The organism is Caldibacillus sp. 210928-DFI.2.18, assembly GCF_020554505.1.
In the GTDB taxonomy this organism is placed as follows: domain Bacteria; phylum Bacillota; class Bacilli; order Bacillales; family Caldibacillaceae; genus Caldifermentibacillus; species Caldifermentibacillus hisashii.
In genome coordinates this window covers 1-50,683 of record NZ_JAJCHL010000014.1, presented here as the reverse complement: position 1 = coordinate 50,683, position 50,683 = coordinate 1, and the positions used below count along the sequence as shown (strand labels likewise).

The 50,683-nt window shown below is 38.1% G+C and carries 50 protein-coding genes, 1 riboswitch and 1 other annotated feature; of the genes, 16 read left to right on the top strand and 34 right to left on the bottom strand.

The annotated features are described in order from the left end of the window. Positions 1-181: hypothetical protein (locus tag LIZ98_RS05215; protein WP_227139128.1), on the bottom strand; the 181-nt coding region annotated here is incomplete at its 3' end. Between the two features lie 78 nt (positions 182-259). Between LIZ98_RS05215 and LIZ98_RS05210 the strand changes: the two genes are divergently transcribed. Further along, the gene (locus tag LIZ98_RS05210; protein ID WP_034771867.1) at positions 260-520 is read left to right on the top strand and encodes a hypothetical protein; all 261 of its coding nucleotides are present in this window, start codon (positions 260-262) and stop codon (positions 518-520) included. A gap of 114 nt (positions 521-634) precedes the next feature. Here LIZ98_RS05210 and LIZ98_RS05205 read toward each other — a convergent pair whose 3' ends face one another. Next, entirely contained in the window at positions 635-2,245 is a 1,611-nt protein-coding gene (locus LIZ98_RS05205; RefSeq protein ID WP_227139127.1) for a putative polysaccharide biosynthesis protein, read from the bottom strand. 566 nt (positions 2,246-2,811) lie between these two features. Here LIZ98_RS05205 and LIZ98_RS05200 point away from each other — a divergent pair. Continuing rightward, on the top strand, positions 2,812-4,089 hold the full coding sequence (locus tag LIZ98_RS05200; protein ID WP_227139126.1) for a BaiN/RdsA family NAD(P)/FAD-dependent oxidoreductase: 1,278 nt from the start codon (positions 2,812-2,814) through the stop codon (positions 4,087-4,089). Positions 4,090-4,125: 36 nt separating this feature from the next. Here LIZ98_RS05200 and LIZ98_RS05195 read toward each other — a convergent pair whose 3' ends face one another. The 9 genes from LIZ98_RS05195 to LIZ98_RS05155 all read right to left on the bottom strand — a co-directional run bounded on the left by LIZ98_RS05195 (position 4,126) and on the right by LIZ98_RS05155 (position 12,385). Continuing rightward, positions 4,126-4,311, bottom strand: coding sequence for a sporulation protein Cse60 (locus LIZ98_RS05195; RefSeq protein ID WP_034771870.1), 186 nt, complete (start codon positions 4,309-4,311; stop codon positions 4,126-4,128). 178 nt (positions 4,312-4,489) lie between these two features. After that, on the bottom strand, positions 4,490-4,804 hold the full coding sequence (locus tag LIZ98_RS05190; RefSeq protein ID WP_034771871.1) for a rhodanese-like domain-containing protein: 315 nt from the start codon (positions 4,802-4,804) through the stop codon (positions 4,490-4,492). 33 nt (positions 4,805-4,837) lie between these two features. After that, the gene (locus LIZ98_RS05185; protein WP_227139125.1) at positions 4,838-5,113 is read right to left on the bottom strand and encodes a hypothetical protein; all 276 of its coding nucleotides are present in this window, start codon (positions 5,111-5,113) and stop codon (positions 4,838-4,840) included. Between the two features lie 348 nt (positions 5,114-5,461). Beyond that, positions 5,462-7,876 carry a leucine--tRNA ligase gene (gene leuS / locus LIZ98_RS05180; RefSeq protein ID WP_227139124.1) on the bottom strand — a complete coding sequence of 805 codons (2,415 nt, stop codon included), beginning with the start codon at positions 7,874-7,876 and terminating at the stop codon, positions 5,462-5,464. 99 nt (positions 7,877-7,975) lie between these two features. Beyond that, positions 7,976-8,208 (bottom strand) — a binding site (T-box leader). Between the two features lie 288 nt (positions 8,209-8,496). After that, entirely contained in the window at positions 8,497-9,489 is a 993-nt protein-coding gene (gene bioB / locus LIZ98_RS05175; RefSeq protein WP_041845714.1) for a biotin synthase BioB, read from the bottom strand. A 37-nt stretch (positions 9,490-9,526) separates the two neighbouring features. After that, positions 9,527-10,111 (bottom strand): biotin transporter BioY, encoded by a 585-nt coding sequence (locus LIZ98_RS05170; RefSeq protein WP_034771875.1) that lies wholly within the window; start codon positions 10,109-10,111, stop codon positions 9,527-9,529. A gap of 79 nt (positions 10,112-10,190) precedes the next feature. Continuing rightward, the gene (locus LIZ98_RS05165) at positions 10,191-10,427 is read right to left on the bottom strand and encodes a hypothetical protein (protein ID WP_227139123.1); all 237 of its coding nucleotides are present in this window, start codon (positions 10,425-10,427) and stop codon (positions 10,191-10,193) included. A gap of 63 nt (positions 10,428-10,490) precedes the next feature. Next, positions 10,491-11,678 (bottom strand): MDR family MFS transporter, encoded by a 1,188-nt coding sequence (locus LIZ98_RS05160; protein WP_227139122.1) that lies wholly within the window; start codon positions 11,676-11,678, stop codon positions 10,491-10,493. Positions 11,679-12,118: 440 nt separating this feature from the next. Further along, positions 12,119-12,385, bottom strand: coding sequence for a YtzC family protein (locus tag LIZ98_RS05155; RefSeq protein WP_041902934.1), 267 nt, complete (start codon positions 12,383-12,385; stop codon positions 12,119-12,121). Positions 12,386-12,720: 335 nt separating this feature from the next. Here LIZ98_RS05155 and mnmL point away from each other — a divergent pair, with 335 nt between their 5' ends. Together mnmL and mnmM are read left to right on the top strand one after the other, a co-directional pair. Next, positions 12,721-13,686 carry a tRNA modification radical SAM protein MnmL/YtqA gene (mnmL, locus tag LIZ98_RS05150; protein WP_227139131.1) on the top strand — a complete coding sequence of 322 codons (966 nt, stop codon included), beginning with the start codon at positions 12,721-12,723 and terminating at the stop codon, positions 13,684-13,686. Beyond that, positions 13,683-14,255 carry a tRNA 5-(aminomethyl)-2-thiouridylate-methyltransferase MnmM gene (gene mnmM, locus LIZ98_RS05145; RefSeq protein ID WP_227139121.1) on the top strand — a complete coding sequence of 191 codons (573 nt, stop codon included), beginning with the start codon at positions 13,683-13,685 and terminating at the stop codon, positions 14,253-14,255. The genes mnmL and mnmM overlap by 4 nt, the downstream gene beginning before the upstream one ends. A gap of 209 nt (positions 14,256-14,464) precedes the next feature. On the opposite strand, the gene LIZ98_RS05140 is transcribed toward mnmM, so the two are convergent. Together LIZ98_RS05140 and LIZ98_RS05135 are read right to left on the bottom strand one after the other, a co-directional pair. Next, positions 14,465-15,466 (bottom strand): LLM class flavin-dependent oxidoreductase, encoded by a 1,002-nt coding sequence (locus tag LIZ98_RS05140; RefSeq protein ID WP_227139120.1) that lies wholly within the window; start codon positions 15,464-15,466, stop codon positions 14,465-14,467. Between the two features lie 186 nt (positions 15,467-15,652). Further along, positions 15,653-16,723 (bottom strand): tetraprenyl-beta-curcumene synthase family protein, encoded by a 1,071-nt coding sequence (locus tag LIZ98_RS05135; RefSeq protein WP_041845719.1) that lies wholly within the window; start codon positions 16,721-16,723, stop codon positions 15,653-15,655. Positions 16,724-16,925: 202 nt separating this feature from the next. Here LIZ98_RS05135 and LIZ98_RS05130 point away from each other — a divergent pair, with 202 nt between their 5' ends. After that, positions 16,926-17,450 (top strand): gamma carbonic anhydrase, encoded by a 525-nt coding sequence (locus tag LIZ98_RS05130; RefSeq protein WP_041845720.1) that lies wholly within the window; start codon positions 16,926-16,928, stop codon positions 17,448-17,450. 44 nt (positions 17,451-17,494) lie between these two features. Here the strand turns inward: LIZ98_RS05130 and hmpA are convergent, their stop codons facing one another. Beyond that, positions 17,495-18,697: an NO-inducible flavohemoprotein gene (gene hmpA / locus LIZ98_RS05125; protein ID WP_041845721.1), complete on the bottom strand. Its 1,203-nt coding sequence runs from the start codon at positions 18,695-18,697 to the stop codon at positions 17,495-17,497. Positions 18,698-19,134: 437 nt separating this feature from the next. Here hmpA and LIZ98_RS05120 point away from each other — a divergent pair, with 437 nt between their 5' ends. Beyond that, on the top strand, positions 19,135-19,581 hold the full coding sequence (locus LIZ98_RS05120; RefSeq protein ID WP_095142057.1) for an Rrf2 family transcriptional regulator: 447 nt from the start codon (positions 19,135-19,137) through the stop codon (positions 19,579-19,581). A gap of 202 nt (positions 19,582-19,783) precedes the next feature. Here LIZ98_RS05120 and metK read toward each other — a convergent pair whose 3' ends face one another. After that, positions 19,784-20,980, bottom strand: a complete 1,197-nt coding sequence (gene metK, locus LIZ98_RS05115; RefSeq protein ID WP_034771894.1) for a methionine adenosyltransferase — start codon at positions 20,978-20,980, stop codon at positions 19,784-19,786. A 331-nt stretch (positions 20,981-21,311) separates the two neighbouring features. Then, a riboswitch (SAM riboswitch) is annotated at positions 21,312-21,416 on the bottom strand. Positions 21,417-21,657: 241 nt separating this feature from the next. On the opposite strand from metK, the gene pckA reads away from it, so the two are divergent. Then, positions 21,658-23,238 (top strand): phosphoenolpyruvate carboxykinase (ATP), encoded by a 1,581-nt coding sequence (pckA, locus tag LIZ98_RS05110; protein WP_227139130.1) that lies wholly within the window; start codon positions 21,658-21,660, stop codon positions 23,236-23,238. 368 nt (positions 23,239-23,606) lie between these two features. On the opposite strand, the gene LIZ98_RS05105 is transcribed toward pckA, so the two are convergent. Together LIZ98_RS05105 and LIZ98_RS05100 are read right to left on the bottom strand one after the other, a co-directional pair. Next, a complete protein-coding gene (locus LIZ98_RS05105; protein WP_041844758.1) occupies positions 23,607-23,975 on the bottom strand; it encodes a PH domain-containing protein in 369 nt (122 codons plus the stop codon). 162 nt (positions 23,976-24,137) lie between these two features. Continuing rightward, on the bottom strand, positions 24,138-24,380 hold the full coding sequence (locus LIZ98_RS05100; RefSeq protein ID WP_034771897.1) for a DUF2584 family protein: 243 nt from the start codon (positions 24,378-24,380) through the stop codon (positions 24,138-24,140). 269 nt (positions 24,381-24,649) lie between these two features. Between LIZ98_RS05100 and LIZ98_RS05095 the strand changes: the two genes are divergently transcribed. The 3 genes from LIZ98_RS05095 to LIZ98_RS05085 all read left to right on the top strand — a co-directional run bounded on the left by LIZ98_RS05095 (position 24,650) and on the right by LIZ98_RS05085 (position 27,395). After that, positions 24,650-25,654, top strand: a complete 1,005-nt coding sequence (locus LIZ98_RS05095; RefSeq protein ID WP_152641350.1) for an ABC transporter substrate-binding protein — start codon at positions 24,650-24,652, stop codon at positions 25,652-25,654. Positions 25,655-25,831: 177 nt separating this feature from the next. After that, on the top strand, positions 25,832-26,611 hold the full coding sequence (locus LIZ98_RS05090; RefSeq protein ID WP_034771899.1) for an ABC transporter ATP-binding protein: 780 nt from the start codon (positions 25,832-25,834) through the stop codon (positions 26,609-26,611). Then, entirely contained in the window at positions 26,589-27,395 is an 807-nt protein-coding gene (locus LIZ98_RS05085) for an ABC transporter permease (RefSeq protein WP_034771900.1), read from the top strand. Before LIZ98_RS05090 ends, LIZ98_RS05085 begins: the two co-directional genes overlap by 23 nt. Before the next feature lie 83 nt (positions 27,396-27,478). Here LIZ98_RS05085 and ytkD read toward each other — a convergent pair whose 3' ends face one another. Together ytkD and LIZ98_RS05075 are read right to left on the bottom strand one after the other, a co-directional pair. Beyond that, complete coding sequence (gene ytkD, locus LIZ98_RS05080; RefSeq protein ID WP_041844759.1) at positions 27,479-27,952, bottom strand: RNA deprotection pyrophosphohydrolase; 474 nt, start codon at positions 27,950-27,952, stop codon at positions 27,479-27,481. A 46-nt stretch (positions 27,953-27,998) separates the two neighbouring features. Continuing rightward, entirely contained in the window at positions 27,999-28,325 is a 327-nt protein-coding gene (locus LIZ98_RS05075) for a hypothetical protein (protein WP_034771902.1), read from the bottom strand. 196 nt (positions 28,326-28,521) lie between these two features. Between LIZ98_RS05075 and LIZ98_RS05070 the strand changes: the two genes are divergently transcribed. Continuing rightward, positions 28,522-29,598: a branched-chain amino acid aminotransferase gene (locus tag LIZ98_RS05070; protein WP_227139119.1), complete on the top strand. Its 1,077-nt coding sequence runs from the start codon at positions 28,522-28,524 to the stop codon at positions 29,596-29,598. Between the two features lie 149 nt (positions 29,599-29,747). After that, a complete protein-coding gene (locus tag LIZ98_RS05065) occupies positions 29,748-29,999 on the top strand; it encodes a DUF6154 family protein (RefSeq protein WP_043988499.1) in 252 nt (83 codons plus the stop codon). Positions 30,000-30,060: 61 nt separating this feature from the next. On the opposite strand, the gene LIZ98_RS05060 is transcribed toward LIZ98_RS05065, so the two are convergent. Beyond that, positions 30,061-30,495 (bottom strand): Dps family protein, encoded by a 435-nt coding sequence (locus tag LIZ98_RS05060; protein WP_034771904.1) that lies wholly within the window; start codon positions 30,493-30,495, stop codon positions 30,061-30,063. 215 nt (positions 30,496-30,710) lie between these two features. Here LIZ98_RS05060 and yidD point away from each other — a divergent pair, with 215 nt between their 5' ends. Beyond that, entirely contained in the window at positions 30,711-31,001 is a 291-nt protein-coding gene (gene yidD / locus LIZ98_RS05055; protein WP_210766388.1) for a membrane protein insertion efficiency factor YidD, read from the top strand. A gap of 210 nt (positions 31,002-31,211) precedes the next feature. After that, entirely contained in the window at positions 31,212-32,189 is a 978-nt protein-coding gene (locus LIZ98_RS05050) for a metal ABC transporter solute-binding protein, Zn/Mn family (RefSeq protein WP_227139118.1), read from the top strand. A 36-nt stretch (positions 32,190-32,225) separates the two neighbouring features. Here LIZ98_RS05050 and LIZ98_RS05045 read toward each other — a convergent pair whose 3' ends face one another. Further along, a complete protein-coding gene (locus tag LIZ98_RS05045) occupies positions 32,226-33,728 on the bottom strand; it encodes an o-succinylbenzoate--CoA ligase (RefSeq protein ID WP_227139117.1) in 1,503 nt (500 codons plus the stop codon). 77 nt (positions 33,729-33,805) lie between these two features. Beyond that, positions 33,806-34,624: a 1,4-dihydroxy-2-naphthoyl-CoA synthase gene (gene menB, locus LIZ98_RS05040; protein ID WP_041844762.1), complete on the bottom strand. Its 819-nt coding sequence runs from the start codon at positions 34,622-34,624 to the stop codon at positions 33,806-33,808. Positions 34,625-35,125: 501 nt separating this feature from the next. Here menB and LIZ98_RS05035 point away from each other — a divergent pair. Continuing rightward, positions 35,126-36,061 carry a 1,4-dihydroxy-2-naphthoate polyprenyltransferase gene (locus tag LIZ98_RS05035; RefSeq protein ID WP_041902940.1) on the top strand — a complete coding sequence of 312 codons (936 nt, stop codon included), beginning with the start codon at positions 35,126-35,128 and terminating at the stop codon, positions 36,059-36,061. A 78-nt stretch (positions 36,062-36,139) separates the two neighbouring features. Here the strand turns inward: LIZ98_RS05035 and LIZ98_RS05030 are convergent, their stop codons facing one another. From LIZ98_RS05030 to LIZ98_RS04975, 12 genes are all read right to left on the bottom strand, one after another. Continuing rightward, entirely contained in the window at positions 36,140-37,228 is a 1,089-nt protein-coding gene (locus LIZ98_RS05030) for a tartrate dehydrogenase (RefSeq protein ID WP_095142324.1), read from the bottom strand. A gap of 89 nt (positions 37,229-37,317) precedes the next feature. Continuing rightward, positions 37,318-38,310: a hydroxyacid dehydrogenase gene (locus LIZ98_RS05025; RefSeq protein ID WP_034771910.1), complete on the bottom strand. Its 993-nt coding sequence runs from the start codon at positions 38,308-38,310 to the stop codon at positions 37,318-37,320. Positions 38,311-38,373: 63 nt separating this feature from the next. After that, positions 38,374-39,561, bottom strand: a complete 1,188-nt coding sequence (locus LIZ98_RS05020; protein ID WP_227139116.1) for a thiolase family protein — start codon at positions 39,559-39,561, stop codon at positions 38,374-38,376. A 5-nt stretch (positions 39,562-39,566) separates the two neighbouring features. After that, the gene (locus LIZ98_RS05015; protein ID WP_041844764.1) at positions 39,567-40,724 is read right to left on the bottom strand and encodes an acyl-CoA dehydrogenase family protein; all 1,158 of its coding nucleotides are present in this window, start codon (positions 40,722-40,724) and stop codon (positions 39,567-39,569) included. Positions 40,725-40,751: 27 nt separating this feature from the next. Next, positions 40,752-41,549 (bottom strand): enoyl-CoA hydratase/isomerase family protein, encoded by a 798-nt coding sequence (locus LIZ98_RS05010; RefSeq protein WP_108898504.1) that lies wholly within the window; start codon positions 41,547-41,549, stop codon positions 40,752-40,754. After that, positions 41,536-42,381, bottom strand: a complete 846-nt coding sequence (locus LIZ98_RS05005; RefSeq protein WP_108898505.1) for a 3-hydroxyacyl-CoA dehydrogenase — start codon at positions 42,379-42,381, stop codon at positions 41,536-41,538. The genes LIZ98_RS05010 and LIZ98_RS05005 overlap by 14 nt, the downstream gene beginning before the upstream one ends. Positions 42,382-42,491: 110 nt before the next feature. Beyond that, entirely contained in the window at positions 42,492-43,142 is a 651-nt protein-coding gene (locus LIZ98_RS05000) for a 3-oxoacid CoA-transferase subunit B (RefSeq protein WP_108898506.1), read from the bottom strand. Further along, on the bottom strand, positions 43,120-43,815 hold the full coding sequence (locus LIZ98_RS04995; protein ID WP_034771921.1) for a CoA transferase subunit A: 696 nt from the start codon (positions 43,813-43,815) through the stop codon (positions 43,120-43,122). The genes LIZ98_RS05000 and LIZ98_RS04995 overlap by 23 nt, the downstream gene beginning before the upstream one ends. A 256-nt stretch (positions 43,816-44,071) precedes the next feature. Further along, positions 44,072-45,562, bottom strand: a complete 1,491-nt coding sequence (locus LIZ98_RS04990) for an aldehyde dehydrogenase family protein (protein ID WP_227139115.1) — start codon at positions 45,560-45,562, stop codon at positions 44,072-44,074. Positions 45,563-45,731: 169 nt separating this feature from the next. After that, a complete protein-coding gene (locus tag LIZ98_RS04985; RefSeq protein ID WP_227139114.1) occupies positions 45,732-46,904 on the bottom strand; it encodes an aminotransferase class I/II-fold pyridoxal phosphate-dependent enzyme in 1,173 nt (390 codons plus the stop codon). A gap of 100 nt (positions 46,905-47,004) precedes the next feature. Next, complete coding sequence (locus tag LIZ98_RS04980) at positions 47,005-47,982, bottom strand: ornithine cyclodeaminase family protein (RefSeq protein ID WP_227139113.1); 978 nt, start codon at positions 47,980-47,982, stop codon at positions 47,005-47,007. 13 nt (positions 47,983-47,995) lie between these two features. Further along, the gene (locus LIZ98_RS04975) at positions 47,996-49,162 is read right to left on the bottom strand and encodes an NAD(P)/FAD-dependent oxidoreductase (protein WP_227139129.1); all 1,167 of its coding nucleotides are present in this window, start codon (positions 49,160-49,162) and stop codon (positions 47,996-47,998) included. 157 nt (positions 49,163-49,319) lie between these two features. Between LIZ98_RS04975 and LIZ98_RS04970 the strand changes: the two genes are divergently transcribed. Continuing rightward, the gene (locus LIZ98_RS04970; RefSeq protein WP_108898511.1) at positions 49,320-50,504 is read left to right on the top strand and encodes a CdaR family transcriptional regulator; all 1,185 of its coding nucleotides are present in this window, start codon (positions 49,320-49,322) and stop codon (positions 50,502-50,504) included. The last annotated feature ends 179 nt before the right edge of the window (positions 50,505-50,683 follow it).

Sequence of the window (50,683 nt, the reverse complement as noted above, 5' to 3'; positions counted from 1 at the left end):
TTAACTCCATTCCCAAAAATTTAAAGCAGATCATATATTTTTGCCCATACTTTAGACTAAATTTTCTTAACTCCATTCCCAAAAATTTAAAGCAGATCATATATTTTTGCCCATACTTTAGGCTAAATTTTCTTAACTCCATTACCAAAAACTTAAAGCAAACCACCTCTTTTTTAATCAAGAATTAGGCATTCCAATCAGTCCCTTTTAGTTATATGCACATACACTAATTACTGAGATTATAGAGGAGGTTATGTTTATGATTGATTACTACCGGCAATATCAATTCCCCGGCCAAGGACAATTTCCAGGAATGGATCAATTTCAAACCCCGGGACAATTTCCGGGACAGGGGCAATTTCAAACCCCGGGGCAAACCGGACAATTTTTCCCGGGCTTTCCGGGAACAGGTACACAAACCCGAATTGACAGATTAGAAAGAAATGTAAACCGTTTGGAACGGGAAGTCGACCGCTTGGAAAACCGACTTCGCAGAGTAGAAAGACGTTTAGGTTTTTAATTTGAAAAGTTCAGGACACGCACCTAGCGACATACAATCCGGTCAGCTAAAGACATGATTCGTCAACTAACGATCAGCGGGGGAACGATTTCCTCCGCTGATGTAAGTTTGACTCTAACTAGATAACTTCTTTTTCAAACCATGCATCTGTTCAGGAAACAAGAAATACAATAAGCGTGACTTGAAACTCAAGTAAAAATAAATAACCGCTCCTATTATTGCACAGACCAAAATAATCAGTAATGACATGGATTTTGTTTCCGGTGCTATGAATAGGGTGATTAGTTTATAAAACAGAAAAACAGAAATACCCATAATTACATTAAATATAATAATCAAAATCCCCCGTCGGAATACAAGACGATATTTATAATTGGCAAAATATTTTATCACGATCAAATTGATTATGATTGTGACTGAATATCCGATAACGGTAGCATAAATCGCCCCGAACGTTTGAAATCGCTCAATCATCGGTGTATTTAAAATAAGTTTAAACAAAAGCCCTAACAACAAGCTGAACACCGTAAATTTTTGTTGATTTAACCCTTGTAAAATCGCCGCGGTTACGGAAAATAGGGCAAAAAGGATGGCAACCGGTGCATATATCATTAAAATTTTGGTACCGAATGGATCCGGCTTATAAAAGAATGTATAAAACGGTTCGGCCAAAATAGAAATTCCAATCGATGCAGGCAATGTTAAAAACAATAACACTTGAAACGTTTGATTCATTTGTGATTTCAATTGCTTTTCACGATGATTAACAAACGCATCGGTAATCGATGGGACAAGCGAAACGGAAAAAGCGGTCGCCAGTGATACAGGGATAATGACAATTTTATGTGAATTTACGTTTAAAGCTGCAAGACTTGCATCAGCAATTTTTGCCAAACCGATATTTGCCATTGCCTGATTATGGATTAACTGATCGACTAATTGAAATAAGGAATTCGCAATCCCAACGACAACAAACGGAATTGCCGAAATAAAAATCTCTTTATAAATCTCTTTTAGCGATATTTGAATAGTTCCCTTATCTTTTCGTAACAATTCATCCAAATACGGTTTTCGCTTATACCAATACCATAGTAAAACAATTAAACTGCCGATCGCACCAACAAAGGCTGCAAATGTCGCCACTTGGACCGCGGTAACAACAGAACCATGAAATACTTTTAAAACGACAAGTGCCCCGATTAAAAGAAATGCAACCCGAACAATTTGCTCAACGACTTGTGACACAGCAGACGGTCCCATGGATTGATGTCCTTGAAAGAAACCACGTATAAGACTCATAAACGGGACAATGATTAATGCAAAGCTGACTGTCCGAATAACTGACACAACATCATCAGACTTTATTATTTGATCTTTATCTGCAATGATAATATCAGCAAATGTCGGAGCCAATAAATAAAGAATGATAAATGAAGCTAAGCCTGTCAAAAGCATGACAACCAAGCCTGACTTAAATAATTTCCGCCCAACACCATACTCTTCCAAGGCATTGTATTTGGAAATAAACTTGGAAACAGCTAAAGGAATGCCCGCCGTCGCAATACTAATAAAAATCGTATACGGTACATATCCGTAATTATAGAGTGCATTACCATTATCTCCAACCAATGCAAAAAAAGGAATTATGTATATTAAGCCAAGAAATTTTGAAATATATGTACCAAGGGTCAGAATAAACGTACCCCGCATAAATTTTGAACCCATACAATCCCAACCTAACAGTTTTTCTCTTTTAATAATATTATCTGCTCAACATTATGACAAATTTTTACGTTAAAATACACTAATCTAGTTTACATGTTTTTATATTGAATTGACAATTTACTTTTATATTTTTTGCGAACTTTTTAGGGATGAAGCAGATTGAACTACTTTTTATTTTTTTGCCAAATTTCAGGTGATTTGTTGTTGAATTTTTACCTTCCGTTGTTGAATTTGAGGAATCTGCTGATGAATTCGATAGGTTGCTGTTGATTATAGGTGCCCTGCTGTTGAATTTTTCATTTTTACTATTGAATTAAGGCATGTTTGCTGTTGATTTTTCTCTTTTTACTGGTGAATTAGATGGGGGGACTGTTGAATAAATTAAGATATCTTACGGTTGAATTCGGCAGCGGTACTGTCAAATCGCCATGGGAACTGCTGATTTCACCCGCTTAGGTCGACGCTCACTCATCTATTCCGTAAAAAACTAGAATCCACTTTCTTTCCGATGTCCCCTTTTATATAATGAATGAAGTTAATAACCTGATTATGGAAAGGTGATTGTTTTGAATATAGACGTAATCGTAATAGGTGGCGGTCCGAGTGGATTGATGGCGGCAATTGCAGCAGGAGAAACAGGGGCGAACGTGTTGCTTGTCGATAAAGGTGATAAACTCGGTCGAAAGCTTGCTATTTCCGGTGGCGGGCGCTGCAATGTAACAAACCGTCTTCCGATTGATGAAATTGTTAAACATATTCCCGGGAACGGTCGCTTTCTTTACAGTGCCTTCTCTATTTTTAACAATGAGGACATTATAAAATTTTTTGATAACTTAGGTGTAAAGCTGAAAGAAGAGGATCACGGACGGATGTTTCCGGTCACAAACGATGCGAAATCAGTCGTCAATGCATTACTGAACCGATTGAAAGAACTTGGCGTAACGATTAGAACAAATAACCCTGTTGCGGATATCAATTATGAAGACGGTCATGTGGCAGAAGTTATTTTAAAAAATGGTGAAAAAATAAAGGCCCGCTCTGTCGTTGTTGCGGTCGGCGGTAAATCGGTCCCTCACACCGGTTCTACAGGTGACGGATATCCTTGGGCGGAAAAAGCCGGACATACAGTAACTGAACTCTACCCGACAGAAGTTCCTTTACTTTCGGATGAACCTTTTATAAAAAATCGTACATTACAAGGATTATCGCTTCGAAATGTAGCTTTATCGGTATTAAATCCAAAAGGAAAACCGATTATCACCCATCAAATGGATATGATTTTTACCCATTTCGGTATTTCCGGACCGGCTGTTTTACGGTGCAGCCAATTTGTCGTTAAAGCAATGAAAAAATGGAATCTGTCACATGTAACCATGAAACTGGACACAATTGTTGACCGGACCGAAGAAGAAATTTTTCAGGAAATTGTTTCTCATGTAAAAGAAGAACCGAAAAAAGCGGTCAAAAATGCTCTGAAAGGTCTTTTACCGGAACGTTACCTTTTATTTTTATTGGAGCAAGCAGAAATTGACCAAGACCAGCCGATGAACACCATTGCAAAAGAGAAGCTCCGAAAGCTCGCTCAACTTTGTAGGGATTTCCGCTTTACTGTTAACGGTACCTTACCTTTAGAAAAAGCCTTTGTAACAGGCGGTGGAATTTCTATAAAAGAAGTCGAGCCAAAGACACTTGCATCAAAAAAAATGAACGGACTTTATTTTTGCGGGGAAATTTTGGATATTCACGGCTACACAGGGGGATATAATATTACGTCGGCTCTTGTCACCGGAAGACTTGCAGGCTTAAATGCGGCAAAATTTGCTTTAAAACTGGAAAACGAGTAAAAAACCAGGAGCACTGTGTTCCTGGTTTTTTTCAACTCATTTCCGATAAATAACCATCGCCGAAAAACAATAGATTTGATCTTCATCATCTTCTTCATACATTGCCGCAACATGATATTTAATATCTATTAGCTGATCTTCATCAAGTTTTCCTAAAAAATTATTCATTTCATGTTCCAAGTCTTTTTCATGTTCATAATCGAATACCTTTACCTTGACCATTTTCCTTTAACTCCTTTTTTACAGTATAGGAAAATATAAAAATATTGGTGAAAAAGTAGACTAAGTTTTATTGTCCGGATTTACAAGAGAAGTTCCGACAACAAACAAAGCTCTTTCACTTTTCTTATTATCATCATGGCCAAGTTATCCGAATTTTATAACATTTTATTAAAAAATTTTATGAATTTTGCTCATTCCATTCTAATTCACCGGTCCACTCAAGCATTCCGCCAATCATATTGACGACTTTATAGCCATGGCCTTCTAAAAATCCACACACTTGACCGCTCCGATTTCCCGAACGGCAAATGAAAATATATTCTTTATCTTTGTCAAGCTCTGTCATTCGTTCCGGAATTTGCATCATTGGGATATGTTTCGCACCCGGAACCATTCCTTCTGCTATTTCTTCTGGTTCACGAACGTCAATGATGTGCAGCTTTTCCCCTTTTTCTATTTTTACTTCAAGTTCTTCAGGCGTAATGACCTTCATCTTCCATCATCCTTTGTAAAAAATATCATGCGTTCATTTTAGCATAATAGATTCAGTAACGAGGATTAGTTTGACTTGGTTAATTAGTGATGAAATGCATGAATCTTTTATTAAAACAAAATTAGCGACGAGAAAGGGTATCGTCTTCAAAAAAATGGGTGGTTTTCGGCTCAAAACGACGACGAGAACAGGGCTCGTCGCCAAAAAATAGCGGTTTTCACCAAAAAATGGTGACGAGATTCGCCCTCGTCGCCAAAAAATAGCGGTTTTCACCAAAAAACGGTGACGAGAAATTAGTCTCGTCGCCAAAAAATAGCGGTTTTCACCGAAAAATGGTGACGAGAATGGATCTCGTCGTCAAAATTAAGCGGTTTTCACCAAAAAATGGTGACGAGATTGAGTCTCGTCGCCAAAATAGAGCAGTTTTCACCTCAAATTGGTGACGAGATTGGGTTTCGTCGCCAAAATAGAGCAGTTTTCACCTCAAATTGGTGACGAGATCGAGGCTCGTCGTCAAAAATGAGACTTTTCCACCTCAAAATGGTGACGAGATTCGCCCTCGTCGTCAAAAACAAGCAGTTCTCACTCAAAAATGGTGACGAGAACGGGTCTCGTCGTCAAAAAAGGTCACCCGTAAAAGATGACCTTCTTTCAAAATTAATTTGCCACAATATTTACCAATTTTCCCGGTACGACAATCACTTTACGGATTGTTTTCCCGGCCAATTGGGCTTGAATGGCTTCATCCGCTTTTGCCAATTCTTCCAATTGCTCCTTACTGCTATCCACCGGCACCATTTTCTTAGCCCGAACTTTGCCGTTCACTTGAATAACAATTTCGATTTCATTATCAACTAATTTACTTTCGTCAAAAGTCGGCCAAGTCGAAAAAGTAATCGATTCATGATGCCCTAATTTTGACCATAGCTCCTCAGCGATATGCGGGCAAACCGGTGATAACAATTGCAAAAATCCTTCCGCAAATTTTCGCGGTACTTCCCCAACTTTATAGGCCTCATTGATAAATACCATTAATTGGGAAATTGCTGTGTTAAAACGAAGGCCTTCATAATCCTCCGTCACTTTCTTCACGGTACGGTGATATGTTTTTTCCAATTCATCGCCAACTTTGTCGACAATCTTATCAGAAAGCGTGCCATCCTCGTTAACAAAGAGACGCCAAATCCGGTCCAAGAACCGGCGCGAACCGTCAAGTCCGGTTGTTGACCAAGGTGCGGATGCTTCCAGCGGTCCCATGAACATTTCATACAAGCGCAATGTATCGGCTCCGTGGCTTTCCACAATTTCATCCGGGTTTACAACATTGCCTTTCGATTTACTCATTTTTTCATGATTTTCACCGAGGATCATCCCTTGGTTAACCAATTTTTGGAATGGTTCCTTCGTAGGGACTACCCCAATATCGTATAGTACTTTATGCCAGAACCGGGCATATAGCAAGTGTAGGACTGCATGTTCAGCTCCACCGATGTACAAATCAACCGGCAACCAATATTTCAATTTTTCCGGATCTGCGATAAATTGATCATTGTTCGGATCGATGTAGCGGAGATAATACCAGCAGCTACCGGCCCACTGTGGCATTGTATTTGTTTCCCGACGTCCTTTTTTGCCTGTCACCGGATCAATGACTTCCAACCAGTCTGTCGCATTGGCAAGCGGTGATTCCCCGGTTCCGGACGGTTTAATTTCTTTCATTTCCGGTAAAAGCAGCGGCAATTCTTCTTCCGGAACAGTTGTCATGGTACCGTCTTCCCAATGAATAATCGGAATCGGTTCACCCCAATAGCGTTGACGGCTGAACAACCAGTCACGCAATTTGTATTGAACTTTTTTCTGCCCGATGCCTTTTTCTTCTACCCAAGCAATCATTTTTGCAATGGCATCTTGTTTATTCAAACCATCAAGAAATCCGGAATTTACATGCACGCCGTCACCGGTATACGCTTCTTTTTGAATATCCCCGCCGGCAACAACTTCACGGATCGGCAAATCAAATTTTTTCGCAAATTCATAGTCACGTTCATCATGTGCCGGTACCGCCATAATTGCCCCGGTACCATAAGTGGCCAGCACATAATCGGCAATCCAGATGGGCATTTTTTCACCGCTTGCCGGATTCACTGCATAAGCGCCGGTAAATACACCCGTTTTTTCTTTTGCCAAATCCGTCCGCTCCAAGTCAGATTTTGTTTGGACTTCTTTAAGGTACGCTTCAACTGCATCCTTTTGTTCAGCTGTCGTAATTTTCTCGACTAAACCATGTTCTGGAGCCAAAACCGCATACGTGGCACCGAACAAAGTATCCGGACGTGTTGTGAAGACGGTGAAAGTATCGTCGTGACCGTCAATTTGGAAGTTAATTTCTGCACCCTCTGAACGGCCAATCCAGTTCCGTTGCATTTCTTTGATACTTTCGGACCAGTCCAATTCATCCAAATCTTCCAATAGACGATCGGCATATTCAGTAATCTTTAACATCCATTGTTTCATCGGTTTCCGAATTACCGGGTGGCCTCCGCGTTCACTTTTCCCATCGATGACTTCTTCGTTGGCAAGAACTGTTCCAAGCGCCGGACACCAGTTAACCGGCACTTCATCAATATAAGCCAGCCCTTTTTCATACAATTTGATAAAAATCCATTGGGTCCATTTGTAATAATTCGGATCGGTTGTATTCACTTCCCGCTCCCAATCATAGGAAAAACCTAGATCGTTTAATTGTTTCTTAAATGTTTGAATATTTTTTTCAGTAAATTCAGCCGGATCATTACCTGTATCAATTGCATATTGTTCGGCAGGTAATCCGAACGCATCCCAGCCCATTGGATGAAGAACATTATAGCCTTGCATTCTTTTCATACGTGCAGTAATATCAACCGCCGTAAAACTTTTCGGATGTCCGACGTGAAGACCTGCCCCTGATGGATAAGGAAACATTCCCATTGCAAAAAATTTCGGTTTACCTTTGTCTTCGGTTGTTCGAAATGTATGATGTTCTTGCCAATAGTTTTGCCATTTCTTCTCGATTTGTCTATGGTTGAAACTCACTGAAATTGCCTCCTTTAACTTTTTCAATTATCCTCCATTTTGACCAATAGCTTTCTTTTCAAAACATTCACAAATAAAAATCCCCCCATCCCAAAACTGATTTGGGACGAGAGGATTGTCTCCCGCGGTACCACCCAATTTAATATATATCAGCATATAATGCCGAAATATATTCACTTGATTAGCCCGTAACGTGGGTCGAGCCGGCAAATATTACTCAATTCATATTTGCAACTCAGAGGCGAGTTCATGTTGCTGATGACTAACTCCCACCGACCGTTAGCTCTCTTTGAACAACAGCGGACATTACTACTCCTCGTCACCGTTTTTATCCAGTTAGTATGGCAATATTATAGTGAAAAATTTGGAAAAAAGCAAGCAAAGTTCGAGGAATTTCGATAATTCACCCCGCTCATTAACAATCAACAGGGGCCATCTATCTCTCACTTAGTAAAAATGAATCGGACATTTGCAAAATTGCTCTTTTCCTTCCCCTTATTATCCCGAGTTTTGAGACTGAAGTTTGATTTGTCGTTAAACTCGGGATAAACTTACATTGCCATGCTATCGGGATTAAACTTTGTCAGTGGTAGGTGACTGAGAACATAGTTTTTAAAAGCTTATCTGGTCGAAACGAATTGATAGTTAAAGTCAATTTCAAAACCGAGATCTTCCAACATTCGTAAATCGGCTGAATCTGCTTGACCTTCTGTAGTTAAATAGTCGCCAACAAAAATTGAATTGGCCGGATATAACCCGAGCGGTTGCAGACTGCGTAGATTTACTTCTCGACCGCCTGCAATCCGAATTTCTTTTGAAGGATTGACAAACCGCATCATCGCTAATACTTTTAAACAATACCGGGGATTTAATTCCTTTGTTCCTTCCAAAGGGGTCCCGCTTATGGCATTTAAGAAATTTACTGGAATGGAATCAGCATCTAAAGCTTTTAAACTGAAAGCCATATCAACGACGTCTTCTTTCTTTTCTTTCATACCAACAATAATTCCTGAGCATGGAGAGATTCCCGCCTGTTTTACCCTTTCAACAGTATGTATCCGATCTTGATAGGTGTGGGAAGTGGTAATTTCGGGATGATGTCTTTCTGATGTGTTTATATTATGGTTATAACGATCAACTCCGGCTTCCTTCAGTTTTACCGCTTGTTCCGGTTTTAAAATACCTAAGCATGTACAAATCGTTAACGGATATCGCTCCTTTATCTCCTTGACAGCTGCAGCAACGGTTTCAATTTCGCGATTACTTGGTCCTCTCCCACTTGCAACAATACAATACGTACCTATTTTCATATCATAAGCTTGTTTCGCACCGGCTAAGATTTCTTCTTTTGATAACATCGTATATTTTTCAATCGGTGCTTTGGAAATGCTTGATTGCGAACAGTAGCTGCAATTTTCCGGACAAATACCTGATTTGACATTTTTTATTTTATTTAACTTCACTTTATTTCCATAATAATGGCGACGAATGATATATGCACCGTGAAGAAGTTCCAGTAATTGTTTATCAGGTGTTAGTAATATTGTTAATGCCTCTTCATATGTTATTTCCTTGCCATTTAGTACTTCATATGCCAGTTCTTTCCAATCCACAAAATTTCCTCCTTTTCCCCTTGTTTCTCTGTCAAAGCTATGCACCTAATTTCAATTTTTTGAATTGGCCTTTTGAAAGGATGGAAACCCGCATGCGATGAGCAAAGATTCCGGCAACTACTGCAAGAATAATGTCTTTAGGAAGCGGCGGCAACATCCAAAGCCATGCCAATCCATATGAAAATCCGTCCGGTGCATCTGCCCAAAATTTATAAGCGAAATACATCCAGTTCGTCCCGAATAAATAATTAATCGCAGTGGCAACTAATGATGCAAAAACATACCATGATACAGTTTTTTTCTTTTCAATAATTTTTCCGCCCACGTAAGCAGCCAAAATGAAAGAAAGTATAAAGCCAAAGGTTGGGCTGAGAAGTGAACCAAATCCACCGCTAAAACGGGCAAAAACCGGTAATCCGACAAGTCCCATAAATGCATAAACACTTGTCGTAATCGCACCTAGGCGACTCCCTAGTATTAAACCGGATAACACGGCAAAAAATGTTTGTAAAGTGATCGGCACCCCACCTACTACCGCAAAGGGAATAATGGATGTAATATTTGCCCCGATTGCAATTAAAACAACAAACATACTAACCAATGTGATTTCAATAGTTTTCATTCGCGTTACCTCCTTTAAACAGTTGATATTTTAAAAATAATGAATAAGGAGGTATTTGTCAACTTATTTTTAGTATTAGTTAACATATTTTAAAAATAATTTTTAGTTCGCCTAGTTCAACAATGTTACCCGGATTTAACAGTACAGGAGCGATTTCAATAGTGACATCACGATATTTCAACAACAAGATTCCCAATTCAATAAAACTACCTATGAATTCAACAGTAACCCCCGCCAATTCAACAGTAAAAGGAGAAAATTCAACAGTAGATAGACGGGAATTCAACAGTAAATAGAAAAAATTCAACAGTGCCATACCAAAATTTCAACCGCAAAAAATCGCTGCCCGAAATGAGGCAGCGATTCAGTGAAGACAGCTTTACACAACTTTTGTCTGAAATTTTTTGTCCAAACCTTTATCATAAAAAATCGTCGTAAACATTGAAATAACGTACAGAAAAAATAAAATAATAATGAGGATAGACATCCCAAAATGATCGACAAGAATACCACCTAAAATTGGTCCGACCATCCTTCCTGCGGTTGCAGCACTGTTAATAATACCTTGGTAAAATCCTTCTTTCCCTTTTGGTGCCAATTGATCTGCGATAGTCGGAATGGCCGGCCAAACGAGCATCTCTCCACAAGTCAAAATAATCATTGCAGACATAAAACCGCTGAAATCGTGAGAAACGGCAACAACACCAAAGGAAACCAAGAATATGAAAGTGCCGATGATAATTTGTATTTTTAATGATCGGGCAAACTTTTTCACAAATACGGCCAATAGCGGTTGTGCCAAAACAATTAATGCACCGTTCACTGTCCATAGAAGGCTGTATTGCTCAAGGGAAATATGAATTTCTTGGGTGTACGTTGCAATTGTTGTTTGCCATTGAACATAGGCTATCCAGCAAAGCGCATAACCAATAGAAAGAATAAGTAAGGCACGCATATTCCGTCTATAATGATGTACATTTTCACCTTGAATTTTTATGGAGGAGATTCCACTGACAGCCTCATCGGAAATATTTCGGTAAGACATAAATGCAATGATAAAAAAGATAAGGTATAAGACCATATTGGAAATAAAAATTAAATCAAAAGAAATAGATGCAATAAAGCCTCCCATTGCGGAACCGATAGCAACACCGATATTTGCCGCCACATACATCGCATTAAATGCTTTTCTACCCCCATCTTTCCATGCTGCACCGGCTAAAGCGTAAATGGAAGGGTTGACGATCCCGGAGCCCAAGCCGATAAAAACAAGTAAAACCGCATAACTTGGCCAATCATGTGAAAATGTTAGAGCAATTAATGCGGCCAGTGTAATTCCGGCACCGGTAATAATGGCCTTAAAACCACCAATTTTATCAAACAAATAACCGCCTAACAAATTCCCAATGACCGAAGCTGCCGCATTTAACATTAAAACAAAACCTGCCAAAGATAACGATTTTCCTAAATAGTCGTGTAAATAAATGGTATTTAACGGCCATAAAAAAGAGCCTCCGGTAGTGTTGATCAAATGACCAATAAAAATAAACCAAAACGGACGAGGCATGAAAAACACTCCTTATAAAGTTTCATCCGTGGGATCATTCTCCCGCGGATAGTTAGTTGAACCAATCGGACCTTTATGGACATCTCAAAATCTTGAGGTGAGGTCACACTGCTCAATAAGGTGGGATAAGAATTTTTTTAACAATATATTTAAGTTCACAAATTATTGTAGGAGTTTTTTTATAAACATGCAAAGAAAAGTTTTTGTGCAATAATATTTCTTTTTACATCAAATCATAAATATATTCAAAATCATTTTACGGTGACTGCCGAACCTTCAGGCGTTGGCAGAGCCGCAAGAGCACTTATACTTAATTCTTAAAATTTCCCTCTACGTCGAAATCGCTTCTTTGCTGGAAATTTATACATTCTTAACGTACAAAAAAGGGTACCTAGAGGAATAAAGAAAATAATTCCTCATTCCAGGCACCCTCAAGTTCATTAATGATGGTCGAGCAATGTCATTTCATTTTGCAAAGATTGGATTTGTAATCTCATCCGATGAAGACGGTCTCTTTGCACGGCATTGGCACTCCTGTACACGGCCATTAGTTCATTATATTGGTCTTCCAGCCTTTGTTGTGCCTCACGATATTCCTGATCATGAAAGTGCCCTTGTTTTGAACCGTCAATTAACTGTTCTTGTGCAAATTCAACCGTTTGCTGACATTGGTAAAGAAAATCCTCCATAGACTTTCTTGTTGTCATCCACGCTCCTCCTCAATACCATCATTCATGTCCTTTCACATTTATTTTCCTCGTTTCATTGTAAATGTTGTCTCTCAATTAATGGGAAAATTGTCAAACACGATTTTTCCTTTAAGAACATGCAAGATATGAATAGGGATGATAAAATGAAAGTTATGGAATAAGTTAGTCATAAAAAACGCTCCTTATAAAGTGAAACTTCCATCAGTAGGGATTTGATGGTTAGTTAACCAATCAGACGCATGCGGGCATTTTCTTTGTAAACTATAATCTTGAGGGTGGGTCTTGACTCGCCGTTAAGATGCGATAAAACTGAAAGGAAGTTACGTTACGCAATGAATCCATTTCCGTATACAAATGATCATAAACGATACCATACTTGGAATTATCATCTAAGAAACCATTTTGGCCATAAAGTTTTTAAAATTTCGTTGGACGGCGGGTTCGATTGTCCAAACCGGGATGGCACGGTCGCCTATGGGGGCTGTACGTTCTGCAGTGCGGCCGGATCCGGTGATTTTGCCGGTAATCGAGTTGAACCGATTGAGGTCCAATTTCAGTCAATAAAAGAAAAAATGCATCAAAAATGGAAAGACGGAAAATATATCGCTTATTTCCAAGCTTTCACCAATACACATGCCCCCGTTGATGTTTTACGGGAAAAATATGAGACGGCACTCAAGCAAGACGGTGTTGTCGGTTTATCGATTGCAACAAGACCGGACTGCCTTCCCGATGACGTCGTCGAATATTTAGCTGAGTTAAATGAACGGACCTATCTTTGGGTTGAATTAGGTTTACAAACGGTCCACGAGCAAACAGCCAAACTCATTAATCGCGCCCATGATTTTCAAACCTATGTAGATGGTGTTGAAAAATTGCGCAAACACCATATTCGCATTTGCAGTCATATTATTAACGGGCTGCCAATGGAGACACCGGAAATGATGATGGAAACCGCAAAAGCAGTCGCAGCTCTTGATGTTCAAGGAATTAAAATCCACTTGCTCCATTTATTAAAAGGAACTCCAATGGTAAAACAATATGAAAAAGGAATGTTGAAATTTTTAACCTTTGATGATTATGTCAATCTTGTTTGCGACCAATTAGAAATTTTACCCTCGGAAATGATTGTTCATCGGATTACCGGTGATGGTCCGATTGATTTAATGATTGGTCCGATGTGGAGTGTAAACAAATGGGAAGTGCTGAATGCGATTGATGCCGAATTGGAACGGAGAAACAGTTATCAAGGGAAGTTTTATCATGCACCTGTTGATCAGGAAGTGCATAGGGTATGAAGTTAGAAAAAATCTTGCCCTATTCACATTCTTTGTTGGAAAAAGCGGCTACGACGGGTGATGTTGTTGTTGACGCCACGGTTGGTAACGGCAATGACACAATTTTCCTAGCCAAATTGGTCGGGCCGACGGGAATGGTTTTTGGCTTTGATATTCAGCAGGAAGCGATTGAGCGGACGAAGGAGAAATTGGCAAATAATGGTTTGCACGATTCGGTTATTCTGTTCCAAACCGGCCATGAAAATTTGCTGGATTGCATTCCGGATTTATACCACGGGAAAATTAAAGCGGCCATTTTTAATCTTGGTTACTTACCAAATGGTGATCATTCAATCGTTACAAAACCGGAAACAACAATTACAGCCACTGAACAGCTGTTAGAAATAATGGATGTGGAAGGGATTATTGTCCTTGTGATCTACCAAGGCCATTCGGAAGGGAAAATTGAGAAGGAAGCTTTACTTCAGTTTGTAACAAATCTTGATCAACAAAAAGCACATGTATTACTTTATCAATTTTTAAATCAAAAAAATGACCCGCCATTTATTGTTGCAATTGAAAAACGGTAAGGGTGAAGTAAAAACCTTTTGGGAAGTAGCCAAAAGGTTTTTCTTTACTGTCTGATAGTGAGCACTCAAAAAGCTAATTGAATATTTTCCGTGTCGCTAAATGGCCATTCGTCCTGTATCTACGTTAAAAAAAACATTTTTCATCCTCTGTAGTGTAGCCCGCTACATGGGACCTTGAGAATTTTATCACAAAATCTATTCAGTACCAATCAAAGCATCTCATCCGCAATCAACGCATATGACTTTAGCTTATCTTGAAAGTCATAAGTGATTGAAACGAGCATGATTTCATCTGTTTGGTAAAGTTCACTTAATTCTTCAAGCTTTTGTTTGATTTTTTTCGGATTCCCGACAATCATCCGCTTCCGATTTTCCTGAATTCGCTTAAGCTCAAAAGGACTGTACCGATAACTTATCGCTTTTTCCGGACTCGGTGTTCCTTTCGATTCCATACCTTGCTCCAACATAATCATACTTAAATCTATACTTGATGCAACTCGTTCTGCTTCTTCATCCGTTTCGGCACAAATAGCAAATACCGCTACCATATTTTTTGGCTTCTCCAAATAGTTTGACGGAGTAAAATTATTTATGTAGTGATTCATGAACGATACCCCGCCCTCGCCATTAATAAAAAGGGCAAAATTGTAGGGCAACCCCATTTTTGCCGCCAACACGGCACTTGCCGGACTGGAACCTAACATCCAAAGCTCCGGTACAGTCTTAACCATTGGAGATGCCTTCAAGCCATATAAAGGGTTCGTCTCCGGAAGATCATCATATAAATATTGCAGCAATTCTTCTACTTTTTCGGGATAATCATCGACATTCCGAGTACGACTTTTATTCAAAGCAATTGTTGCACGCGGCATTCCACCGGGAGCACGTCCGACACCTAAATCAATTCGTCCCGGTGCCAATCCAGCCAGTACACGAAAATTTTCGGCAACCTTATACGAACTATAATGCGGCAACATTACGCCACCCGAGCCGACTCGTATATGCTCAGTTTTCGCAGCCAAATATGCTAACAACACTTCCGGGGAAGAACCTGCTAAACTATACGTATCATGATGTTCTGATACCCAAAATCGGGTGTATCCCCATTTTTCGGCAGATTGAGCTAATTCTACCGTATTTTTCAAAGCTTCCTCGGCACTTTGCCCTTCTGATACCGGTGATTGATCTAAAATACTTAGTTTTAAAGACATTTTTCCATCCTCCTTAAGCGTTTTTGTTCAAATGATATGAATTCGCATATAGTGGAAAATTTCAAGTTTTAAGTATTAGTTCGCAAGCCGAAAAAATTTTATATTTTTTCGGTGACCAGAGACTTCGATAGCATTACCTCGCAAGCGAAAATGATTTTTCGCTGATTCCGGCTCTCCTCCTACCTATTACTGAGTTTTCCTTGCTTGATATTTTCGATAGGCTTTTGCATTTATATAAAAGAAGTAGCTTTTCGTACCACCTAATTTTAATAATTTTTGTGACAGTTCCTTTAACGATTGTTGTTCATCAACTTTCCCGTCGGATAAATATAAACCAAGTAAGCCGCGATTAATTAACTGATGAAATTTCCGATCCGGTAATTCCTTCGTATGTGTATCTGCCTCTTGTAAAAATAATCGAAACCTACGATACAGCTGTTCATGATTTTTATAATAAAAACAAAAGTTCAAATCACCGCCTTCCCGATCTTCTTCCTGGTCAATGAAATAATCGAGGAGGATGTGGAGCCCCTGAATATATGGAAAATAACCGTTGCGAATGGCTAATCCATCTTTTTCGGTAAAATCATCCCGCGTCGCATAGGCAACTAAACAAAAAATCCCTAATGTTGAACCGGAACAAGCGGAAAATTCAAACCATTCCATTTCCGGGAGATTCGTTTTTGACTCGTTAAACCATTTTTGTAACCGGGGAATCCGCTCCTCTACTTTCACATGTTTATGTACCTGTAAATCACAGTAATACTGGCATAGCTCAATTAAATATTCTTTAATCATTGGGTAATGCTTTATTTTTTTCAATACATTTTGGCAAGTTGTTACCAATTCCTGCAAATAGTTGCCATCCTCTTGATCATCCCGGTACCTGTAATAGTTCGTTCCCCCTTTTCCGACAGTCAATGCGGTTATCATGGATTCATGAAGTGCTCGAAAATCTGTCGGGTCTTGTGAATTGGAACGATCACATAAATTATCCAAATAATCACTGATTGTTTGATAAGCAATAATGAAGGATATAACTTTCGGATAGTTTTTCTCTGCCAAAAGAGCCAATATTGATCCACCTTCACAATGGAATCGTTTATTCTTAATACTTAAAAGCGCCTGTTTTCGCAATTCTTCATTCGGTATTTCATTCGCCCGCTTTTTCCAATAGTCTAGTTCCTTATGAACAGCTGGAAAAATTTTCTTATATGAATGAATCATTAACGTTATTGGGCCAGATGGAACTGCCACTTGATTCGCCTCACTTATCACTTATTACAATATAGTTTTTTTATATAAAGTATATTATATCGAAAAACAACTTGAATTTGTAATGACCTGTTTTTTCCGGCGTAGTTTTCTTTATTCTAACTTTACTCCTATGTTAAGCGTGAATAATTAATTATTATCATGTAAAATAGACTAGGTAGATTTTCATGAAGGGTGGAGTTGGATGTATAAAATATATCCCTATAAAGGGAAATACCCAAAGATTGCTGAAACGGCTTATTTGGCTGATTTTGTTACGGTAACCGGAGATGTGGAAATTGGGGAATATTCCAGCGTGTGGTTTCAAACGGTAATTCGTGGTGATGTGGCGCCGACAAAAATCGGGAATAACACAAATATTCAAGACTTATGCATGCTTCACCAAAGTCCCGGTAATCCGTTGATTTTGGAAGATAATGTGACAATTGGCCATCAAGTTACCTTGCATAGTTGCATCATTCGTAAAAATGCGCTTGTCGGTATGGGCTCCATTGTTCTTGATGGCGCGGAAATTGGCGAACATGCTTTTTTAGGTGCCGGAAGTCTTGTCCCACCCGGCAAAAAAATTCCGCCACATACAATGGCTTTCGGCAGACCGGCAAAAGTAATCCGGGATTTAACTGACGAAGATTATGAAGAAATGAATCGGATTTACAAAGAATACCGGGAGAAAGGGCAATATTATAAAAATTTAAGAGACAATTACTAAAAAGACCGGATACCTTATTTCCCGGTCTTTTCACGTACTGCAAACTATTGAATAAAATCCACCTTTGGACCAAAGAACTCATAGCGAATATGGTGTTCAGGCAAACCCATCTGATTTAATATTTGAACAACAGCTTTCATAAAGGGTACCGGTCCACATAGATAACAAATAGTATTTTTAGATACAACCTTTTGTAAAAATGAAAGATCGATATAGCCGATATGATCACAGTCGGTCTCCTCAAGATTTTTTTGTTCTAAAACTGTATAAACTTTTGCCTTGTTTAGTTTTTTCGCAAGCTCCTTAACATAATCACCGAACGCTTGCACATTTTCGTTTTTGGCAGCTTGGATAAATGTGATTTCACGTTCGCTATTATCCTTAACCAATGTCTCAAACATACTTAATAACGGCGTAATTCCGACTCCACCGCTAATGAATGCGACAGGTTCAGTTTCTTCCGTATTTAATACAAAATCTCCAGCCGGTGCACTGATTTCTAGTTGATCCCCGACATGTACATGATCATGTAAATAATTCGATACCACACCCAACGGTTCACATTCATTTTCCCGTTTTACAGAAATGCGGAAATAATCATTCCCGGGTGCACATGATAAACTATAATGGCGATTATGTTTGAATTTTTCATCGGGTATGCTTAGGCGAACTGTTATGTATTGCCCGGGTAAGTAAGTTGGAATAGATGCGCCATCCGTTGGTTTTAAATAAAAAGATGTAATTACTTCACTTTCTTTAATTTTATCAATAACTGTAAATGCTTTAAAGTCAGTCCAACCGCCTTTTTGTAAGCTGGCTTCCCGATACATTTCCCCTTCAACTTGAATAAATACATTGGCAATTTCCTCATACGCTTCTGCCCACGCTTGCAAAATTTCATCTGTTGCTGCTTCACCCAATACCTCTTTAATTGCGGCCAATAAGTTTTCACCAACAATCGGATAATGTTCCGGTCTAATGCTTAAAGCCCGATGTTTATGGGCAATTTGTTTTACTGCCGGTAAAATTATCTCTAATTCATCAATATGTTTTCCTGCAGCAATGACTGTGTTGGCTAAAGCAGTCGGTTGAGTTCCTCTTCGTTGGTTCACATGGTTAAAATAATTTAACAGTTCAGGATGATTTTGAAACATTCTTTTGTAAAATGTGCTTGTAATCGTTGTGCCATATTCCTCTAATACAGGTACGGTTGATTTTACAATTTTGACTGTTTTTTCAGATAACACTGTTTCCATCTCCTTTAACATGTAAATTAAATACATCTTTAATCTAAAATAATTCTCTCTTTAAAACAATATTTAAAATACATCTTTTAAAAAACGTTCACAATTAATAAACTGGTACTTTAATCAGTGGAAGAATTGATTGTCAGTTGAACAAATCGGATATATGTGGGTATCCCCTCTCCTACCTATTTTGCTCGTTGACTATAATTTTTTATGGCCTAACCTTGCTGTTATCAGTTGGATTTTCTCCATTCCCCACTCATGATCAGTATTGAACCAAACGGACGTATGCGAACAGTTCATCCCCTACCTTCTTTATAAACTCGAAAATATTGAGATGGGGATCTTCCTGCCCGTTAAAATAATAAATGTAGTATAATTGAGATAGCCGTAGTGATAATAATCTATCCATGCAAAATCTATGATTGGTGATGATAATGAAACTGACTTCTTATACAGATTATTCTTTACGAACATTGATCTATTTAGCTTCACTTGAAACAGATAGACTTTGCAATATTCAGGAAATTTCAGATGCCTATGGTATTTCAAAAAATCATTTAATGAAAGTGGTTCATCACTTAGGAAAGCTTGGAATTATTGAAACCGTACGGGGAAGAAACGGGGGTTTTCGTTTGGCCCTTCTACCCGGCGACATCAATATCGGTAAACTTGTCCGGCAAACAGAAGATGGTTTTTATTTAGTTGATTGTTTTAATCCCGACACCCCGAATGCTTGTGTCATTACTCCGGTTTGCGGACTTTCTCATATATTAAGAGAAGCTTTACAGGCGTATCTTCATGTTTTGGATAAGTATACACTGGCCGATATTGTAAAGTCGCCCGAGGCCTATCGGGAATTACTATTTAAAGAAATACAATGAGTAGCAAACCATAGTTATACAAATCTAAAATCAATTTCTAAAATCTCTTTATTAGGATTTAACTTCTCCCATGGACTTTATAACTCAAGAAAGGGGCTGTCCAGAAAGTCATTTTTTCGACTTTTGGATGCCCCTTTCTTGTTTAAAAAACTTGATAAATCAATATTTTAAATGATTCGCTATTAGAAGTTCGCCACAATAGTTATCTCATTGCTGCTTTTTTCAATAACTCAGCTTTATCCGTTCTTTCCCACGGCAAGTTTATATCCGTCCGACCAAAATGTCCGTATGCCGCTGTTTGTTTATAAATCGGTCTGCGTAAATCAAGCATTTTGATAATTCCGGCCGGTCTTAAGTCAAAATGTTTACGGACCAAATCAACTAAAACTGCTTCATCAACTTGCCCCGTCCCGAATGTATCAATAGAAATTGAAACCGGTTGGGCAACCCCAATCGCATAAGCAAGCTGTACTTCACATTTATCGGCAAGTCCGGCTGCAACAATATTTTTCGCCACATAACGAGCTGCATAAGAAGCGGAACGATCCACTTTCGTCGGGTCTTTTCCGGAGAACGCACCGCCACCATGATGAGCATAACCCCCATATGTATCGACAATGATTTTTCTCCCCGTTAACCCGGCATCACCTTGTGGTCCACCGACAACAAAACGGCCAGTCGGATTAATAAAAAATTTCGTTTTATCATCAATAAACTCGTTTGGAACAACCTTTTTAATAACGAATTCATGAATATCCTTTTTTATCTGATCCAAATTTACTTCCGGGTGGTGTTGTGTTGAAATAACAATTGTATCGATTCGAACCGGTTTGCCATTTTCATCATATTCTACAGTTACTTGAGTTTTCCCGTCCGGACGCAAATATGGAATAATTTCTTCTTTTCTAACTTCAGCAAGCCTCCGTGCCAGCCGATGCGCTAATGATATCGGAAGCGGCATCAACTCACTCGTTTCATTGCAGGCAAAACCAAACATCAACCCTTGGTCACCGGCACCGATTGCTTCGATTTCATCATCAGTCATCAAGCCTTCGCGCGCTTCCAAAGCTTGGTTAACGCCCATCGCAATATCCGGTGATTGTTCATCGATGGCTGTCAATACGCCACAGGTCTCTGCATCAAACCCATATTTTGCCCGCGTATAACCAATTTCCCGAACCGTATCCCGTACTATTTTTGGAATATCAACATAAGAAGTTGTAGAAATTTCTCCAAATACAAGCACTAACCCGGTTGTAATGGATGTTTCCGCAGCAACACGGGCATTCGGATCTTCGCTTAAAATCGCATCCAGAATCGCATCTGATATTTGATCGCAAATTTTATCCGGATGTCCTTCCGTTACCGACTCTGAAGTAAATAGATGTCGTGTCCCCATAATTTTCCTCCTTAAAATCGCGCTGGCATTCATTTTATATAAGCAAAAGCCAGCTTTTTATTTGAAACGGATACAAGCCAATGCCCAGGATCAACATCGGAACGTTTTTAAAACATCTGCTTTATTATATTAATAAGCATTCCCCATTCAAATTGGAGATATAATTATACAAAAATCTAAAGAAAACTCGGCGACTGCCGAGCCTTTAGGCGAAAGCAGAGCCGTAGTTGTACTTATGCGCTAGGAAAGTAGAAATTGAAAAATTTCTACTTTCCTATTAGCAAAAAAAAACACCTTCCCATGAGGAAAGGTTGCGCACGTCTTCCTTTCACTCTTATCGTTCAAGGAATCACCTTGCATCGGTTAGCACCTTACTTGCAAGAAGTAGGTTGCCGGGTTTCCTCGGGCCTGTCCCTCCACCATCTCGGGATAAGAGTATCCGTTATAGATAAATCATACATGATATGAGAAATATGTCAATTGTTTTAAACAGAGATTAAAAAAGTTTTTTAGAAAACCAATTCAATTCCGTTATCTAAATTAGAAAAATGAGCTTAAAAATGAATAAAAAATGGAGCAATTTTTTTCTTTGAATAGTATAGACTAATAAAATATATATGTTATACTATTTTCGAAGGATATGAGAAAATAACAAAGGGGAAGGTTTACTAATGAAAATGGTAAGTACGGTAAACAGTCTGTATGAATTAGTAAATGGAAATAATATTTTAGTACAATTATCCGTTCCACAGTTAATGGAAAAAATTATTAACAATAAAGAAGGCTTACTAACTGACAAAGGTGCAATCAGTGTAACAACCGGGAAGTATACGGGGAGATCACCGAAAGATAAATATATTGTTCAAGAAAACTCTGTGCTGAATAAAATCGATTGGGGCAGTGTCAACCAACCAATCTCAAAAGAAGTATTTAACAGATTGTATCATAAAGTTTTGCATTATTTAAAACACAAGAAAGAACTGTACGTGTTTAAAGGATTTGCCGGCGCAGACAAATTATATCAACTGCCAATCCAGGTGATAACCGAATATGCATGGCATAATTTATTTGCCCATCAGTTGTTTATCCGCCCAACCGAAGAAGAATTGAAAAATCACCAAAGTCAATTTACAGTTATTTTTGCACCGGATTTCAAAGCTGATCCGGTCATTGATGGCGTTAGATCGGAAACATTTATTATTATTTCTTTTGAAGAGAAGGTTGTTCTGATTGGTGGAACAGAATATGCCGGTGAAATGAAAAAATCAATTTTTACAATTATGAACTATTTGCTTCCCGAGCAAGATATTTTCTCTATGCATTGCTCTGCCAATGTCGGGGATGACGGGGATGTTGCACTGTTCTTTGGCTTATCCGGTACCGGTAAAACAACGCTATCAACAGATAAAAACCGGCGTTTAATCGGGGATGATGAACATGGCTGGTCGAATCACGGCGTGTTTAATATTGAAGGCGGATGCTATGCGAAGTGCATTCATCTATCCCGGGAAAAAGAACCGCAAATCTATGATGCGATTAAATTCGGGGCCGTTTTAGAAAATGTTGTAGTAAACGAGAATACAAGAATACCGGATTTTGATAATGGTAGTTTAACGGAGAATACACGGGCCGCTTACCCGATTGATGCGATCGATAATATTGTTCAACCAAGTGTAGCCGGTCACCCGTCAACGATTATTTTCTTAACGGCCGATGCATTCGGCGTACTTCCACCGATTTCAAAATTGACAAAAGAACAAGCCATGTATCATTTCTTGAGCGGGTATACAAGCAAACTTGCCGGGACAGAACGTGGGGTGACTGAACCGGAAGCGACCTTTTCCACCTGCTACGGTGCACCGTTCTTACCTTTACCGGCCAAGCGTTATGCGGAAATGCTCGGCAAAAAAATTGATGAGCATAAGGTGCAAGTATTTTTAGTCAATACCGGTTGGACAGGCGGCGTTTACGGTGTAGGCAACCGTATGAAGCTTGCTTACACTAGGGCAATGGTGCAAGCTGCGATTGAAGGAAAATTGAAACATGTGGAGACCGTCAAGGATGAAATTTTTGGACTTCATATCCCGGTTCATGTTCCCGGTGTTCCGGATGAGGTGCTTTTACCGAATAAAACATGGAAAGATGAATTGGCCTATAAAGGAAAAGCAAAAGAATTGGCAGGGAAGTTCCGGGAAAACTTTAAGAAATTTACCGATATTGATGCAGAAATTGAGAAACTTGGAGGACCAATTGCGTAATAACTGATAGAAAAAACAAGGACCGGATATGGTCAGCAATCCACCGTTCACGTTTACAGGGCTGTCCTAAAAGTACAACTTTCTAAATTTTATTGTTAAAAGAATAGATTCGGTTTATTTTCGTTTCAGTGGCGGACGCTTTCCGCGGGCACGGCCTCAGCCGCTTCGTCGCTCGTTACCTCGCTCCTGCAGGGTCTTCGGCTCGTGCTGTTCCCGCAGGAGTCGCCGCCACCTTCACTTCAATCAAACTATTTAAATTAAATTAATTTTTGACTTTCTATACAGCCCTGTTCTTTTAATTGCTCCCAACATGGAATATCATTTGTCATTCTTTTTGCCAAAGTCGATCTTCTCTCAAGTCTAGCCTTTTATAAAACCGCTTCGGCAATGAGCTTGTCGAGTTTACGGATATCGACTCCTTTTTTTACATTCACTTTAATATGGCCGGCTCTTGTCCATAATTCTACTTCGGCATTAACATCCAAAAAAGTGCCTGCATTTTCAGTCGACCACATATTGATTGATGAATAAGGAAGCGAGTATATTTCAACCTTTTTCCCGGTTATTCCTTGAGCATCTCTGACAATTAATCTTTTGTTTGTAAAAATGGCACTGTCGCGAAATGTTTTATAAGCAGCAACAGCAACTTCCCCTTCCACCAAGATGTCTTGAACGTCATTTGGAATCGGACATTCGGAAATCAGCGTCCATTCCAAAATTGCTTGTGTTTCAGCCATAAATAATACCCTCCTTTTATTCTTTCATTCTATTTAGGATTGCACATCGACTTCTGGAATTTTCCATTTAAAAAAAGCATACCATGAAAAGTGTGGCCCAACATATTGTATTTTGAGCGTAAGTTTTTAGAAAAACCAGCTTTTTTTGTGTTTACTTGTGCCTTAATTAATTGTTTTTAATGCTGTCAACCTGTATATGATCGTTGTTTTTCCTTCAGACCATTCCAGCTTGTTAATTACACCTGAGCCGACAATTTCATCATCTTCCATTCTTTTCACTATTAAAGATGTATCCAATGGAAAAAGATGATATCCTTCTTTGACAATTTGAAAATAGTTTTCTTTTAAACGTGTTTCTTTTCCTGTAATGACAATTACCGACTCCAATTGAACCGGCATACCCATAAAAAAACCTCCTTATTTTTGTTAGTTTTCCTTTATATAAAAAATGTGTAATCAAAGTTTGAAGACAATCCGGTACATCTCAATTATATCATTTGTCATATTAAATATACGCCTTATCTGACAAGAATCCCTGCAATGATGTGGAATGCTAATGTAAAAGTCGTAACTTTTCACATGCTCGTCCCTTTTAAAAAAAAGGCATTCACACATTTTTTTCAACTTCATACAATAATGTAACAAATTGACTCAATCATTTTGGAGGAATGAGTATGAATAAGTTGATGAAGAGAGGTTTGATCCTTCTTGTAACAGTAGTTGCTGCAATTGGATTAACGGCCTGTAAACAGGAAGATAAACATTTACAAAAAATTCGTATTGCCGAAGTTACCCGCTCCGTTTTCTATGCGCCACAATATGTAGCCATTGAAAAAGGTTTTTTTAAAGAAGAAGGGCTCGATATTGAACTAACAACTGTTCCGGGCGGTGATAAAACGATGACTGCCCTGATTTCTAACGGAGCGGATATTGCTTTAGTTGGAGCAGAAACAAGTATTTATGTAAACAGCCAAGGAACTGAAGATGCAATCATTAATTTTGCCCAACTGACACAAACAGATGGAACTTTTCTTGTTTCGCGGGAACCAATTGACAATTTTACTTGGGATATGTTAAATGGTTCAACATTCCTCGGACAACGAAAAGGCGGGATGCCACAAATGGTCGGAGAATTTGTCTTAAAAAAACATGATATTGACCCGAAAAACGATCTTGAACTCATTCAAAACATCGATTTTGCCAATATATCTTCCTCCTTTGCTTCCGGTACAGGTGACTTTGTTCAACTATTTGAACCGACGGCCAGTATTTTTGAAAAAGAAGGAAAAGGTCATATTGTTGCTTCATTTGGAAAAGAAAGCGGCCATGTTCCGTACACCGTTTTTATGACAAAAGAAAGCTATTTAAAAGAAAACAAAGAAACAGTTGAAAAATTTACTCGGGCGTTATATAAAGCACAACAATGGGTTTATGAACATTCATCAGAAGAAGTGGCAAAAGTAATTCAGCCATTTTTTGAAGATACGGAGCTGGACATCCTTACGTCCTCCATTGAGCGTTATAAAGAACAAAAATCGTTTGCGGAAAATCCGTTATTGGATAAAGAGGAGTGGAATCATTTACAAGATATTATGGAGGAAGCCGGAGAACTTCCGGAACGATTGGATCACAGTAATTATGTGAATACGGAAATAGCCGAAAAAATTACAAACGAGTAATATACATCAAACGAAAATTATCATTAGTTGCCGAAAGAACAATGAATCATGTAGATAATCTTTTATTTTTTATCCCAAAAATATTCTCGTTTAGTACTTTTATCCAATTATAAAAACCGTATTTGAATATATTGAAGTATCGGGAATTTTTTCAAAAAAAATAAGGAGGCTGAAAAAATGAGCTTTTTGGAGATTCAAGATGTAACCCACAGTTATTTTTCGAAACAATCAAAGACGACAGCTCTTATTGATGTTAGCCTCTCCATTCAAGAAGGTGAATTCATATCTTTTCTCGGACCGAGTGGATGTGGAAAAACGACATTATTATCCATCATTAGCGGATTAATTGAACCAACTATTGGTCATGTTTTACTGGAAAATGAAAAAGTAACCGGGACGAACAAAAAAACAGGCTATATGCTGCAACAAGATTACTTATTCCCATGGAAAACAATTGAGGAAAATATTTTCATCGGTTTAAAACTAACAAAGCAACTAAATGAAAAAACAAAACAAAATACTATTACCCTTCTTGAAAAAATGGGATTAAAGAATGTAAGTAAACAATTTCCCTCCCAGCTGTCGGGCGGCATGCGACAACGGGTAGCACTTGTTCGTACACTTGCGACAAATCCGAAATTATTGCTTCTTGATGAACCATTTTCAGCACTGGATTTTCAAACAAAATTAAAGTTGGAAGATCTCGTTTTTTCGACATTAAAACAATTTCAAAAGACAGCTATCCTTGTCACTCATGATATTGGAGAAGCGATCGCAATGAGTGACCGAATTTATTTATTTACTAACCGCCCCGGTACAGTCCACCGTGTCTTTCATGTACCTGATGAACTAAGAAGAGAAATCCCTTTTCATGCTAGAAGTCATGAGCAATATTCGGATATTTTCCAGGAGATTTGGAAGGAGTTGGAAGAACTTGAGCAAACAAACGATGATTGAACAGCTCCATCGAGATTACAAAAGGTCATTGACCAGAAATAAGCGTTGGGTCCACTTTTTCCAGATTATTATCTTTCTCACATTCTTTGTTTTATGGGAAATTGCCAGTCGCTTTCACTGGATCGACCCGTTGATTTTCAGCTCACCATCCAAGGTATGGGAATTATTAAAGGAAAATATTTTAGATGGTTCTATTTTCCCGCATATTTGGACCACTGTATTTGAAACGATACTGGGCTTTATAATCGGGACGGTTGCAGGTACAATCTTGGCTGCGATTCTTTGGTGGTCACCGTTTTTGTCAAAGATTTTGGATCCATACTTAGTTGTGTTAAATGCGATGCCAAAAGTGGCAATCGGCCCGATCCTGATTGTTGCCCTTGGACCGACCATGACGTCTATCGTTGTCATGGGAGCGATCATTTCCGTTATTATTACAACCATTGTCGTTTATACGTCCTTTCGGGATGTCGATCAAAATTATCTGAAGGTCCTGCAAACATTCGGTGCAACAAGATGGCAATGTTTTAAAGAAGCGATTCTTCCCTCTTCCTTTCCAACCATTGTTTCAACATTGAAGGTCAATGTGGGGCTAAGTTGGGTTGGGGTTGTTGTCGGCGAATTCCTTGTTTCTAAACAAGGACTCGGTTATTTGATTATATATGGATTTCAAGTGTTTAACTTCACCCTTGTCATGCAATCCCTATTCATCATCGTCATCTTTGCCACCATCATGTATAAGTTGGTTGAATATATAGAGAAAAAAATCGTAAAAAACGGATAACAATCGTTGTCCGTTTTTTTTTAAAGTATACAAAATGGTGAATAGCTTTTTAAAAAACTTTATCCGGACGATCTGGGCATTTCTTAAAGTACATGATTCTCTTTAATAAATGCAATACATGATTGGATGACTTCATCTTTCATAATGAAACTATATTCATCCGTTAAACTTTCAGGTGTTAATGATGCCGAACTTAGAACCGGGCCATCCGTTTCAAAATATTGGTCATATTTTTCCATGCTTTTAATTTTTGCATAGTAAACGTTTTTGACAAAATGCTCATTTGAGCCAATAACCTCATATTGACCAATATACAGTAAAGAATCGATTATTGCCCCGGTTTCCTCCTTCACTTCACGAATCGCCGCATCTTCGGGTGTTTCCCCTGGTTCCACCTTACCACCCGGAAATTCCAGTCCTCTTTTTTTATGTCTTGTAAACAACCACTGATTTTTATAACGGCAAATGATCAATACATGTTTTGGTTCCATGGCAAAAGCCTTTTTGGAAAACGATAAGTGCACGGTATTTCCATTTACATCTTGAAACGTCTTCATTTCCTGTCCCTCTTTCCAACCTTCTCCACACATCTTATCATATAAACTATAAATGGTCCGAATGATCGCTGTTTAGAACGCCCATTGATTGAATATGATTTTTTGTTTCCTTGTCTCCAAGTTCATACAACAGCGAATACATTTCCTTTATTCCATTATCATATATCTCATTCTGTCTGTCATGATGATATTCTAAAAAAGGGATATGTGAACGGACAAACGTTGCTAAGTTCGCCTGATGAAGATTGTTAAATATTTCTCTTAATTTTTTTATATCACTATCTGCCGCATGGATTACATAATGATATGTATCCAATTCACTTTTACTTATTTCACCATTTACTATATCTATATAGTATTTTTGTGTTTCCATCAATCTTTCACTCCCTGCAAATTTTTGCCTTTTCAAATATCATAACTAGTTTTACATCAAATAATTACACATTTCCTAAGTTAAAATTTTTAAAATTTATTGACTAAATAATAAATCAGCTATAAAATTATCATTACAAATAATTTTTGAAAATAACTTAGAATGATTTTATTTCATTTAGGAAGGAAGACAACAAATGAATCAAGTCTCAAAAATTGATTTTATCAAAGCAGAGAAATTAAAAGAAAAACCGGACCCGGATACGCTTCAATTTGGTAAAAACTTTACAGACTATATGTTCATGATGGATTTTGATGGAGAAAACGGTTGGGTAAATCCGATCATCAAACCGTTTGAGTCGATTACATTATCACCGGCATCTTTTGTATTCCATTATGGTCAAGCTGTTTTTGAAGGGTTAAAGGCTTATAAAACCATTGATGGGCGTTCAGTCATTTTCCGACCGGAAAAACATATCGCTCGCCTGAATGCTTCTTGTAAAAGATTATGTATTCCACCATTAGACTCTGAATTAGTATTGGAAGCCTTGACCACACTTGTAGAATTGGAAAAAGATTGGATTCCGGAAAAAGAAGGCACCTCATTATATATACGGCCTTTTGTCATTTCCACAGAACCATATCTCGGTGTTCGGCCTTCATACCATTATAAGTTTATGATCATCTTGTCGCCGGTAGGGGCTTATTATTCAGACGGACAATTAAATCCGGTAAAAATTTACGTGGAAGATGAATATGTTCGTGCGGTTAAGGGCGGTGTCGGTCATGTTAAAACCCCGGGAAATTATGCAGCAAGTATTTTGGCCCAAGAAAGAGCAAACGAGGTCGGCTATGAACAAGTACTTTGGCTCGATGGCAAGGAAAATAAATATATTGAAGAAGTTGGAAGTATGAATATCTTCTTTAAAATTAACGGAGAAATTTATACCCCGAAATTGAACGGCAGTATTTTACCCGGGGTCACGCGTGATTCCGTTATCCAAATTGTACATGATTGGGGAATCCCGCTCCATGAAGAACTAATTTCGATTGATGATCTTTATGAAACATATCAAAAAGGACAACTGGAGGAAGTATTCGGTACAGGAACGGCTGCAACCATCTCACCGGTGGGAGAACTAAAATGGGAAGAACATGTGATGACGATCAATCATTTTGAAACCGGCGAATTTGCCAAAAAATTATATGAAACAATGACCGGTTTCCATTACGGTAAAATTGAAGATAAACTCGGTTGGATTAAAGAATTATAATCAAGAAAACTCGGCGACTGCCGAGTTTTCTTTAAATGGTGTTATAAGTTTGTTTATTTTTACATATAGATATAAAATATAGGTAGTAAGGCTGACAGATTGTTTGTTCGATGATTGCTCCCAATTACAGATAAAGGAGGTTTTGGATCATGAAGTTCGTCGATGAATTATATGATTTTTACAAAAAGAAATTGACTGCTGACGACGAAGATATCGAGATTTTAGTAAGTTCGATCATGCAGGAATTATCCAAACAAGATATGTTAAACATTCTTTCCGAGCTGAATCAGCAGGAACTTTATCAAATAACCGGTACATATATAGCCTATAAATTGCGAGAAAAACTAGTCCAAGATCAACAATTAGGCTCAATTCATGACAAGGATACATATATTCATTAATAAAAACGGCTGTTATTGGTAATAACAATACATATTACCAATAACAGCCTTTGTCATTTGCTTATTTTCCTAAAAAAGCTTTAAACATCCAAATATGTTTTTGGAAGCTTTCACTGATTCCCAGTAATAAATCGGCGGTTCCTTCATCATCACCGGCCAATTCCATTGTAGCTGTTAATTCCTTGTCTATCGTTTCTAAATCGTTAACAAGCTCTTCCACCATTTCAACATCGGTTCCGACTTTACTTGCTTCTTTCACTGTAGCAAGATCGAGACATTCTTTTAATGTGGAAATTGGTTTTTCATTTAATTGTAATAACCGTTCAGCAATACTGTCGTTATGTTCGGTTACTTCATTATACAGTTCTTCAAATTTTGCATGTAAAGTAAAGAAGTTCGGGCCTTTCACAAACCAATGGAAGTGATGAATTTTCATATAAAGTACATTTAAATCCGCAACCAATTTGTTCATATTTTGTTTTAATTCTGCGTTCATAATAATTCCTCCTTATTTATGACACATTTCTTTATATACTTTTTTCAGAACATGATACAATTATGTAAGAAAAAAGCAAATAAAAAAATCATATTAGAGAATTAGGAAATTTTTACTAAGTAATCCTTAATTCTCTATAGCTTTATTTTAATACAATTACTTTGAACAAGCTATAGATATATTTTGAACATTTCCCAAAAAGGATGAAGCAAACAATGTTAAAAAACATATTTATCGGGCTCATTCGTTTCTATCAAAAATTTATTTCCCCGGCGACACCACCAAGCTGTCGATTTTATCCTACTTGCTCCCAATACGGTTTGGAAGCAATTCAGCGATTCGGCGTATTAAAAGGCGGCTATTTAACGGTTAAACGAATTTTAAAATGCCACCCTCTCCATCCCGGTGGTATCGACCCCGTTCCACTTGAATGGTCGTTTCGGTCTAAAAAAGCAGATGCGAATGAAAAGAATTCGAACCCAAATATGAAAAAAGTTGAGAAATAAAGAAAAAAGTTTCCCACCTTAACGGGCAGTAAACCCTCCCCAAGATTTTCAAGTTTACAAAAAAATAGGTGGGGGTTCAACTAACCATCAAGACCCAAGTTTCTTTTTCAAATTTTTTCTTGCATAATGGAAAAAAATAAATTATGATATTAATATGCTAAATCGTAATTATTCCGATTTATAAATCACCAATTATTTAAGGAGGAATTTATGGGTAAAGGAAAATTAGCTATTCTCACACTCACTTTTATTTTTACCGTTATTTTAAATGGTTGTGGACCAGAAAATAAAACAAACTCTGCCGACACAAAATCAGATGGAAAAATTTCCGTTTACACGACCGTATTCCCGTTGGCTGACTTTACGAAAAAAATTGGCGGTGATTATGTTGATGTTCAATCCATCTATCCGCCCGGTGTTGATGAACATTCCTATGAACCGACACAAAAAGAAATTATTGACATGGCGAATGGCGATTTATTTTTTGCAATCGGATATAACCTTGAAGGATTTGTTAAAAAAGCACAACCGATTTTAAAAGAAGAAGGAGTTAAGGTTGTTCCGGTTGGGGAACAAGTTCATCTGGCAACACATGAAAATGACAACGTGCATTCAGATCATGCAGAACATTCAGAAGATGAAGAGCATGGACTTGATCATGGCGGCGTGGACCCTCATATATGGTTAGACCCAGTTTATTCCATTGAGCTGGCCAATGCAATTAAAGAGAACTTAATAGAAAAAATGCCCGAACAAAAAGAAACGTTTGAAAAAAACTTCGAATCCTTAAAAACTCAGTTGGAACAGTTAAATAAACAATTTACAGAAGTTGCCAACCAGGCAAAAGTGAAAAAATTTATTGTTTCCCATGCAGCCTACGGATATTGGGAAGAACGCTACGGACTCGAACAACTCAATATTTCCGGCATATCTACTTCTCAAGAACCGACGCAAAAGCAATTAATGGCAATAGTCGATGAAGTAAAAGCCAATCAATTGAAATATATTCTCGTGGAACAAAATGTCCACAATAAACTTGTTGATGTGATTCAATCTGAAACAAATATTTCAACACTGCCGATTCATAATTTATCGGTTTTGACTGAAAATGATCTGAAAAACGGTGAAGATTATTTCTCATTAATGGAGAAAAATTTGGAAACATTGAAAACAGCATTAAATGAATAGTCCAATTAGCACTCAAAAAGGTCCCCGGAGAAATTATTATTCCCAGGAGACCTTTTTATTGTTTAGCCATTCTTTTAACACTCTGCGAAGGACTTTATTCGCTGCGTTTTTCGGTATTTCATTCAATTCAATCCACTGCTTTGGAACTTTATACTTTGCTAATTTTTTTACACAAAATTCCTCCAACTCGATATTTGTCACTTGACAGCCATCTTTTGCGACAAAAAATGCCACCGGAATTTGTCCCCAAAAAGAATCTTCCATTCCGACCACACTGACCTCTTTTATGGCAGGATGTCTATGAATCACGTTCTCAATTTCAGAAGGATAAATATTTTCGCCACCGGAAATAATTAAATCCGAACGTCGATCTAAAACAAACAAAAATCCTTCTTCATCCAAATAACCGATATCCCCGGTATGAAACCAACCATCTTTTGTAAAACTTGTTTGATTCGCTTCATTTCGATTAAAATATCCCTTTGTCACATTCGGGCCTTTGACAACAATTTCCCCTACTTGATTAGGCGAGGCAATTTCGCCATCTTTTTCAATGCGAATATCACTAAAAAATAATGGCTTACCGGCAGAACCAAGTTTTCTAATACTATCTTCCGGTGCCAACGTAACAATTTGTGAGGAGGTTTCCGTTAATCCATAGGTCTGAAAAACGGGAATATTTTTCTGATTACATGTTTCTAAAAGGCTCAACGGAACCGGTCCCCCACCGGTCAACATACAACGAAATGAAGGATGATAATTTCGGCTGCCAAGTTGCTGAATCATTCGTTGGAGCATAGTGCTTACCACTGACATGATTGTTGCTTTTCCGTCAACTAATGCTTGATTAATATTTTCCTCCTCAAATTTTTCAAACAATACAATCGGAATCCCGTATAAAACACTTCGAATTAAAGTGGAAAAACCGCTAATATGGAAAAGCGGTACAGCAGTCAACCAGGCATCGTTTTCCTGTAAACCTAAATTCAATGCAGAGCCAATTGCACTTGACCAATGATTCCCGTAAGTTTGCAAAACCCCTTTAGGTTTGCCTGTTGTTCCCGATGTATACATAATGGTGCAAACCTCATCAAACGGAAAATCAGCCACTTCTTCAAAAGACTTGCTTCCATAATGATGAAATTTTTCAATCCATAGTATCGGCTTAGAACAAAATGATTCTATTGCTGAACATTGGTCCGTGAAATCCGCTTCACTAATTAAATATTGTGCACGACTGTCTGTAATTTGAAAAATCAGTTCATTCGCTTGAAGCCGACCGTTTAATAAAACGGCCGGACAACCAAGCAATTGTAAAGCATGAAGAATAACGACCATATCTAGATGATTCTTTAGTAAAACCGCAACATGGTCACCTTTTTGCACTCCGGCACTATGGATTTTTTCCGCTGCTTCTTTTGCCTTTTCGTACAACGCTTGAAAAGTTATTTCTTGACCATTGAAATGGACAGCAACTCGGTTCGGAGTTAAATATGCCCGTTTCCGTAACCAGTTCGGAATTGTTTGAAAACCTGTCATTTTTCCACCTGACTTTACTTTAATGCTTGAGGATGAAAATTGAAGGGGCTCAGTTCAGCCCCTTGTCTACTTGATTTTTACGGAAATCTCGGGAATTGGTCAAAGTCCGGTTTCCGTTTTTCTTTGAAGGCATCCCGACCTTCTTTTGCCTCATCCGTTGTGTAAAATAATAATGTTGCGTCCCCTGCCAACTGTTGAATACCTGCCAACCCGTCAGAATCAGCGTTAAAGGCAGCTTTTAAGAAACGGATAGCTGTCGGACTCTTTTCCAAAATTTCTTCACACCATTTCACAGTTTCGTCTTCCAACTGTTCTAACGGTACTACCGTATTGACAAGTCCCATTTCCAGTGCTTCCTGTGCATTATATTGGCGGCATAAATACCAAATTTCCCGCGCTTTTTTATGACCGACAATTCGGGCCAAATAACCGGCACCATATCCGCCGTCAAAACTGCCGACTTTCGGACCGGTTTGTCCAAAAATGGCATTGTCTGCAGCAATCGTTAAATCACAGACAATATGTAATACATGTCCGCCACCAATGGCATACCCGGCTACCATTGCAATTACCGGCTTTGGAATTACCCGGATTAGCCGTTGCAAATCCAAAACATTCAGGCGTGGAATATTATCTTCACCGACATATCCTCCATCCCCACGGACCTTTTGATCACCGCCGGAACAGAATGCTTTATCGCCGGCACCGGTTAAAATAATCACCCCGATTTTCGAATCATCACGGGCGTAACTGAATGCGTCAATCATTTCTGTAACAGTTTTTGGTCGGAAAGCATTTCGAACTTCCGGACGATTGATCGTAATTTTGGCAATGCCATTATAGGTTTCATAAATAATATCTTCATATTCCCGTTCACGAATCCATTCTCTCGCCATTATAATCCTCCTTCTTTAACTGTATTCACGAAAATTTATTGGATATTTTAACAAAATGTCCATATTTATTTTACCAAACTTATCCCATTTTTCCACGGGATTAACCCGGGGAAGAGCAAAATTTGTTTTTCCATCTTATTTTTTCATTTTTATGAGGGATATTTCTTGAACTTTTATCCTTTTATTAAAATTGCACGTTTTTACTATACTGATCCCGCTTTTCTACGTGATTTGCTTTTAGAATCTATCTCTTAAATTTGATACTTCCATTTAATATTGTGAGTTTATGATCATTCTATTTCCCCGGAAACTTTTTTCGATTATCTGCTAAAGTCCGATGTTCTGATGTTCTTTACCGGATAATCTTATTTCCAACAATTACATACAGATTCGCTGAAAAAACTTGTCTATTTAATTGACACAATTGTACCGAATCCATAAACTGAAGATAGGGATGTTCACAAGTTTTTCAAAAATATTTCTTTTAGAGGAGAGAGTTTTATGCAACCTGGGATTCAGTCAAATCAGGCAAACTTGAATCCTAATAAAAAGGAATGGCAAGTATGGTGGCAGCTGACGAGACCGCATACATTAACCGCATCATTTGTGCCTGTCATTTTAGGAACGGTGATCGCCTATGAAATAACGCCAATCAAATTCGATCTGTTTCTTGCCATGCTAATTGCCAGTTTATTAATTCAAGCCGCTACAAATATGTTTAATGAATACTATGATTATAAAAGAGGGTTGGATAACGAAAAGTCCGTGGGAATTGGCGGTACCATTGTTCGTGAAGGAGTTCACCCAAAAGTAATTTTAAATCTTGCCATTACTTTAATTGCCCTGTCTGTTTTATTAGGGGTCTATATTTCCATGAACAGCAGTTGGTGGGTAGCACTCGTCGGGTCGGTATCCATTCTTATCGGTTATTTATATACCGGCGGACCTTTACCAATCTCATCAACACCCTTTGGCGAGTTGTTGTCAGGTTTATTTATGGGAATAAATATCATCTTGATTTCATTTTATATCCAAACGGGGACAATCACTGCAACAAGTATTCTTGTCTCTATCCCGACTACGATTTTAATTGGGGCTATTAATCTATCGAATAATATTCGTGATCTGAACGGAGACAAAGAACATGGTCGAAAAACCTTGCCGATTCTGGTCGGACGGGAAAATGCCATCAAAATACTGGCAGTTGCTTTTCTTATTTCTTATTTATGGATTCTTGCACTAATTTTATTTGCAGATTTATCTCCATGGTTACTTGTTGTCTTTCTCAGTTCACCAAAAGCTTATCAGGCAGTAAAAAAATTTATTGGAAAGACGATTCCCATTGAAATGATGCCGGCAATGAAAGCAACCGCCCAAACCAATACCTATTTCGGATTCTTACTTTCAATTGGGTTTATTATTTCATATCTTTTTTAAAACAATGGTTTATTCATATGCCCATCCAATTGGTTCAACTAACCATCAGTGGGGAAGAAAACCCCCACTGATGGAGTTTCACTTACTTTTGTTCTCCGTTACCATCTGAGTCAATATTTCTATCAATCGATCTCCTGTTTCAGTTGTAAGAGATTTCCCACCTAAATCCCTCGTTAAGTACCTTCCTTCTTTTAATAGGACTCTTATGGATTCAATAATATAATCTTTCCAATTACCTTCATGAAAATATTCCATCATTTGAGCAACAGACCAAATTGCGGCAAGCGGGTTCGCAATACCTTTCCCGGCAATATCAGGTGCGGAACCGTGAATGGGTTCGAACATTGGTGGAAATTGCCTTTCCGGATTAATATTTGCACCAGCAGCAAGACCAAGCCCTCCAGTAATGGCAGCACCCAAATCTGTAAGAATATCGCCAAACAAATTGGTCGTTACAACAATTTCAAATCTTTCAGGTTCCTTTATAAAATACATACTCGCGGCATCAACTAAATACGAGTACGTTTTTACGTCCGGATATTCCTGACTAATTTCATTGAACACTTGATCCCAAAATACCATTGAATAATTCAATGCATTTCCCTTACTGATACTCGTCAACGATTTTTTTTGGCGTCGTGCTTCTTCAAAAGCATAACGAATAATTCGTTCCGTGCCCTTTCGAGAAAAAACACTGGTTTGCAACACAACTTCTTCCGGGGTTCCTTTATTCATCCATTCACCAACGCCGGCATACTCACCTTCACTATTCTCTCTAATAACAAGAAAGTCAATATCTTTTTCACTTTTATCCTTTAATGGTGTTAATGATTGATTTAATAACGTTATCTCCCTTAAGTTGACATACTGATCAAATCCTTTTCGAATTTTTAACAACAAGTCCCATAACGACACATGGTCCGGGACGCTCGGATGACCCACTGCACCAAGATAAATTGCATCAAAATCTTTTAATTGTTCCAAACCATTATCGTCCATCATTTTTCCGTTCTTAACATAGTAATCACAGCCCCAAGGGAACTCTTCAAATTCAAAAAATAAGTTATTATCGATTTTATCAATTGTTTTTAATACTTTTACACCCTCCTGAAGAACTTCTTTTCCAATACCATCACCAGGTATTAAAGCTATTTTCAAACGTTTCATTATAAACCCACCTTGCGAGTTAATATTCGATTTTCTTTCAGTTGCAATGATATTCGGGAAAACTTAAGTATCATTAATTTCGAACCGGATTATCCGAACAATTGGTTATAATTAACCATTGTAGACGGTTTTTCCCCTTTTATCGTTTTTATTAAATTTTCCGCAATAATTTCTGAAGTCTTCCTTGCAGCTTCAACACTTATTCCCCCCATATGAGGAGTCATAATTACTTCATCCAATTCAAAAAATGGGTGATTTTTATTCGGGGGCTCTTCAGAAAATACATCAATTCCCGCTCGAAAGATTTTTTTCTCTTTTAGTGCTTCATATAAATCGATTTCATTTATGATTCCGCCTCTTGCTGTATTAATAAGTACAGCAGTTGGCTTCATCATATGGAAAAATTCCTTGTTTATCATGTTCCTCGTATCGTTGGTTAATGGAATATGCAAGCTAACAATATCGCTTTCTTTAAATACTTCATGAATTGATGTTGTTAGTTTCAAATCCAAAGATTTTGCTATTTCCATCTTTTTTTGGTTCATTTCACGGACATAGGCAATCACTTCCATATCAAAACCAACACGCATAATTTTCGCAACTTTTTGGGCAATGGTACCGAAACCAACTAATCCAAGTGTTTTTCCCTTCACTTCATAAGTAAATTGACCATCACGGAAATTGAAATTCCCTTTTTTAGTTTCTTGATGAAATTGAATGAGATTTTTCATTGTTGCCAAAATTAAACATACCGTATGTTCAGCAGTTGCCTGACTATTTAATTTAGGTGCATGTAGTACAGGAATACCTTTTTTCGTCGCATAGTCCACATCAATATTATCTAAACCAACACCTGCCCCTGAGATTGCCTTAACATTTTTACACGCATCAATGATTGCTCGGGTAATTTTTGCAGGCGCGCGCAAGATGATTCCATCAACATCCTCATTGTCATGTAAAAACCGAATAATTTCCTGTTCATTAAATGTAACAAATTTCGTTACTTTGGCACTCCTTTTTAAAATTTCTTCACCATGAACATGATACATGGGCAGAATTTGGAGAATATGGATTTCACACATAGAAAACCTCCCGTAAATTTATTGGAGCTTATAAACAATGGAATTTCCGGCAATCTTATTATATTAATATAATGATTCTACAACAGTTGTAATTCCTTGCCCTCCACCAATGCAAAGTGTGACTAGACCGTACTTTTCTCCTCTTCTCTCCATTTCATACAGCAATTTTGTCATTAAAATCGCACCTGTAGCACCTATCGGGTGTCCGAGTGCAATCGCTCCACCGTTAACATTTACTTTATCCACGTTCAAATCCAGTTCTTTGATGACGGCTAAAGCTTGGGCTGCGAATGCCTCATTTAATTCGATTAAACCGATATCTGCCAAAGTTAACCCACATTGTTTTAAGGCTTTCCTTGTCGATTCAACAGGTCCGATTCCCATGATTTCCGGGGATACCCCACTTACGGCTTGTGCAATGATTTTTGCCTTAGGTTTCAGTCCATATTGCTTCACTTTTTCTCCACTCATCATTAAAATTGCAGCCGCACCATCATTTCTTCCGCTTGAGTTTCCTGCCGTTACCGAACCGTCTTGTTTAAACACTGCGGGAAGCTGTCTTAATTTTTCTGTTGATGTTAATCTGGGGTGTTCATCAACTTCAAACAATATTGTATTTTTTCTATTCTTTATTTCAAAAGGTACAATTTCATCTTTAAATCGTCCCTCTTTAATTGCCCGGTCGGCTAAAATTTGGCTGCGATGGGCAAATTCATCTTGCTCGTCACGGGAAATACGATATTTTTCCGCTAAGTTTTCTGCAGTAAGTCCCATTGTTAAGTTTCCATATTTCTCCCTTGGTTGTGAACAAGGCTGACTTTCTGTATTTGGATCAAGTAATTCACCGTTTCCGGCACGGTACCCAAATCTGGCATGACGCAAATAATAAGGTGCAGTACTCATACTTTCCGCTCCACCGGCAATAATCACATGAGATAAACCGAGCATGATTTGCATATGTGCATTATTAATGGCTTGCAGTCCTGAACCGCATTGACGGTGAACAGTATACCCGGTCACGGTGACAGGCAACTTCGCACGTAATGCAGCTAACCGAGCTAAGTTCGATGTGTCGGCACTTTGTTTTGCTTGACCTAAGATGACCTCGTCCACTTCCACCTCTTTTCCATATCGATATAAAACCTCTCGAATAACCTTCTCAGCAAGTAAATCGACGGTTACATCTTTCAATGTACCCCCAAGTTTTCCAATTGCAGTACGAACAGAACCAATGATATACGAATCTACCATTTCCTTTACCCCCGTCTTCTAAACTCTCTTAATAATTCATTGGCAATGATGTTGCGCTGAATTTCTGAGGTACCTTCATATATTTTTGTGATGCGGGCATCTCTGTAATATCTTTCAATTGGATAATCTTTCATATAGCCGATTCCGCCATGAATTTGTACGGCCAAATCCGCCACTTTATTATAGACTTCCGATCCATACAGTTTTGCAATGGCCGCTTCTTTTACCACCCGTTGTTTTTGGTCAGTCATCCAAGCCACCCGGTACGTCATCGACCTTAACACTTCAATCATCATACTGATTTCCGCTAACATATGTTGAACGGCCTGAATTTCAATAATTGGTTTTCCAAACTGTTTTCGCTCATTTGCATAAGAAAGGCAATATTCCAATAGTTTTTCACAGGAACCGAGGTTTCTTGCAGCAAGACCGGCACGACCGTTTGCCAATATTTTTAATGCATTCACATACCCTTGCCCTTCTTCTCCAAGAACATTTTCGACCGGAACTTCCATATTTTCAAAAAATAACTCTGCTGAATGAGAGCCTCTTAAGCCCATTTTTCTTTCCACATTGCCTAATACAAATCCAGGAAAATCTTTTTCAACAATAAAAGAGGTAATTCCTTTTGCCCCTTTAGCCGGATCAGTGACAGCCATAACCGTAAAAACATGCGCCTCAACTGCATTGGTAATATAATGTTTTGAACCGTTGATAATATATTTATCTCCTTGTTTTACTGCTGTCGTTTTCAGGTTGGCAGCATTTGAGCCTGCTTCCGGTTCAGTTAATGCAAATGCACCGATCCATTCCCCCGATGCCATCTTCGGTAAATATTTCTGCTTTTGTTCCTCTGTCCCGAGCTCAACAATCCCGACAGTACCAATTCCCGTATGGGCACCAATTAATGTTGTGTATCCATTATGTGTTTTTCCCAATTCTTCATAAATTGCACATTTTCCAACCATATCAAGGCCTAAACCGCCGTACTCTTCAGGAATACTAAGGCCAAAAAGCCCCATTTCTTTTGATTGATTAACGATATCTGCAGGAATTTCATCATTTTCTTCAATTTCCATCGCTCTCGGATCTACTATTTCTTTAACAAATTTACGAATATTCTCTCTTAAAAATTCAATTTCTTCAGGTAATTGGAAATCCATGTGTTTTCTCCTCCCGTAAAAAAATATTTATCTATTTTTAAAGTTTGCTTCCCGCTTTTCTATAAATGCTAATGTTCCTTCCTGTTTATCTTCCGTTCCCAATGCAACAGCTTGTGATAATTTTTCTAGCCACAGTGCTGTATCGGTATCAATGTCAAATCCTTTATGAACGGCGTATTTGGCAAGTTGAACGGCAATTGGTCCTTTTTTCATCACTTTTTCAGCAATTTCAGCCACTTTTGAATGGAGTTCTTCCTCATGTACATAATAGTTTGCTAAACCTATTCGTTTCGCCTCCTCACCGTCTATTATTCTCCCTGTTAAAATCATGTCGAGGGCACGACTTTTCCCGACTAAACGGGCCAGCCGTTGTGTACCGCCGGCGCCCGGGATAATCCCCAAGTTCAGTTCCGGTAAACCAAATTTCGCCTTATTCGATGCAATCCGGATATCACAAGCCATTGCTAATTCGCATCCCCCTCCCAGTGCATAGCCATTAACAACAGCAATTGTAACTTTTGGGAAATTTTCTATTTTCGAATATAATCCTTGCATTCCGGGGATAAGAGCTTCTAAAGGTTTCCTGGCATGCAATTGCTTTATATCTGCACCGGCGGCAAATGATTTTCCACCTGCACCTTCAATTATTAAAACTTTTACTTCATCATTTTGTTTTGCCTCATCAAGAGCCGTATCGATTTCAGCGAGCATGTTATTATCCAGTGCGTTACGAACTTCAGGACGATTTAAGATAAGCCGGAATATTCCTTTTTCAATTTTAATTTCAATGCACTCATAATGGTTTGATGGTTCAGTTGTATTCATAAAAACCTCTCCCACTCTTTCTTCCTAGTCTTCCCGCTTTTACATATTTTACAAGAATAGGAGAAGGACGATATTTTTCCCCTAATGTTTGATATAAATACTCCATATTTCGAAGGCGTGTGTCTAATCCCACAAGATCGGCTAATTCAAGCGGACCCATCGGATGATTTAAGCCAAGCTTGATGGCTTTGTCGATATCCTTGGCACTGGCTACACCTTCCATCAGCATATTCATTGCTTCATTTCCAATAAGGCAATTCATTCGAGAAGTGACAAATCCGGGAAATTCATTGACCTCAACATATTCTTTTTTTAATTTTGTTGCGACTTCTTTTCCGAATTGAACAGTTTCATCTGATGTTTCTAAACCACGAACAATTTCAATCAGTTTCATTTTATGGACAGGGTTAAAGAAATGCATGGCAACCACTTTATCCGGTCTTGACGTTTGGGCGCCTATTTCTGTTGGACTCATTGTTGAAGTATTCGTTGCTAAAACAGCATCTGACTTACATAATTTATCAAGTTTTTGAAATACATCCGCCTTTATATCCATTCTTTCTATAACAGCTTCTACAACTAAATCAGCATCCTTTACCGCTGAGGCTAATTCCATATCGTACTGTAGGTTCTCCTTAGCCCGGGCATATTGGACCTCGGACAAAAAACCTTTTTGGAAACTATCGTTAAGCAATTGATTAATATCCGCTTCTGCCTTTTGAAGTGCTTCTAAACGAATATCATTTAAAACCACTTGAAAGTTTGAGATGGCAAATGCATAGGCAATTCCCTTTCCCATGACACCTGCCCCTACAACCGTAACACGTTCCATTGGTAAACCTCCCCGAATATGTATGGAATGAGCTGTTAAGGGCTGATTCCCAAACAATTTTCACTATCAAAAAAACCCTTTATAACTGTGCATGCCGGTAAAATTAGGTTCTAATTTCTTATTAATTCTTGGCTAATTGTAAAATTTGCGCCTGTGATTTTTTGTAATTCTTCTAAACTGATATCGCTTAATATCTCTACAAGCTCCACTCCTTTATTTGAGAACATAAATACCGCATGCTCTGTTACAAGCATATTAGCTTTTTTTCCACCGCTCGTAGGATATGTAAGCTTTTTTACTAATTTCGGGCTACCGTCTTTAGCCTGATGTGTTGAGGCAAGAATAATTTTTTTCGCTCCGGCAACGAGATCCATTGCTCCGCCGACACCAAGGACGTCTTTTCCCGGTACGGACCAGTTGGCGATTTCACCAAATTCATCCACTTGAAGGATTCCCAGCACTGCAACATCAATATGCCCCCCGCGAATCATCACAAAGGAGTCGGAACTATCGAATAAAGAAGCACCTATTTCCATTGTAATCGGTTTCTTACTTGCGCTGATTAAATCCATATTTACTTGCTGCGGTTCCGGAGTCGGACCCATCCCTAGAAGACCATTTTCTGATTGTAAATAAACCTTTTTATCTCCTAAATAATCCGGAATCAATGTGGGGATACCCACCCCCAGATTAACTATCTCCCCATCGGATAATTCTTGCGCGATTCTTTTGGCAATCTTAATCCGGGCTGATTGACTCAACGTACACACCTCCTACCTTCACATAGTGACTGGCCACCACATAGTCTACATAAACATGTGGCGTGACAATTTCATAAGGTGACAAAGTTCCTGCCTCAACAATTTCATCAACTTCAGCAATAACAATTTTACTTGCTGTTGCCATAACAGGATTAAAATTCCTCGCCGTATATTCGTAGACCAAGTTACCAAGGGTGTCCGCTTTCATTGCCTTTATTAAAGAAACATCTCCTTTGATTGCTTTTTCCAAAATATATTTTTCACCATCAATCTCTTTTACTTCCTTACCTTCACCTATTTTGGTTCCGAGTGCCGTTTTTGTATAAAATCCGCCTATTCCGGCACCACCACATCTAATCGCTTCCGCAAGTGTCCCCTGTGGAATTAACTCAATTTCGAGGTGACCTTCTTTCCATGCTTTTATTGCATCCCTGTTTGTTGTAAAATACGATCCAACCGCTTTTTTCAAACAACCGGAGAGAAGAAGTTTTCCAAGACCTTTTCCCGGCTCTCCCAGATTATTACTGACAACTGTTAAGTTTTTTAAGGATGACGAAGCTATTTCATCAATCAAGGTCAGGGGTGTACCGGACAAGCCAAAACCACCAACAAGTAATGTATCTCCATCCTTTATTAATTTTAAGATATCAGAGCTTTGGATGAACTTTTTCAAAATATCTCCTCCAAACAAAAGATTAACTCGTTGTTTGTCCTCCTTTTTAATTGTTTTTCCAAAATATTTATTTATTGAAAAAATATAAGTAACTTCTGAGGTTATCTTTTAAACGAATGGCAGACATCAAAGGTAACCGGGAACCCCAATTAAAGAAATTGCTCTTGACTAAGGTTTAAGTATTTTTCACCTGACAGTCTGTTGGATTATCCCCTTTATCAAGGGCTTTTTTTATCCTATATTTCCATGATTTTCCTTACTCTACATCAATCTGGGCCCGTTGTAATTTTCCACTATAATCCACATAGACAGCTCTCCATTCGGTAAAGACATCAAGTGCTTGAATACCTGAGTCGCGATGTCCATTCCCTGTTCCTTTTGTCCCTCCGAACGGGAGATGAATTTCCGCACCTGTTGTTCCCGCATTCACATAAACAATACCCGTATCTAGATCACGCTGGGCCCTGAATACTTTGTTTACATCTTGAGTAAAGATTGAACTGGACAAGCCAAATTCCACACAATTATTGACCTCAATAGCCTCTTGAAAACTTTTAACGGGTATTAGCGATACAACCGGACCAAAGATTTCTTCTTGAGCAATTCGCATCGTTCCTTTAACATCTGTAAATAAAGTCGGGGCAAAATAGTTTCCTTTCTTCAAATCCCCTTCTATTAGTTCATATCCACCGGTCAGCAATCTTGCTCCTTCTTCTACACCAATCTCAATATACCGTTTAATTTTTTCAATTCCTCGTTTATTAATAATTGGACCGACTTTTACCTCCTCATTTAGCCCGTTACCGACCGTTAAATGTTTAATTTTTGCAAGCAATCTCGCTTCCAATTCAGCCTTTACTTTCTCATGAACAATGACTCGGCTGCATGCGGTACAGCGTTGCCCACTCGTCCCGTAAGCACTCCAAATGATTCCATCCGCTGCCAATTCGAGATCCGCATCATCCATGACAATGACCGCATTTTTTCCACCCATTTCCAAAGAAACTTTTTTGAGCTGTCTTCCACATTCAGCAGCAATGTTGCGACCGATTTCATTGGAACCGGTAAAAGAAATGACTTGAATATTCGGGTGATGTACCATTGCATCCCCAACAGTTGAACCCGAACCGAATACTAAATTCATCACTCCTTTTGGTAAACCGGCTTCTTCTAGAATTTTTGTCAGCTCATAGGCCATCATTGGTGTTTCTGTTGCCGGTTTCCAAACCACTGCATTTCCGGCGACGATTGCCGGAAATGATTTCCAAGAAGCAATGGCAATCGGAAAATTCCATGGTGTTATAATGCCTATTACACCAACGGGAACCCGCACACTCATCGCAAACTTATCTTTTAATTCCGACGGTGTCGTCTGGCCAAATAGTCTTCTCCCTTCACCGGCCATATAAAATGCCATGTCTATTGCTTCTTGCACTTCTCCTCTTGCTTCTTCCAAAACTTTTCCATTTTCCATAGTTAATAATCGGGCTAATCTTTCTTTTTGCCCCCTTAATAAGGTACCGGTCCGGTAAAGAACTTCTGCACGTTGAGGAGCCGGGACAAGCGCCCATTCCTTTTGTGCTTTCTTTGCTGCTTGAACAGCTTTTTCCACATGTTGTTCACTGGAAAGCGGAACTTTAGCAATTTCTTCTCCGGTTGCAGGGTTTATAACCGGTGCAGTATGTTCTGCCTCCATCCATTCTCCGTTAATATAGTTGGCCAATGTTTTTGTATCCATTTGTTTCATAATTGCATTCCTCCCAATTAATCTTTTTTTAAAAAAATCAAAGCAACTTTTTTACCCCACCTTAACAGACGGGACGAACCCCAACCTCAAGATTTTAAAGTTTCCAAAGAGATAGGTGGGGGACGAACTTCCCACATGTACCCGATTGATTCAACTCTTATCTTGGTTTCTAGAAAACTAGTGTTTTTAAACGCCGAATCACTTCATCGAGTTTTTCCTCTTTTACGGATAATGAGATTCTTATATATCCTTCACCCCCATTACCAAAAGCAGATCCCGGTGTGACGATGATTCCTGTTTCTTCAAGTAGTCGATTAGCAAAAGATGATGAAGTGTAACCATCCGGAACTTTTACCCAAAGAAAGATGGAGCCTTTTGGCTTATCAGTCAATAATCCAATTTCGTTTAGTGCCTGATGAAGTTTTCCCATTCTCTTCTCAAAAATTAAATTGTTTTTCCTGACGATGGTTAAATCACTTCGAAGTGCCGCAGCTGCTGCTTTTTGAATAGGTATAAACTGACTTGTGTCCATATTGCTTTTTAATGTTGCAAGAGCCTTAATCACCTCTTGGTTACCAACAACATAGCCAATTCGCCAGCCGGTCATATTGAAACTTTTCGATAGTGAACCAAATTCAACAGCATAATCTTTTGCATTCGGAACTTGAAGTATACTTGGTGACTTATATTCACCGAATGTAACAAGGTCATAAGCTGCATCATGTGCAAGTAAAATTTGATTCTCCTTTGCAAATTGAATAGCTTCTTGAAATATCGGTAAATCTACTGTTGCTGCAGTCGGGTTACTCGGGTAATTAAGAAACATTAATTTCGCATCTTTTTTGTCTTGTTCTGTTAAGGACGTATAATCCGGGATGTAACCGTTTTCCTTATTTAGATACAAAGAAATACATTCACCGCCTGCTAAGTATACACCCATGCGATAAACCGGATAACCCGGGTTGGGAATAATCACCTTTTCCCCTGGGTTAATAACGCTTTGAATCAGGTGGACAATTCCTTCTTTTGAACCGATTAATGTTAAAATTTCCGTCTCAGGGTCCAATTTCACACCATAATGCCGGTCATAAAATTCAGCCACGGCTTCACGAAATTCGATACTTCCGTTATAAGGAGAATAACGATGGTTGACTGATTTCCTCGCCTCTTCCACCAAAACATCATAAATAAAATCATGCGTTGGTAAATCCGGTGCCCCTATTCCTAAATCAATTACATCTACACCACGTGCCTGTAGTTCTTTTTTCTTTCTTTGAAAATCTGAAAATACATAAGGCGGTATGGATTGAACCTTTTTGGAGACGAAATTTCTGTTATTCATGGATGTCCTCCTTTCTTTACCAATGATTTAACATATCCCAAAATGTGGTGAATCTGCTTTTGTTTGATGAAAAGTCTAGAGACGAAAAATATTTATTTGATTAAGAGAAATTTAAACGGATCCCTATATTCTTTTTTACCGCTTTTTTGTATATAAAATTAGCGACTACGATATCAAACAGCGCCATTCCTGTTGATTTAAAAACAATACTTTTTTCGCGATTAAGAATTATTTTTTCTTTGTTTACGATATAATTTGACATGTGGATAATCGAGTCTCTGTGAATCAATTTCTTTTGAAGTGGAATGATAATATCACCGGATTCTTTTATTGCATCCTCACTATCAACAAAAAGATGTTCAGCCATTTTATACAATGCATCGGGGAATTCTCGCATTTCTTTTTGAAAGGAACCAATCCCTATCACAATTTTATTTTTATATAATTCCTGTTTATCAGGAAGAACGGGTTCATAAGAGTTTGTTGCTGTGATAATGATATCCGCTTCTTTTACTGCATCTTCTGCATGTAATACTGTATGAATACGAATCTCTGTACCAATCCATTTTTGTAATTCCTTTTTAAACTGCGGAATCTTATCACGTGTTCTGTTAAACAAATAAATATCCGTCATTCGTCTTTCCGTACATGCGGCTATTGCTTGGTACAGTCCTTGAACCCCTGTTCCGATAATAGCTAATTTAGTTGCTGTCTCCGCGGCTAAATGGCGGATGGCTGAACCGCCAATGGCACCTGTTCGAAATCCCGTTAAAAAAGATCCATCCATAATAGCTTGTATTTCCCCTGTTCTAGAATCATTTAAAATAACTAAACTATGAAGTGTCGGTAATAGCTTATTTTGAGGAAATACGGTAACAATTTTTGTACCAATCGCTTGATTAATAAAACAGGGCATTAAAAGAAGAGTATTCATGTTGTTTGAGACTTGCATCCGCTGTGGCATCAAAAATTCTTTCTTCTCATATAATTTGTATGCTTCATCAATGGAATCAATGGCATCTTTCATTGTAATAATTTTTTTCATATCGGATTGGTTTAAAAATAGTATTTTCCTCACTCCCTTCAAATGTTTAATAAATTCCTTCTTCTACAATCAGTTCATTTCGCTCAAATCGCTCATAGGACAAGGGGGATAAATCAATCGTCCTATACCTGCCTTCCCTAATTAATTCTGACATTCCTTTACCGATTGCCGGTGCTTGCTGCATACCATGACCGCTGAATCCACAAACTAAATAATATCCGGTTAACTCAGGATGTTCCCCAATAATGGCATTTTGATCTTTTGTATTGTGGTCATAAAGCCCTGCCCAACCACGAATAATTTTTGCCTGTTCAAAATTGGATACCCTATGACTTAAAATTGGCCATAGCTGTTCTAAAAAAAGTGAACGTGACCAAGTAAAGTCTATTCCCGGTTCCACCTCTTCGGCATAACCAACAATCAATTGGTCTCCCTCGTGGCGAAAATAAACACCTGTTACATCAATTGTTAACGGGAGTTTCTTTTTTAATGGAACTGCAATATCAAATTGTGTAATCTGTCTTTTTAATGGAATGACCGGAATGGGAAGTCCGATTTTTTCACTTAAAGTCGACGCCCAGGCACCTGCCGCATTAATAACAATGGGCGATTTATAGACAACCCCGTTTTTCAGTCGGACCCCTGAAATCTTATTGCCTTCCGTAAGAATTGTGTCCACTTCTTCGTACACATACTGACCACCCAGTTGTCTTGTTTTACGTGCATATCCTTGTAATACCGAATAAGGGTCTAAATAGCCATCTTCACGACAAAATAGTCCTCCTTCCAAATCATCAATATTTAATTCCGGAATAATCGAAAGCAGTTCTTCTTTTGATAAAAGTTCAGAAGGAGCGCCATTTTCACTCTGAATTTTGTGTTGTATTTTTAAATCATTTATATTTTCCTTATTCCCTAATAGAAGATATCCTCGCTGTTTCAAATCAATTTCCGCTTTTTCATTACCAATTGCCATGTCTTCCGCAAAGGTTAAATATTTTTTTAAACTGTATCTGCTAATTTGTACGTTAATCGCTGTTGTATACAACTGTCTTATTCCACCGGCACTGCGCGGTGTGGATGCATATTGATAAGTCGGATCCTTCTCAAAGATTGTAATTTTCCCTGTGTATCCGTCATTCAGTAAATTATATGCAATGCTTGACCCCATGACCCCTCCACCAATAATTACTATGTCCGATTTTCCCAAAATAGTTCCCCCTCTTAATCTTCTTTTTCTACATTTAAGCGAAAAACAGATAATAATTCTATGGTTAATATGCACAAAATTTTTACTCTTATTTATATTTACATAATGTTTTAATTAATGTTAATATAAATAAAAAACATCTTTATAGGGGGAATCCTCGATGGAAGATTTAGTACAGTTTGCACAAAAAGTTATTTCATCGATATCGCAAATTTTACCATTTCCAATTAGTTTAAGTGATAAAGATGGAGTCATCATTGGTTCGACAATCCCGGAACGAATTGGTACTGTGCACCCCCCTTCAAAAGAAGTTTTGAAGAAAAATACTTATGTCGTTTTTGATGAAAATAAAATAAAAAATATGGAAAATGTTTTACCCGGGATTGCTGTACCACTAACTTTTGACAATAAAACAATCGGTGTTTTAGGAATCATTGGTCCACCAAATGAAGTTAAGCCTTATGCTCAATTAATTAAGAAATCTGTTGAGTTGATGTGGCAGGAAACAATTTATAAACAATCAGAAAATTTACGAATGCAAACTTATGAAACTTTTGTTCAATATATTCTGTTTGAAGAAACCCCCGACCCCGTAAAGATTAAAGAATTCTGTCATACGTTTCAAATTCAGGATTATAAAAAACGCTTTTGTATCTTGATCGACATAGGGAATACCGGACTCATTGAGGAGAGAATGAGAAGGGAAAATATAAAAAGACAGTTGCTCGAGCATACATGTAAAGCTTTTGAATGTGACACTGATGCGTTATGTGCGTTTTTATATACAGAGAAAATTGTTTTATTAAAACCCCTTTCAAATGAACAAGATTTTCTTCATGAGTTGAAACAATTTGAAATTCAAGCAAAAAAATTAATTAATACGTTTGAAACGTTGAATATATCCAATATTCAGGTTTCAACAGGTAACTGGCGGAATAGTTTGGGTGAAATTAATCACTCTTACCGAGAAGCGGAAAAAATCTTAAGCTTTGGCAAGATCTCTAAGATAAAATCTGGAGTCTATAGTTATTATAATTGGGAAATCTTATTATCTATGTTACCGCTTTATTTACATGATCAATTTCAAGATGATGTCTCGATCCGACTGAAACCATTAATGGAGAATACTTCCTTTCCTGAACTCGCCAGAACATTTGTCGAATATTGTCATTCCAATATGAATATTAGTAAAGCTGCCAAGAAATTGTTTATTCATCGAAACACGCTCATCTATCGATTGCAAAAGATAGAAGCACTAACATCCTTAGATACAAAATCATTTGGAGATAGTGTTATACTATACTTAGCTATAAGAACTGTGAAATCAAAGCAAAAAAGTAGTTAAGTTAAATCAAAAGGATGTTTATTTAAAGATAACTCGGTGAATGCGAGCATTTAGGCGAAAGCTAAGCCGTAGTCAGCGAAAAAACATTTTCGCTTGCGAGATAATGCTACCGAAGCTTCTCTAGTCACCGAAAAAATATAAAATTTTTTCGGTTGCGATGTATTCCCACGAAGCTTTCC

Bases quoted from the DNA above. Each gene is read 5' to 3' on its own strand.
- LIZ98_RS05155 (WP_041902934.1), bottom strand. From the start codon at position 12,385: ATGACAACAAGAAAGTCTATGGAGGATTTTCTTTACCAATGTCAGCAA.
- pckA (WP_227139130.1), top strand. From the start codon at position 21,658: ATGGTAAGTACGGTAAACAGTCTGTATGAATTAGTAAATGGAAATAAT.
- mnmM (WP_227139121.1), top strand. From the start codon at position 13,683: ATGAAGTTAGAAAAAATCTTGCCCTATTCACATTCTTTGTTGGAAAAA.
- LIZ98_RS05120 (WP_095142057.1), top strand. From the start codon at position 19,135: ATGAAACTGACTTCTTATACAGATTATTCTTTACGAACATTGATCTAT.
- LIZ98_RS05020 (WP_227139116.1), bottom strand. From the start codon at position 39,561: ATGGTAGATTCGTATATCATTGGTTCTGTTCGTACTGCAATTGGAAAA.
- LIZ98_RS04970 (WP_108898511.1), top strand. From the start codon at position 49,320: ATGGAAGATTTAGTACAGTTTGCACAAAAAGTTATTTCATCGATATCG.
- LIZ98_RS04990 (WP_227139115.1), bottom strand. From the start codon at position 45,562: ATGAAACAAATGGATACAAAAACATTGGCCAACTATATTAACGGAGAA.
- LIZ98_RS05095 (WP_152641350.1), top strand. From the start codon at position 24,650: ATGAATAAGTTGATGAAGAGAGGTTTGATCCTTCTTGTAACAGTAGTT.
- LIZ98_RS05130 (WP_041845720.1), top strand. From the start codon at position 16,926: ATGTATAAAATATATCCCTATAAAGGGAAATACCCAAAGATTGCTGAA.
- LIZ98_RS05090 (WP_034771899.1), top strand. From the start codon at position 25,832: ATGAGCTTTTTGGAGATTCAAGATGTAACCCACAGTTATTTTTCGAAA.
- yidD (WP_210766388.1), top strand. From the start codon at position 30,711: ATGTTAAAAAACATATTTATCGGGCTCATTCGTTTCTATCAAAAATTT.
- LIZ98_RS05005 (WP_108898505.1), bottom strand. From the start codon at position 42,381: ATGGAACGTGTTACGGTTGTAGGGGCAGGTGTCATGGGAAAGGGAATT.
- LIZ98_RS05195 (WP_034771870.1), bottom strand. From the start codon at position 4,311: ATGGTCAAGGTAAAGGTATTCGATTATGAACATGAAAAAGACTTGGAA.
- metK (WP_034771894.1), bottom strand. From the start codon at position 20,980: ATGGGGACACGACATCTATTTACTTCAGAGTCGGTAACGGAAGGACAT.
- LIZ98_RS05105 (WP_041844758.1), bottom strand. From the start codon at position 23,975: ATGGCTGAAACACAAGCAATTTTGGAATGGACGCTGATTTCCGAATGT.
- LIZ98_RS05165 (WP_227139123.1), bottom strand. From the start codon at position 10,427: ATGGCACTGTTGAATTTTTTCTATTTACTGTTGAATTCCCGTCTATCT.
- ytkD (WP_041844759.1), bottom strand. From the start codon at position 27,952: ATGAAGACGTTTCAAGATGTAAATGGAAATACCGTGCACTTATCGTTT.
- mnmL (WP_227139131.1), top strand. From the start codon at position 12,721: ATGAATCCATTTCCGTATACAAATGATCATAAACGATACCATACTTGG.
- LIZ98_RS05025 (WP_034771910.1), bottom strand. From the start codon at position 38,310: ATGTGTGAAATCCATATTCTCCAAATTCTGCCCATGTATCATGTTCAT.
- LIZ98_RS05100 (WP_034771897.1), bottom strand. From the start codon at position 24,380: ATGGGTATGCCGGTTCAATTGGAGTCGGTAATTGTCATTACAGGAAAA.
- LIZ98_RS05045 (WP_227139117.1), bottom strand. From the start codon at position 33,728: ATGACAGGTTTTCAAACAATTCCGAACTGGTTACGGAAACGGGCATAT.
- LIZ98_RS05065 (WP_043988499.1), top strand. From the start codon at position 29,748: ATGAAGTTCGTCGATGAATTATATGATTTTTACAAAAAGAAATTGACT.
- LIZ98_RS05030 (WP_095142324.1), bottom strand. From the start codon at position 37,228: ATGAAACGTTTGAAAATAGCTTTAATACCTGGTGATGGTATTGGAAAA.
- LIZ98_RS05060 (WP_034771904.1), bottom strand. From the start codon at position 30,495: ATGAACGCAGAATTAAAACAAAATATGAACAAATTGGTTGCGGATTTA.
- LIZ98_RS05205 (WP_227139127.1), bottom strand. From the start codon at position 2,245: ATGGGTTCAAAATTTATGCGGGGTACGTTTATTCTGACCCTTGGTACA.
- LIZ98_RS04985 (WP_227139114.1), bottom strand. From the start codon at position 46,904: ATGAATAACAGAAATTTCGTCTCCAAAAAGGTTCAATCCATACCGCCT.
- LIZ98_RS05035 (WP_041902940.1), top strand. From the start codon at position 35,126: ATGCAACCTGGGATTCAGTCAAATCAGGCAAACTTGAATCCTAATAAA.
- LIZ98_RS05170 (WP_034771875.1), bottom strand. From the start codon at position 10,111: ATGAAAACTATTGAAATCACATTGGTTAGTATGTTTGTTGTTTTAATT.
- LIZ98_RS05070 (WP_227139119.1), top strand. From the start codon at position 28,522: ATGAATCAAGTCTCAAAAATTGATTTTATCAAAGCAGAGAAATTAAAA.
- LIZ98_RS05010 (WP_108898504.1), bottom strand. From the start codon at position 41,549: ATGAATACAACTGAACCATCAAACCATTATGAGTGCATTGAAATTAAA.
- LIZ98_RS05015 (WP_041844764.1), bottom strand. From the start codon at position 40,724: ATGGATTTCCAATTACCTGAAGAAATTGAATTTTTAAGAGAGAATATT.
- LIZ98_RS05140 (WP_227139120.1), bottom strand. From the start codon at position 15,466: ATGTCTTTAAAACTAAGTATTTTAGATCAATCACCGGTATCAGAAGGG.
- LIZ98_RS05190 (WP_034771871.1), bottom strand. From the start codon at position 4,804: ATGAAGGTCATTACGCCTGAAGAACTTGAAGTAAAAATAGAAAAAGGG.
- menB (WP_041844762.1), bottom strand. From the start codon at position 34,624: ATGGCGAGAGAATGGATTCGTGAACGGGAATATGAAGATATTATTTAT.
- LIZ98_RS05050 (WP_227139118.1), top strand. From the start codon at position 31,212: ATGGGTAAAGGAAAATTAGCTATTCTCACACTCACTTTTATTTTTACC.
- LIZ98_RS05075 (WP_034771902.1), bottom strand. From the start codon at position 28,325: ATGGAAACACAAAAATACTATATAGATATAGTAAATGGTGAAATAAGT.
- LIZ98_RS05210 (WP_034771867.1), top strand. From the start codon at position 260: ATGATTGATTACTACCGGCAATATCAATTCCCCGGCCAAGGACAATTT.
- LIZ98_RS05160 (WP_227139122.1), bottom strand. From the start codon at position 11,678: ATGCCTCGTCCGTTTTGGTTTATTTTTATTGGTCATTTGATCAACACT.